The 57,671-nt window shown below is 36.9% G+C and carries 45 protein-coding genes; 21 read left to right on the top strand and 24 right to left on the bottom strand.

Annotated features, from left to right (window positions below; genetic code table 11):
* Window positions 1–2,479: retention module-containing protein (locus tag I3259_RS06890; RefSeq protein ID WP_238028946.1), on the bottom strand; the 2,479-nt coding region annotated here is incomplete at its 3' end.
* A gap of 376 nt (window positions 2,480–2,855) precedes the next feature.
* On the opposite strand from I3259_RS06890, the gene I3259_RS06895 reads away from it, so the two are divergent.
* Genes I3259_RS06895 through I3259_RS06920 form a run of 6 tightly spaced genes read left to right on the top strand, consistent with a single transcriptional unit; the run spans window position 2,856 to window position 10,902 of the window.
* Window positions 2,856–4,250, top strand: coding sequence for an HlyD family type I secretion periplasmic adaptor subunit (locus tag I3259_RS06895; RefSeq protein ID WP_238028947.1), 1,395 nt, complete (start codon window positions 2,856–2,858; stop codon window positions 4,248–4,250).
* Between the two features lie 3 nt (window positions 4,251–4,253).
* On the top strand, window positions 4,254–5,564 hold the full coding sequence (locus tag I3259_RS06900) for a TolC family outer membrane protein (protein WP_238028948.1): 1,311 nt from the start codon (window positions 4,254–4,256) through the stop codon (window positions 5,562–5,564).
* A gap of 11 nt (window positions 5,565–5,575) precedes the next feature.
* Window positions 5,576–6,166 carry an OmpA family protein gene (locus tag I3259_RS06905; RefSeq protein WP_238028949.1) on the top strand — a complete coding sequence of 197 codons (591 nt, stop codon included), beginning with the start codon at window positions 5,576–5,578 and terminating at the stop codon, window positions 6,164–6,166.
* A 39-nt stretch (window positions 6,167–6,205) separates the two neighbouring features.
* Window positions 6,206–6,835, top strand: a complete 630-nt coding sequence (locus I3259_RS06910) for a transglutaminase-like cysteine peptidase (RefSeq protein ID WP_275949781.1) — start codon at window positions 6,206–6,208, stop codon at window positions 6,833–6,835.
* Between the two features lie 13 nt (window positions 6,836–6,848).
* Window positions 6,849–8,777, top strand: a complete 1,929-nt coding sequence (locus I3259_RS06915) for an EAL domain-containing protein (protein WP_238028950.1) — start codon at window positions 6,849–6,851, stop codon at window positions 8,775–8,777.
* A 1-nt stretch (window position 8,778) separates the two neighbouring features.
* Complete coding sequence (locus I3259_RS06920) at window positions 8,779–10,902, top strand: type I secretion system permease/ATPase (RefSeq protein ID WP_238028951.1); 2,124 nt, start codon at window positions 8,779–8,781, stop codon at window positions 10,900–10,902.
* A gap of 97 nt (window positions 10,903–10,999) precedes the next feature.
* On the opposite strand, the gene I3259_RS06925 is transcribed toward I3259_RS06920, so the two are convergent.
* The gene (locus tag I3259_RS06925; protein ID WP_238028952.1) at window positions 11,000–12,715 is read right to left on the bottom strand and encodes a choice-of-anchor I family protein; all 1,716 of its coding nucleotides are present in this window, start codon (window positions 12,713–12,715) and stop codon (window positions 11,000–11,002) included.
* Window positions 12,716–13,064: 349 nt separating this feature from the next.
* Between I3259_RS06925 and I3259_RS06930 the strand changes: the two genes are divergently transcribed.
* Together I3259_RS06930 and I3259_RS06935 are read left to right on the top strand one after the other, a co-directional pair.
* The gene (locus I3259_RS06930; RefSeq protein ID WP_238028953.1) at window positions 13,065–13,760 is read left to right on the top strand and encodes a MaoC family dehydratase; all 696 of its coding nucleotides are present in this window, start codon (window positions 13,065–13,067) and stop codon (window positions 13,758–13,760) included.
* A gap of 730 nt (window positions 13,761–14,490) precedes the next feature.
* Window positions 14,491–15,510 (top strand): lipoate--protein ligase, encoded by a 1,020-nt coding sequence (locus I3259_RS06935; RefSeq protein ID WP_238028954.1) that lies wholly within the window; start codon window positions 14,491–14,493, stop codon window positions 15,508–15,510.
* Window positions 15,511–15,558: 48 nt separating this feature from the next.
* Here the strand turns inward: I3259_RS06935 and I3259_RS06940 are convergent, their stop codons facing one another.
* Entirely contained in the window at window positions 15,559–15,951 is a 393-nt protein-coding gene (locus tag I3259_RS06940) for a hypothetical protein (RefSeq protein WP_238028955.1), read from the bottom strand.
* A 157-nt stretch (window positions 15,952–16,108) separates the two neighbouring features.
* Window positions 16,109–17,050: a cation diffusion facilitator family transporter gene (locus I3259_RS06945; protein WP_238028956.1), complete on the bottom strand. Its 942-nt coding sequence runs from the start codon at window positions 17,048–17,050 to the stop codon at window positions 16,109–16,111.
* A 529-nt stretch (window positions 17,051–17,579) separates the two neighbouring features.
* Here I3259_RS06945 and I3259_RS06950 point away from each other — a divergent pair.
* Window positions 17,580–17,870: a hypothetical protein gene (locus tag I3259_RS06950; protein ID WP_238028957.1), complete on the top strand. Its 291-nt coding sequence runs from the start codon at window positions 17,580–17,582 to the stop codon at window positions 17,868–17,870.
* A gap of 219 nt (window positions 17,871–18,089) precedes the next feature.
* Here I3259_RS06950 and I3259_RS06955 read toward each other — a convergent pair whose 3' ends face one another.
* The 7 genes from I3259_RS06955 to I3259_RS06985 form a co-directional block, all read right to left on the bottom strand.
* The gene (locus I3259_RS06955) at window positions 18,090–18,410 is read right to left on the bottom strand and encodes a hypothetical protein (RefSeq protein ID WP_238028958.1); all 321 of its coding nucleotides are present in this window, start codon (window positions 18,408–18,410) and stop codon (window positions 18,090–18,092) included.
* Between the two features lie 167 nt (window positions 18,411–18,577).
* On the bottom strand, window positions 18,578–19,480 hold the full coding sequence (gene secF / locus I3259_RS06960; RefSeq protein ID WP_238028959.1) for a protein translocase subunit SecF: 903 nt from the start codon (window positions 19,478–19,480) through the stop codon (window positions 18,578–18,580).
* 4 nt (window positions 19,481–19,484) lie between these two features.
* On the bottom strand, window positions 19,485–21,299 hold the full coding sequence (secD, locus tag I3259_RS06965; protein WP_238028960.1) for a protein translocase subunit SecD: 1,815 nt from the start codon (window positions 21,297–21,299) through the stop codon (window positions 19,485–19,487).
* A 243-nt stretch (window positions 21,300–21,542) separates the two neighbouring features.
* Window positions 21,543–22,040 (bottom strand): hypothetical protein, encoded by a 498-nt coding sequence (locus I3259_RS06970; protein ID WP_238028961.1) that lies wholly within the window; start codon window positions 22,038–22,040, stop codon window positions 21,543–21,545.
* Window positions 22,041–22,424: 384 nt separating this feature from the next.
* On the bottom strand, window positions 22,425–23,690 hold the full coding sequence (locus I3259_RS06975) for a NupC/NupG family nucleoside CNT transporter (protein WP_238028962.1): 1,266 nt from the start codon (window positions 23,688–23,690) through the stop codon (window positions 22,425–22,427).
* A 488-nt stretch (window positions 23,691–24,178) separates the two neighbouring features.
* Window positions 24,179–24,613, bottom strand: coding sequence for a thioredoxin TrxC (gene trxC, locus I3259_RS06980; protein ID WP_238028963.1), 435 nt, complete (start codon window positions 24,611–24,613; stop codon window positions 24,179–24,181).
* A 272-nt stretch (window positions 24,614–24,885) separates the two neighbouring features.
* Window positions 24,886–25,083: a hypothetical protein gene (locus I3259_RS06985; protein WP_238028964.1), complete on the bottom strand. Its 198-nt coding sequence runs from the start codon at window positions 25,081–25,083 to the stop codon at window positions 24,886–24,888.
* 897 nt (window positions 25,084–25,980) lie between these two features.
* Between I3259_RS06985 and I3259_RS06990 the strand changes: the two genes are divergently transcribed.
* From I3259_RS06990 to I3259_RS07010, 5 genes are all read left to right on the top strand, one after another.
* A complete protein-coding gene (locus I3259_RS06990; RefSeq protein WP_238028965.1) occupies window positions 25,981–26,874 on the top strand; it encodes an EAL domain-containing protein in 894 nt (297 codons plus the stop codon).
* Between the two features lie 143 nt (window positions 26,875–27,017).
* Entirely contained in the window at window positions 27,018–27,956 is a 939-nt protein-coding gene (locus tag I3259_RS06995) for a Dyp-type peroxidase (RefSeq protein ID WP_238028966.1), read from the top strand.
* Between the two features lie 235 nt (window positions 27,957–28,191).
* Complete coding sequence (locus I3259_RS07000) at window positions 28,192–29,055, top strand: hypothetical protein (RefSeq protein ID WP_238028967.1); 864 nt, start codon at window positions 28,192–28,194, stop codon at window positions 29,053–29,055.
* 913 nt (window positions 29,056–29,968) lie between these two features.
* Window positions 29,969–31,402 carry an EAL domain-containing protein gene (locus I3259_RS07005; RefSeq protein ID WP_238028968.1) on the top strand — a complete coding sequence of 478 codons (1,434 nt, stop codon included), beginning with the start codon at window positions 29,969–29,971 and terminating at the stop codon, window positions 31,400–31,402.
* 1 nt (window position 31,403) lies between these two features.
* The gene (locus I3259_RS07010) at window positions 31,404–33,089 is read left to right on the top strand and encodes a GGDEF domain-containing protein (RefSeq protein ID WP_238028969.1); all 1,686 of its coding nucleotides are present in this window, start codon (window positions 31,404–31,406) and stop codon (window positions 33,087–33,089) included.
* 185 nt (window positions 33,090–33,274) lie between these two features.
* Here the strand turns inward: I3259_RS07010 and I3259_RS07015 are convergent, their stop codons facing one another.
* The 7 genes from I3259_RS07015 to trmY form a co-directional block, all read right to left on the bottom strand.
* Complete coding sequence (locus tag I3259_RS07015; protein WP_238028992.1) at window positions 33,275–34,198, bottom strand: alpha/beta fold hydrolase; 924 nt, start codon at window positions 34,196–34,198, stop codon at window positions 33,275–33,277.
* Window positions 34,199–34,276: 78 nt separating this feature from the next.
* Complete coding sequence (locus tag I3259_RS07020; protein ID WP_238028970.1) at window positions 34,277–35,266, bottom strand: patatin family protein; 990 nt, start codon at window positions 35,264–35,266, stop codon at window positions 34,277–34,279.
* Between the two features lie 217 nt (window positions 35,267–35,483).
* The gene (locus I3259_RS07025; RefSeq protein ID WP_238028971.1) at window positions 35,484–36,800 is read right to left on the bottom strand and encodes an AarF/ABC1/UbiB kinase family protein; all 1,317 of its coding nucleotides are present in this window, start codon (window positions 36,798–36,800) and stop codon (window positions 35,484–35,486) included.
* A gap of 65 nt (window positions 36,801–36,865) precedes the next feature.
* Window positions 36,866–38,422 carry a cryptochrome/photolyase family protein gene (locus tag I3259_RS07030; protein WP_238028972.1) on the bottom strand — a complete coding sequence of 519 codons (1,557 nt, stop codon included), beginning with the start codon at window positions 38,420–38,422 and terminating at the stop codon, window positions 36,866–36,868.
* Complete coding sequence (locus I3259_RS07035) at window positions 38,422–39,753, bottom strand: DASH family cryptochrome (protein WP_238028973.1); 1,332 nt, start codon at window positions 39,751–39,753, stop codon at window positions 38,422–38,424. Before I3259_RS07035 ends, I3259_RS07030 begins: the two co-directional genes overlap by 1 nt.
* Before the next feature lie 167 nt (window positions 39,754–39,920).
* Window positions 39,921–41,381 (bottom strand): oligopeptide:H+ symporter, encoded by a 1,461-nt coding sequence (locus tag I3259_RS07040; protein ID WP_238028974.1) that lies wholly within the window; start codon window positions 41,379–41,381, stop codon window positions 39,921–39,923.
* Window positions 41,382–41,785: 404 nt separating this feature from the next.
* Window positions 41,786–42,382, bottom strand: a complete 597-nt coding sequence (gene trmY, locus I3259_RS07045; protein WP_238028975.1) for a tRNA (pseudouridine(54)-N(1))-methyltransferase TrmY — start codon at window positions 42,380–42,382, stop codon at window positions 41,786–41,788.
* Between the two features lie 176 nt (window positions 42,383–42,558).
* Here trmY and I3259_RS07050 point away from each other — a divergent pair, with 176 nt between their 5' ends.
* The 3 genes from I3259_RS07050 to I3259_RS07060 all read left to right on the top strand — a co-directional run bounded on the left by I3259_RS07050 (window position 42,559) and on the right by I3259_RS07060 (window position 44,955).
* Window positions 42,559–43,002: a DUF3429 domain-containing protein gene (locus I3259_RS07050; protein WP_238028976.1), complete on the top strand. Its 444-nt coding sequence runs from the start codon at window positions 42,559–42,561 to the stop codon at window positions 43,000–43,002.
* A 16-nt stretch (window positions 43,003–43,018) separates the two neighbouring features.
* Window positions 43,019–43,423: a DUF393 domain-containing protein gene (locus I3259_RS07055; RefSeq protein ID WP_238028977.1), complete on the top strand. Its 405-nt coding sequence runs from the start codon at window positions 43,019–43,021 to the stop codon at window positions 43,421–43,423.
* 536 nt (window positions 43,424–43,959) lie between these two features.
* Window positions 43,960–44,955: a hypothetical protein gene (locus I3259_RS07060; RefSeq protein WP_238028978.1), complete on the top strand. Its 996-nt coding sequence runs from the start codon at window positions 43,960–43,962 to the stop codon at window positions 44,953–44,955.
* Window positions 44,956–44,982: 27 nt separating this feature from the next.
* On the opposite strand, the gene I3259_RS07065 is transcribed toward I3259_RS07060, so the two are convergent.
* Entirely contained in the window at window positions 44,983–45,690 is a 708-nt protein-coding gene (locus I3259_RS07065) for an MOSC domain-containing protein (protein WP_238028979.1), read from the bottom strand.
* 135 nt (window positions 45,691–45,825) lie between these two features.
* Window positions 45,826–46,716 carry a LysR family transcriptional regulator gene (locus I3259_RS07070; protein ID WP_238028980.1) on the bottom strand — a complete coding sequence of 297 codons (891 nt, stop codon included), beginning with the start codon at window positions 46,714–46,716 and terminating at the stop codon, window positions 45,826–45,828.
* A 136-nt stretch (window positions 46,717–46,852) separates the two neighbouring features.
* Between I3259_RS07070 and I3259_RS07075 the strand changes: the two genes are divergently transcribed.
* On the top strand, window positions 46,853–48,529 hold the full coding sequence (locus tag I3259_RS07075; RefSeq protein WP_238028993.1) for an amidohydrolase: 1,677 nt from the start codon (window positions 46,853–46,855) through the stop codon (window positions 48,527–48,529).
* Between the two features lie 259 nt (window positions 48,530–48,788).
* Window positions 48,789–50,144 (top strand): DUF4397 domain-containing protein, encoded by a 1,356-nt coding sequence (locus tag I3259_RS07080; RefSeq protein WP_238028981.1) that lies wholly within the window; start codon window positions 48,789–48,791, stop codon window positions 50,142–50,144.
* Window positions 50,145–50,275: 131 nt separating this feature from the next.
* On the opposite strand, the gene I3259_RS07085 is transcribed toward I3259_RS07080, so the two are convergent.
* The 4 genes from I3259_RS07085 to I3259_RS07100 form a co-directional block, all read right to left on the bottom strand.
* On the bottom strand, window positions 50,276–50,653 hold the full coding sequence (locus I3259_RS07085; protein ID WP_238028982.1) for a hypothetical protein: 378 nt from the start codon (window positions 50,651–50,653) through the stop codon (window positions 50,276–50,278).
* Window positions 50,654–50,762: 109 nt separating this feature from the next.
* Complete coding sequence (locus tag I3259_RS07090) at window positions 50,763–50,918, bottom strand: hypothetical protein (protein ID WP_238028983.1); 156 nt, start codon at window positions 50,916–50,918, stop codon at window positions 50,763–50,765.
* Window positions 50,919–51,372: 454 nt separating this feature from the next.
* A complete protein-coding gene (locus I3259_RS07095) occupies window positions 51,373–52,761 on the bottom strand; it encodes an EAL domain-containing protein (RefSeq protein WP_238028984.1) in 1,389 nt (462 codons plus the stop codon).
* A 317-nt stretch (window positions 52,762–53,078) separates the two neighbouring features.
* Complete coding sequence (locus I3259_RS07100) at window positions 53,079–54,608, bottom strand: phospholipase D family protein (protein ID WP_238028985.1); 1,530 nt, start codon at window positions 54,606–54,608, stop codon at window positions 53,079–53,081.
* 676 nt (window positions 54,609–55,284) lie between these two features.
* Here I3259_RS07100 and I3259_RS07105 point away from each other — a divergent pair.
* Complete coding sequence (locus I3259_RS07105; protein WP_238028986.1) at window positions 55,285–55,734, top strand: PTS sugar transporter subunit IIA; 450 nt, start codon at window positions 55,285–55,287, stop codon at window positions 55,732–55,734.
* Window positions 55,735–55,787: 53 nt separating this feature from the next.
* Window positions 55,788–57,194 (top strand): fructose-specific PTS transporter subunit EIIC, encoded by a 1,407-nt coding sequence (locus I3259_RS07110; protein WP_238028987.1) that lies wholly within the window; start codon window positions 55,788–55,790, stop codon window positions 57,192–57,194.
* Window positions 57,195–57,671 lie beyond the last annotated feature (477 nt).

Consider the following 57,671-nt stretch of genomic DNA (forward strand, 5'->3'; position numbering starts at 1 on the left):
CGGCTGACGTATAACTATCATGCCCTGACTCAAGGGTTGGCTCTGTTACCTCAGCGCTTAACTTACCGCCGGCCGCTAACGATCCATCTTGAATAGTGATACTAATCGCACTGCTTGTGCTGTCATTATCAAAGTCTGTCGCTTTAATTCCTAAATCAAGCTGAATATTATCGCCGGCTTTATTGTCTTGCTCTAACGCCTGATGCTGCGTCACCGTGTACTTACCATCCTTTTCAATGGTAATGGTTAATACCTCTGACTCCGGCGATGATGCCTTGCCCGTAAAGACATGAATAACATTCTCATCAACGGTGTATTCCGTTGCCTGATTATTCGATGTTAATCCCGCTAACGTAGCTTTCGCTGCATCACTTAACTCAAAGTTCAAACTCTTAATCGTGTCTGAGCCTAACGTTAAATCAATATGACTTTCATGCGTTTGGGTCTGATGACCCACTTCTTGGTAACTGAGTGCAGCATCAGTACCAAAGACTGGCGATGCGCCATCTTTGATGGTCACGTTAACATCAATCGGCTGTGATAATTCATCACCATCGGTGTCAGTTAACTGCACCGGTAACGTCAATGATAAAGAATGGCTGTCATCCACCGTTAAAGATAAATGCTCATTCACTTTATAAGTGCCTGTAGTGACCTCATCTAACGGCAGATGCTGCGCAATCTGCATCGCTACGGATACATCACCATCAGCTAACTGTGTCGAGGTTAATGTCACGGTGACAACCGTGTGACCTGACACATTCTTACCGGTTAAAACAATCGCTGTGCCACTACCCGTCTCTGATTCACTAAACTCAAACGTGACTTTTTCACCCGCTGAGGTCAGCCCCTTGAAGCTATTGCCCGCAAGGTGGCCATTAAAGAAATTCAGTACCGTGGCTTTATCAACAATGGCTAAGCTTGATGACACTAAATCATCGCTACCCGCCTTAATGGTTAAGTGAGCATCCGCTGTCGCGGCTGACGTATAACTATCATGCCCTGACTCAAGGGTTGGCTCTGTTACCTCAGCACTTAACTTACCGCCAGCCGCTAACGCGCCATCATTTATTATGATATTTAACTCGCCTTGCGCCGTATCACCGTCTTTATCTGTCGCAGTAACATCTAATTTAATATTAGCGATATCGTCACTGTTTTGGTCAATAGGCCCAGTCACTTTTACAGTGTAGGTACCATCATTCGCAATAGTCACCACCATCACAGGTTGCGAAGATGCATCTAAAACAGTTAAAACATTACCATCAACGGTAAATGTTGTTTCTCTACCATTACTTGTAATTGCCGTTAAGCCTGCTTGTTCAGCATTAAAATGAATCGTCGCAATTGCATCAGAACCAACATCAAGTGGAATCTTTCCATCAATAACCTGATCCGCTTGAGTACTCTCATTAATAGTCACTCCAGTATCAGTACCAAATTCGGGATTTGCACCATCAATAACACCAATCTCAACATTAATTGGCTTATCTAATGCATTACCACTGCTATCTGTCGCTTGAATTGCAACATCAATATTGATTTGATCACCATCACGACTGACTAAGCCAGAAGCATTATCACCAGAGTGGTCAATTGGCTGATTAATCGTAGTAGTCACTGTTACAGTTACATCACGCCCATTTTCTGACGTTGCTTCTAATGCAATAGACATAACAGGCTGACCATCTAACGTACCAACGATGGTGTTCGTTGCTGTATCATAGATAAAAGTAACAGCTTTGCCGCCTGAGGTGATCTGACTGTTTAATTCATTTAAAACGTTATTAATAGTAAGAGGGTCGAAAAAAAACGATGAAGTATCAAGAGGAAGCGTTGCAGCCTCTACAAAAATAGACGTTGAAGAAACAACAGGATAGGTATTATCACTGAGATCACCCTCAGTAATAAGTAAAGAGCCTAGTTCACCGCCATCAGGGACTAAAATAGCCAGTGGATCTAGGTTGTCTGTATTTCGACTTGGATCGTAAGCTGTATCAAAGCCAGCTTCTGCTAAAAGTGCATCGTTATCGTAATTAATCGTTATAAAACTAGCAGCAGATGATGAGCCATTAAGGCCAACGCTACCTGCAGATTCATTACCAGCCGCTGGCGCTTCAAATAGTTGAGTCGGATCTTGACCGTTTAAAATCGCTGATTGAATATCACTTAATTTACCAGAAGCGAATGTTGTATTTGCAGCCCCTTCATAATTGAAAGCAATTTTTTCATTAAGCTCAGAAGTTTTAGCTCCTTCAGACGTTATAATTGTACAAGTTGGACACGATTGATTAATGATTTGCTCAACGCCATTGTTGATAATAATAAATTTTGCATCACCATTCGCAACAAGAACTTCATCTGGCTGGAGTGCATGTTCATCGATAAGTGGGTGCACTTTATCCCCGGACTTAAGAACAAAACTATCCCCATTTATAGGCTTAACCGTACTTAAATTCTTACCATTAACGCTAGTCATACTTCCTCAATCTTAATTTTTTACTTAAATACAGTTTTCAAATATCAACAACCAAAAAAATTGAAAACAATTACTTACATAAACTTTTTCCATCAAACACAATACATCATTAAAAAGACGCCTTGAGTCAATAATCCAACATGCCACGGAAAAATACTTTATTGATATAATTCTTTAACTTTGTAATTATTTGTATCACAATTATACTAAAATACTATATGAAACACTATATGAGAATGAATATAGGTATTTGATTCTCAAAAGGACCATAAGACAGCGTTATCATCAAACGCAAAAAAGTAACATTTTCCAACAAATTAATAGCATATTTGTTAGCTACTACTACCCTTTAGTAAGTAGCTAACTTGGACAAGTAATGAACGAAAAAAACACATCTGTTTCAACTGATAATCTAGAATTTGTGGATGATAAATCCGCAGCTTTATTGCTTAATACACCTAAAAGTGCACGTGTAATCCTGTGGGTAATGATCTTATTCTTTATTACTGCTTTTATTTGGGCCTACTTTGCTAAGTTAGACAAAGTAACAACTGGTAGCGGAAAAGTCATACCTTCCTCTCAGCTTCAAATAGTACAGAATCTTGAAGGCGGTATCGTAAAAAAAGTGCTAGTAAAAGAAGGTGAACAAGTAAAGAAAGGACAAACCTTACTATTAATTGATGACACGCAATTTAAATCTGACTTTAAAGAAAAGACGCAAAGCTTAGCAGCTATGCAAGCAGACTATAAACGTTTAGATGCGTTACTTGCGAGTGTTACTGTAAGCAATAAAGCTGATAATACGCATTGGCGAAACAGTGTCACTGTTGAACGTAATCCTCCTGTTTTTGATGATGCCTTTACAAAAGCACATCCAAAATTAGTCCGTCGCCAACTCAATCAATTTACAGACAAGTTAAATAATTTACAGAACCAGCTTTCAGTGGCTTCTGAGCAAGCATCACAAAAAGAAAGAGAATTAGCTGAAACACAATCTCGTGTTAGCAACTTACGTAGCAGCTATGGTATTGCTTTAAAAGAATACAATATTACAAAACCACTTGCTGAAGAAGGCGTAGTTCCACGAATAGAATTACTTAAATTGCAACGTTCACTTAATGATACTAAACGTGATTTAAACTCAGCTAAAATGCAAATCCCTGTCACGCAAGCTGCCATTCAAGAAGCGGGCTTTAAGTACATCGATATTGCTTTACAGTTTCGTTCTGATATTCAAGCCCAATTAAATGAAACAAGCGACAAACTAAATAGTTTAAGTGAAACCCAAATCGGTTTAGAAGATCGTGTAAAACGAACAACAGTGGTTTCACCGGTAACGGGTACAATCCAAAAAATCCATGTCAATACCGTAGGTGGTGTTATTCAGCCGGGCATGCCATTAGTGGAAATTGTGCCAACGGAAGATACTTTACTCATAGAAGCTAAAATTGCACCTCAAGACATTGGCTTTTTACGTCCCGGTCTACCAGCTATCATTAAATTTAGTGCTTATGACTTTACTAGCTACGGTGGTTTACATGGAACACTGGAAACTATCAGTGCCGATACAATCCAAGATAAAGAAGGTAACAGTTTCTATCAAGTCAGGATTCGTACCGATGCGAGTAGCTTAAAAGGACCTAATGGGGAAGCTCTACCCATTATACCCGGCATGACGGCCACCGCTGATATCATTACAGGAAAGCGCTCTGTACTTGATTATCTTCTTAAACCAATACTCAAAGCGCAACATACCGCGTTAAGAGAATAAAAAATGACTATGAAATATAAATTTAAAAAAATTGCTCTTCTCATTGGTCTTCAATGTATGGCTGCGCCTGTTATGGCACAGTCATTGGAACAAGCAGTGGCGGAAACGCTTTCAAGTAATCCTGAAATTAAGAGTGCTTACAATGAGTTCCAAAGTAAGCATGAATTGATCAATGCCTCAAAAGGTGACTATCTGCCAAGTGTCGATCTTGAAGCAGGTGTTGGCTCTAACGACTATAACAATACCAGTCTTAATTCTGAAACGGAGCCTCGTAGCGCGAAAATCAATATCCGCCAGCTAATCTGGGATGGATCTATTACCTACAATGATATTCAGCGTAATAAGTCAGAAACAGAAGCAGAGCGTTATCAATTACTGTCTGATGCACAAGACAAAGCATTAAAGAGCACAGAAGCATATCTAAATGTTCTTCATGCTCAAGATGTACTCGCTTTGTCAGAGTCGAATTTAAAAGTTCACCAAAAAATGTTCTCAGATATTAAAAAACGCGCAGATTCAGGTATTGGCTCAACAGCAGACTTAGCCCAGGTCGAAGGTCGCTTAGCAAGCTCTAATACTAATTTATTAGCTGCAAAAAGTAATTTACAAGACAAGATCACCCAGTTTGTGCGTATCGTTGGCCAGTACCCTAAAGATCTTGTTAAGCCTGAAGTTGATGTTAATTATCTTCCGAAGTCATTAGATGATGCATTAGCAAAAGCGAAGAAAAACAACCCTGTTGTATACGTAGCATCTAATGATATTGATGCTGCTGAATACCAGTACAAGCAGGCAAAGGGAACCTTTTATCCATCATTTAGTATTGAAGCCTCACAAGAATGGGGGGATGACTTAAATGGCTCTGAAGGTAAAACTGACGAACTAAAAGCAATGCTAAAAATGCGTTATAACTTGTATAACGGTGGTAGTGACGTAGCGAAATCTCGTCGTGCCGCGTATCAAATTAACAAATCAAAAGACATTCGTGATCGTGCTCACCACATGCTAGAAGAAGGTACTCGCTTATCTTGGAGCGCATTAGATTTAGCGAAAAACCAAAAACTGTTCTTGCAAGAGCATGTTGATGCTTCTGCACGTACCGTTATTGCATACGAAAAACAGTTTAAAATTGGTCAACGAACATTACTTGATGTACTAAACACCGAAAACGAATTATTTGAAGCACGTAAAGCTTATTTAACTGCGGAATATGACGGTATTTTAGCAAAATACCGTGTTCTTAATGCAACCGGTCTAATCCTTGATGAGATGCGTGTTGAGATCCCTGAAACTTGGGCAAAGTCTGTTAAATAAGAGGATAAAAAATGAAATATATAATTACAGCTTTACTGTCTTTGTCGTTGTTTGGTTGTTCACTCTCAGTACCGCAGCCTCCTATAGCAAAACAAACCAAAGATCTTTTTGACGCAGATAGCGACGGGGTGATTAATCAGCGTGACCGTTGTGCTGATACGCCAATAGATGCCGTTGTAGATAATGATGGTTGCCCTACATTTGTTAAAAATTCTGAAGAAAATAATATTCACGTACTTTTTGCTAATGACTCTTCTGAAATTCCTGAAAGTTACATGGAAAATATTAGCAATATGAGTGACTTCTTAGCGAAATATCCAAAAACACATATTGAACTAAAAGGCTATGCGAGTCCTGTGGGTAGCGCAGCCTATAACGTCGCACTATCAAAACGCCGTGCTGCAGCAATTCGACAAGCGCTGATCACCGAAGGGGTTGCACCGTCTCGTATAAAAACGATTGGTTTTGGTGATAGCGATCCTGTGAAAGCATCAGATGTTGAAGAAAGTAATACACTTAGCCGTCGCGTTGTCGCGCAAGTTGTTGGATCTCAAGGTAACGTTGTGAAAGAATGGACAATCTATACCGTTCGTGAAAATTAATAAATAGAATCCACGTTGAAAAAAATAATCTTCTGGACTCTGTGTTTAGTCGTGGCAGTGAATGTATTCGCTGCCACGAACAAGCAACAGATCGAAAAAATAAAACACTTTTACGGAGAAAGAGCAGGTAAACGAGCGACTGCGTGGCGTGCACTCATCCAAAATTCTCAACACTTAAACGAACAACAAAAACTTCGAGCTGTTAATAACTTTTTCAATCAGTTTGTTTTCATCAATGATGAAAAGTTATGGGGCAAAGAAGATTACTGGGCGACGCCTTATGAATTTGTAGGTGTAGGGGCCGGTGATTGTGAAGATTTTAGTATCGCCAAATACCAAGCATTAAGAGAATTAGGTATACCAGATAAAAAGCTTCGATTAATTTACGTAAAGGCTTTAGAACTGAATCAATTTCATATGGTTGTTGCTTATTACCCGACTCCCTCTTCTGTACCTGTAATTTTAGATAACTTAAAAGGTGAAATTTTACCTGCTACACAACGAAAAGATTTACTACCTATTTACAGTTTTAATGGTAGCAAATTGTGGCTAATGAAGAAGAGAGGGCAAAGCCAAGTCGCAGGAAAAGCGTCACGACTTAGCCTATGGAATGATCTTCGTGATCGTTCAAATAAAATAATCCTACACCGCCCTAAAAATACTTATTAACGAGTGAACACCAATGACCCTTTACCGACAGCTTTTACTATGGATGCTAGTTATATTCTTCGCATTTATCAGTGCGGTCTTTGCAATTCAGTTTAATACAACTAAAGACTATCTAGTTCAACAGCAATCTACAGAATTAAGTAACGCAATAAGCTCTGTCGGTTTTGCCCTGTCTCCTTATATTGAAAATAAAGACATGGTTGCTGCAGAGTCTGTCATAAGTGCAACGTTTGACTCAAGTTTTTACAATGAAGTTAGATTAGATCTATTAGATTCTGACAAGAAAATTGTTCGTCAGTATCCCCAGTCAATTGCCGGTGTACCTAGTTGGTTCCAAAGCCTTATCCATATTGAACCTATTACACAATCAACAACACTTGCAAGTGGCTGGATGCAACTGGCTAATTTAACCGTAACAAGTAGTCCTGCTACAGCTTATCAGCAGTTATGGAAAGCGACCTTACAACTTATGCTGGGTTTTATCATTTGTTCAGTATTTGGTGCAATTGTCTTGTCTCTAGTGCTAAAAAAAGTATTGCAACCTTTAAAGCAGATTCAAAAAAATGCAAAAGAGATGGCAACACAGCATTTTACATCTTCTCTTCCAACGCCACGTACCCGTGAGTTAGCTGATGTTGTTACCGCTTTTAACTCTATGAATCAGCAGCTTCAAAGTCATTTTGAACAGCAAGCACAAGAAGCTGACAACCTTCGTATTCGTGCTTATCAAGACCCTGTATCAGGTTTGGCTAACCGCAGTTATCTTTTATCAAAAATTAATACTTGGCTATCACATAAGCCTAGTGGTGGTATGGCACTACTAAAAGCGGATGATATTGAAGATAGCTATTCCCAATCCGGTTATGAAGTAGGTGACCAATTAGTTCAAAAAGTTTCTTCTCGCTTGAAAGAACTCTCAAATGATGATGTAACCATTGCGCGTCTAAACCAATCAGAATTTGCTTTAATATCACCTAACGCAACCAAAGAAGAACTTATCGAAGCTGGTCGAAAAATGCTTAACATGACATCGGATCTCAATTCAGATCCATTAGGCATTGCACCATTACATGCCGCTGTCGGCATTGTGATTTGCTCAGAAAATGAAACAATTTCAACATTATTGGCAAGTGCTGATAATGCGTTAAACAAAGCACGACAAGAGCCCAAAGAGCCACTCGCGCTGATTGAATCTAGCGAGAAAAAAGATACGCTAACATTAGGAAAACAGCAATGGAAAGCACTGGTTGAAGAAGCCATTGCTAATAAACTGATCCACTTTACATTCCAAAAAGCAATTAATGTTGATAATCAAATACTGCATAAAGAAGCTTTTGCTTATATTAAAAAAGACAATCAGCGTTTCAATGCGGGCCAATTCTTATCTGCAATTGAACAACTCAATGAAGGCGCTAATTTTGACCGCTACATTGTTGAGCAATTATTTAGCTATATAGAGCAAAACCCTACTTCTGTTCCCATTGCTATTAACATTACACAAAGCAGTATTAATGATACCGGCTTCATTCGTTGGTTAAATAGTAAATTAAAAAGTTCACAACAAATTAAAAATCGCGTTTTATTCGAATTACCTGAAATTTGCTTTATCAAACAAATTGATAATGCGTCCTTACTATGCGAAATCATACACCAAAATGGCTTCCGTTTTGGTATCGACAATTACGGACATAACTTTAGTTCGGCAGGTTATTTAAATCGCTTACGCCCAAATTATGTGAAATTAGACTTTGCTTATACATCACAACTCGATGATCAAATAAAAACGGATGTACTTCAATCAATCACGCGTACAGCCAATAACCTTTCAGTTACCACGATTGCAACACGTGTTGAAACTGCAGAGCAGAAAGATAAATTAGCTGCGATGGATATCCTCGGTTTCCAAGGTTTTGTTACTGATCAATTGAATCACGAGAATTAAAATGAAAGATCCTTTACTTCAGTCACTCGTATATATAAGCCGTTTTTATGGTCAGGCAAATTCACCTGATGCGCTCGTTGCAGATTTACCACTCACTGATGGTTTGCTCTCTCCTTTTCTTCTTCCTCGTGCAGCAGAAAAAGCAGGACTACAAGCTAAAGAAACAAAGTTGGAATTAGAAAGTATTTCTTCTCTTCTTTTTCCTGTCATTGCTCTACTTAAAGGTGGAGAGGCATGTGTTGTTTTAAGTATTGATAAAGAAAAAGGCGAAGCCGAAGTTGTACTGCCACAAAATGAAGGTAGTGAACAATGGATAAAATTAAGTGAATTAAATGCTCAATATACAGGGCGATTATTTTTAGTTAAAAAGCGCTTCCGCTATGATGAACGCTCACCTGAAATTCTAAAGACCCGTGATGGTCACTGGTTTTGGAGTACATTATGGGAATCGCGTAGCATTTATCGTGATGTCTTAATTGCTTCAATTCTTATCAATATCTTTGCCATTGCAGCTCCCCTTTTCACTCGACTAGTGTATGACAAAATTGTACCTAACCTAGCGTTTGATTCATTATGGGTGCTAGCCATTGGCATCACAGTTATTTTTGTTTTCGATTTAATTTTAAAGTTATTGAGAAGTTACTTTATCGATCTTGCCGGTAAAAAATCAGATATTTTGATTTCTGCTAAAATATTTAGTCGAGTCATGGGAATTCGTATGGAAGCAAAACCGGCTTCTGTTGGTGCGTTTGCTCGTCACTTACAAGAATTTGAATCTATTCGAGAATTCTTTACGTCGGCAACGGTATCTTCGTTAATCGATTTACCTTTTGCCCTGCTATTCCTACTGATCATTTACATAATGGCAGGACCTTTAGCATTAGTACCTTTGATTGCTGTGCTAATTTTAGTGGCATATAGCTTCTTTATTCAAAGACCACTTCGCAAAAGTATTGAAGAAGGTTCGCGTCTATCTTCACAAAAACACGCCAACCTTATCGAAAGCTTATCCGGTTTAGAAACAGTAAAAATGTTTGGTGCGCAAAGCCAATTTCAATACCGCTGGGAAGAAGCTGTCGCCCACATGTCAAACTGGGGTTTAAAGTCACGTCGTTTGACAGACTCGGTACAAAATACCGCAGGTTTTTTGCAGCAATTTGTTTCAGTTGCGATGATTGTTGTGGGTGTATATTTGATTGCTAACGGTGATCTGACGATGGGGGGATTGATTGCCTCAACTATGTTAAGCGGACGAGCAGTAGGTCCTATGGTACAACTTGCCCTGCTCTCTACCCGATATAACCAAGCAAAATCTGCAATGACCGTGATAGAGCAGTTGATGGCAATGCCATTGGAGCAAGAAGACGGTAAACGTTACATTCATCGCCCTGTTATTCGCGGTAAGATTGAATTTGATAATGTTTCTTTTGCTTATCCCAATGCTACAAATGCTGCACTTAAAAATATTAACCTCACCATTAACCCTGGTGAAAAAGTAGCGATTATTGGTCGTATAGGCTCAGGTAAAACAAGTTTAGAGCGTTTGTTAATGGGGTTATATAGACCAACTGAAGGTTCAGTGTTAATCGATGATACTGATATTAACCAACTCCATCATATTGATATTCGCCGAAATATTGGCTGTGTTCCACAAGATATCACATTATTTTTTGGCTCAATTCGTGACAATATTACATTAGGTCGTCCATTAGCCAGTGATAATGAAATCTTGTTAGCAGCTGAGCGTGCAGGTGTAACAGCCTTTACGCAACATGACGCAGCAGGCTTAGAAAAACAGATAGGTGAAGGTGGTCATGCCATTTCTGGAGGTCAACGACAAGCAATTGCAATTGCGCGCGCGTTCCTATCCAACCCGCCAGTTATGATTATGGACGAGCCAACAAGTAGCATGGATAATCGTTCTGAAATGTATATAAAGCGTCAACTTAAAAATATGAGTCCTGAAGAAACGTTAATATTAATCACTCATAAAACCAGTATGCTTGATATCGTTGACCGACTGATTGTTATGGAGCAAGGTCGTATTGTAGCTGATGGTCCAAAAGATGCCGTATTGAAATCACTCCGTGAAGGTAATGTAAATCAACCAAAAGCAGGAAATTAACAAGCAATTTCTTGTAGCTTACTTAATTAAGTAATGGGTAAACGCCGATATCTTAACTTCAAAAGAAAAAGATACCGGCGTTTTTATTTATAAATAATTACTGAGCTGAGATTTCCCAAACTGCAATACTGCCAGAAATTTCATTACCAATAATCACTAATGGTTTTTGAGTTGGGCTATTTTTCGCTTCAACAAAAGTCATGCCTTCCGGCGCTAAATCACCACTAATGTCATTACCTTCACCAACGCCACGGTTAATAAAATAATCAACATAATGCGCTTTACGCGGCTCAGTAATATCATAAACAACTATTCCGCCCATACGCTCTAAACCAACAAAAGCGTATATTTTATCACCCACTTTACCGACAGTTAGTGCCTCAGGTTCTGCACCTTTAGCATCAGATCGTGCATCACCTGCATTTTCATCCTCATCATTATTAAATGCTTTACCGTGAATTTTAGCGGTTAGTTGCCCAATCTCATCACCTGAATCAAAAATCATCTGGCCTTGACTATCTAAAATAGAAAAAGAACGTCCGCCAAAAGTATATAGCTCTTCATATTTACCATCGCCATCTTTATCACCTAACTGAGGATTAACTTTAAGGCGACCAATATCTGTTTTATCATTTTTCAAGTAATCAAAATTAGGCGCTAATGATAATTTTTTTGCGCGAATATCATTAACAAATGAAATACAGCCATCTTTACTATCAAAATCGACGCCACCTTGTGCTTTACAAGACTTTTCATCTTTAGCACCAAAGAAATACTCACGGCCATCACCTTCATTGGCAATCACAACATAGTTATTTCCATCAACACTGTAACTTGCAATAGTGTCAGGCTGGAACATGCCATAAAGCCCCGGATAAGCCTTCATATTGATCCCACCATCTTTATCAGATGCATCCATCTTATACTTAGACCAATCTTTGAAACCTAAACCTTGTAAGGTGAGTTTATTTGTCACTAAATCAACAATAGCGATACCATTATTTTCCTGCAACGACACATAAGCCGTTTTACTATCTTTCGACACAGTGACATATTCGGGTTCAATATCTTGAGCAACAGTCGTCGTAATCTTCATACCTTTAATGATTCGACCATTAGGATTTGAAAAAACCATACCCTGCTTTTCTAATTCTATTTGTTGATCATTAAAAGAAGTAAAATCAAGTAATTCTGCTTTATCTGCTACCTTGCCATTATTAATAGTAATAATACCAATTGAGCCCACAGGATCAGTTAAGTAATCTCCTGACGGTTCACCTTCATTGGCAATGACAACTTTGGTTTCATCCGGAGTAAATGTCACCATATCCGGTAGGTAACCCACCTCAACATTCTTTATAAACAGGGGGGCATCTTTACTGATATCATAAAAAGCAATAACACCTTTTACACCCGTTTTATTGGCTGCCATAGCAACAGCGGCTAGTGATGATTTTTCCGCAATCGAAATACTATTGGCATTTCCTGCTGTGTATTTATTTAAATCAATCGTATAGCTCGATTTTAAATTGCTATCGTTAACAACACCTTCAGGTGTTAGTTCGAGTTTTTTAAAAGGGATATTAGAAACATCAACAATTTCTACTGTTGATGTCGAACCAGAGCCATTAATTGCGAAAATTCTTTTTTTGTTACTTTGATAGGCAACAATTTCTGCCGCACCTTCTGGCGATTCAGTATTAAGCAAAGCGCGCCCCACTAAATGTATATCAAATGAGTTTTCTGCATGAGCATAGTTAAAAGGTATTGATAACGATGAGATTAAGAGCGTGGTAAGTAATGGCTTTTTCACAGTTGATCCTTAACATAAATAAAAACCGCTACACTTTGGCAAACCAAAATGAAATTTTTACTACAATGAAAGGATATATTTATGACAAAAAGCAGAGTCATAATATTTTCTAACATAATTGCTTTACTACTAAGTCATTAATTTATTGGTTAAATTCCCTAAATAAAATGTAACTTAACACAGGGGTTCATATTAATAGATTGCGCTACTTCATTGATTTAACTAAAATCTACTCATCGGATGAGTTTTATTATGCGACACGAAACACAAAACTGTTTATGCGAATGTAATTTATCGCTAAAATACGCGCCCCCTATACAGTGGGTTATATCAACGAAGGTTATGCTCTATGAAAGAAAAAGTAGTCGATTTTATCAAACGTAAGCGTGAAGTCTTAGCGCATCACCAGTTTGAGTTTAAAGACTGGCTATCACCAACAATCCGAGATTACTGGGTTGAGTTCTTAAACAAAGCAAACAACAGCCATCTTGCCTCATGGGTTAAAGAGCATAACTTAGTTTCTGTAGCTAATGGCAATGCTATGGAAGTAGAAAAGCCAGATCCCATTGAGATGCATCCTGAAGCTGAAAAGCTAATGAACACCTTAACAGAAACACTCGGTGAAGAAATTCATGTTGGGCAGTGGCTAACAGTAGATCAGTCACGTATTAACCATTTTGCTGATGTCACTGAAGATCACCAGTGGATCCATACTGATCCAGAGCGCGCACAAACAGAATCACCTTTTAAAACAACCATTGCTCATGGATTTTTAACGCTGTCATTATTATCGGTATTAACGGATAGTGTCGATCCTAATAATCAAAAGTTTCCTACCGCAAAAATGACCGTGAATTATGGATTAAATCAAGTTCGCTTTCCTTATCCTGTAAAATCAGGCGTAAATGTGCGTGCTCGTACTAAAATTCAATCCGTCACGCCAATTAAACGCGGTTTGGAAATTGTGCAAGAAATTACAGTAGAAATTGAAGGATGTCGTCGTCCTGGGTGTGTTGCGGAATCAGTTGTACGCCTCTATTTCTAACAAATAACCGCATTAAAACGCAAAGCCGAACATAATGTTCGGCTTTTTTGTATAGAAAAATAGAAGAGTAATAAAGGTCATAATATGATCGCCATAAGAAACCTAACTTTTCATTTATAGCTCTTTATCGTAAATTTTTGCATGGTATGGTGAGAAGCTATCTTTACTATCGGTATATTAAAATGAAAAAGTGGTTTAAATTTCTTCCTCTTATTCTACTTGTTGGTTACTTCATCACTTATGATGTTGTTACACAAGTTGAAAGTACAACACCTTCTGCCCAAACTAGCCAGCAGTAAATTGATATCACAATTAGAGGCATGGTTTTAGCCATGCACTCATCTCCACTTTTTTAATTATTTGCTTTTCAGGTCAGTATTCTTTAACTACGCTTTATAAGAATAGGTTAGAAAATTAACATTTATGTTATCAACCTTACCTTTCAACAATAGCTATATATTCTGATAACTTGCAATGTTATCCTGCTTTTAAGCAATAAAATGCATTAAAATTCTCTATAGAGAAACATATACATTATTCCCAAATCATATATTCTTCCAGTTTATAATATATGATTTGGCTTTTTTTTAACTATTACTTTTGTTTAAATTAGCAATATAAGCCAAACCTTGCCTTTCTGGATAATAGAAATAGATTATTCCTCTGCTTTACCTCCATGACGTTAGCCTGTAAATTTACTACATTATCTATATTTGATCAGGTCTGTTAAATGTCCATAACAACACGTGTTTTTATCTCTCAATCAACACAGCCTTGGTTTAACCTTGCAGTTGAAGACGCTATTTTTCGAAATATGCCAGCAGATCAACAGGTTCTTTTTTTATGGCGCAATGCAGATACAGTTGTGATTGGTCGTGCTCAAAATCCTTGGAAAGAATGTAACACAAAAAAAATGGAGCAGGATGGGATCACTCTTGCTCGCCGTCAAAGTGGTGGTGGTGCTGTATTTCATGATTTAGGGAATACTAATTTCACTTTTATGGCTGGAAAACCCAAGTATGACAAAAACATCTCAACAGAGATCGTATTGTCTGCATTAAAACAGCTTGGAATTAATGCAAAGGCAACAGGTCGCAACGATCTTGTTGTACAAACAATAAATGGTGAGCGAAAGTTTTCAGGTTCAGCATATAGAGAGACAATGGATCGTGGATTTCATCATGGTACCCTTTTATTAAATGCTGATTTAACACGTTTAGCTAATTACTTAAATCCAGATAAAAAGAAGCTTGAGGCTAAAGGGATCACATCGGTAAGATCTCGCGTTATCAACTTAAATGAACTCCTTCCAAACATAGACCATGAAAGTGTATGTAAAGCAATTACAGCCTCTTTTTTTGCCCATTACGGTGAACATGTAGATCTTGAATATATTTCACCAGAAAACCTGCCAGACTTACCTGGATTTAAAGAAAAATACCAACAGCAAGCAAGTTGGGACTGGAACTTTGGTAATACACCACAGTTTATGCATTCTCTTGATGAACGTTTTTCTTGGGGAGGTATTGAGCTTCATCTGGATGTTAAAAAAGGCCATATTATTTCAGTAAAAGCGTTTACTGATAGCTTAGACCCTACGCCTATTGAACTACTTGAAAAAACATTACTTGGCATTGAGTATAATACAACCACAATAAATAATGCTGTAGCAGCATTAATAATAGAGCAGGAAAAATATAATAACGTACTACATGATATTAATTCATGGCTTAAAAACGTTATTATCTAATCATTAATAGCGGCTTTGCTATCTCACTCAGTAAATAGATCTAGCCGCTTATTCATTATCTTCCCAGTTAATCACATGACCTTGATCATATATTCCATCACTATAAGCAGGTGTATAGCTGATAAATACATTATTTTGATGAATTGGTAGATTTGAAGATATATCCACCGCAATCAATTCCATTAAGAATATAATATTTTCATGTGAATAATAATTAGGCGCTACTAGTTCAATTAAAACAGGATGACTTTGCTGTTGTTGGTTATCAACTACAGCACCCTGATGGACATAATGCTCATGACTCAACCACTCCCAAGTGATCATAATATGTTCACGACCTATTTTGCACTGAGTCGCTATTTGCTCTGACAAAGATTTTAATACACTGTCTATTTCAATATATGGCTCAAATGGTAATGCTTTAATCGATATTAAAGGCATAACGTCACCAATAAATCTCAGCTAAATTATAATAACTATAGCTTTTACGCCTAACTCTAGTTTGTAAGTGATGTCAGAATCTTGCTAATGATACATATGTTAAAAATATAAAGAGGTAATGTTCCACAACATCACCTCTTCATTTATTTCGAATTTATCATTTAGAAGCTGACTGTGTATCACCGTCACAATCATCACAGCAAGGATTTAATATTCGTTCTTGGCAGTTAAATGGTTCAATATGAATAATGATATCAACCACTTCATCTAACGCTTCAAGTAAGTGCATTTTAAAATTTTCAGCAATCATATGAGCTTTATCTACGCTCATTTCAGGATCGACAAGTAAATGAAAATCTAACAAAATTGTGCTGCCAGTACGACGACTGCGAATGGCATGCACTTCTTTAATATCAGGATCTTCTTCCGCATACGCTTGAATTTTACTTTCAATATCAGCGTCAGCTTTTGCTTCTGTGATTTCAAGTACTGCAGGCCATAATATTTCAGCTGCAGCTTTTAAAATCATAGCTGTAACAATTAGCGCGGCAATTTGATCAAGGTAGTGAAGTTCAGGTACGAAATAGTTAGCAATAACTGCAATAGCGACAGGAAGAGAACTAAGCGCATCAGAACGGTGGTGCCATGCATTGGCATGTAATGCTCGACTGTTAATTTCTTTTGCTTTAACTGCAGTCCAGCGATACAGCACTTCTTTAACAACAATTGAGATAACTGCAGCTGCAAACGCCAACATACCTGGCTGACTATGTGACTGCTCACTAATAGATGTCAGTGATTCCCACCCAATACCAATACCAACAAGAGCGAGCAATATACCAATAAAAATATTAGTTAAGGTTTCAAAACGCCCATGCCCATAAGGGTGTTCCTTATCAGCAGGTGCAGTCCAATAACGAGAGCCTATAAGTATTGCAGTATCCGTTACTAAATCAGAAAAACTATGTACACCATCGGCAATAAGTGCCTGACTTCCTGTCATTTTACCAATAGTGATTTTAATAAATGCGAGGGTAATATTGGCGATCGATCCTATCCATGTAACCTTTTGTATGACTTTTACTGCTGTTTTAGACATAATTAACCAATTAAGTAACTATTATATACCAGCATATAATAGCGAATTTTGATTATAAATGAGACAACTTTTCACTCATATCACATCTGGTTAAACATTCAATAATTTCACTCACCTTTTTTAGAGAATGATAGCTAGTCGACATAAAAATAATTTTGATTCGATATTGATTACCAAACGTTCAATTAATATATAATTCTTTCATCAGTATTAAATAACAAAAATATGCATACAATAAGCGCAATAAAAATAATTTTTATTTAAAAACCACAAAGAATCCCTTACACCAATAATGATTCCATATTGGAATGCTTTTTTGATGTTTATATGAAATATAATTGAAATCATTCCATGGTACATTTTACAAATAACATGATAATAAATGTTGATAAAAGTAATAATTACCTTAAATATAATTTCTGATCACATTATCCATAAAAAATTTCAGGACTATATTTCATAATTTAGTTTTTTGTACATAATGAAAGTGTGAATCAATATTTTATATTGATCAACATAAGGAAATTTTATGAGAAATCTAGCAGATTTTATATATCAAATGGAAAGTGAATCACACAACTTCACTACTTGGGTACATGATTCAAAAGGGCGTTATAAAAAACTGCATATTTCTGACATTGATTGCAAAATCACACACTTTACTGATTTTCTAGAAAATCAATTAAATGTTATTGTTGAAATTTTAGCAGAAGACGGTACCAATAATGCCTATTTACTGCTACCTGAAATCAACATTGCAGCCGATATCAATTTTGATAATGGAGAAGTTATCTCTATTATTGATGCAAAAGCAGCATAAACAAAGGAAACACGAACGATTAAGAAATACTACGGCTAGGCTTTCTTATTATTCACTCTAAAAACAGATCATTTGATCTGTTTTTTTTTACCTAAATACTGGTGTTTCCTTCTTAAAAGAAGATTAATACATCTATTTTCTTTCACCAAGCTATTTTATAAAACAACTTGATATAAGTCACACATTATAAATAATACAGTTTTCGTAGTGCTTGCTGCTTTAAATCGATAACTTATTAGCATTTATAACATCAATAACTTTCATCTCACCACTCGCACACGCTGACATGCCATCACCCCACCCCTTATTAAAATGAGAGTTTGAAGCGTCTAATGTCGAGTCTTTCTTAAAATCAGCACTCAAATTACCTCTTTGAGCCAGCGCAGACTCACATCCTTGGTTATAGCCGTAATAATAAATACTGTCGTGTTGAACATTACTGACATATCTTTCAGGTAAAAAGCGAATACCGTTATTAGCAGTATGTGTACAGCCAACAAGCGTCAAAACAACAAATACAACGGCGATCTTATTTATCATTAAACGCCTCCTATCAATGAATACTTCAGCTAATTAATTTTGGCTCACTATTCAATAAAGTGTTAATTTATTGTTTCCATTTTTGCTTTAATCATCACATTTATTGCAAAAAAAAGCTGCCTTTAAGATTTACCTAAAGGCAGCTTTTACAATATTACATTATCCGATTAAGGCTCTTCAGCTACTGGTTTCGGTTGGTAATGTTCAGGTTTCAAACCTAAGAATTCAGGTAATAATGTACCTACAGAAATTGAAGACCAAGTACCTGTTAAAATACCGATAAACATCGCAATAGAGAAACCTTGCAGTGACGAACCACCTAATAACCATAGTGAACCTACAGTCATTAATGTTGTACCTGATGTCACCATAGTACGCGAGAACGTTGCGATAATCGCTTCGTTGTTTGTCGCTTCAATATCTTGCTTTGGCTTTGCAATCAATAGTTCACGAATACGGTCTGCAATAACGATTGAGTCATTCAGTGAGTAACCTAAAATTGCCAAAATTGCAGCAAGTACCGTTAGGTTAAACTCCATTTGTGTCATCGCAAAAAAACCAACCGCTAAGATAACATCGTGTAATAGCGCAAGTAATGAACCAGCAGCTAGACGCCATTCAAAACGGTAGCTCAAGTAACCTAAGATACATAGCATAGTAACGAGTAATGCTAGGCCACCTTGCTCAGCAAGCTCTGCACCAACTTGAGGACCAACGATACTGGTATTTAGCACTTGTACATTTGCATGTAGTGGTTCAAGCACTTTAGTGATCTCAGGATACTGGACGCCCTTCGCTGGTGCTGCATAGCGTAATACCCAACGACCTGGTTCATCTGCAGCAATAACAACAACATCTTGGTTAAAGCCTGCATCCATTAATGGCGCTATTTCACTGTTAGTGATTTGGCTGTCCATCTGAACTTCACTGACCACACCACCAGTAAAGTCTAAGCCCCAGTTAAGACCTCTAACACAGATAAAGGTAATAGAAATAACCATTAAAGCGATAGAGACAATACCTGTCATATAACGCAATTTGGTTAAGTTTTTAATAATCCAATTTTTCATTGCGTTAAACCCTTACATCTCGACGCGAATCACGACCCCAAACCAAGTTAATAATGGCTCGAGAAGCGAAAATACCAGTAAACATACTTGTTAATAGACCAAGGCCTAACGTCAATGCGAAGCCTTGAATTGGACCATTACCAATAGAATAAAGCACAACAGCGGTGATCATCGTTGTGAAGTTAGCGTCGAAGATAGTACCAAATGCACTGCTGAAACCACGGTCAATTGCTTGAGCCATGCTTCGACCATCGCGGATCATATCGCGAATACGTTCAAAAATAAGTACGTTGGTATCAACGGCCATACCGACGGTTAATACTAAACCAGCAATACCTGGTAGAGTTAATACCGCACCTGGGATCAACGCTAATAGACCAAAAAGCATGATCATATTTGCAAGAAGTGCAATATTAGCAACCCAACCTAGACGACGGTACCACACAGCCATAAAGAGCAGTGTTACACCTAAGCCTAGTGCAAGAGCGGCAAAACCATTTTTAATATTTTCAGCACCCAGTGTTGGACCTATTGTACGTTCTTCAACAATAGTTACAGGCGCTGTAAGTGAACCAGCACGTAGAAGTAGAGCAAGTTGCTGCGCATCTTCTAATGAACCTGCACCCGTAATACGGAAACGACTACCTAATTGTGTTTGGATAGTTGCAACACTGATGATCTTATTAGTTTGTACTGTTTCGCCTTTCGCATTACGGCTGTACTCACTGTAAGACGTTGCCATTGGCTTGCCCACATTCATGCGTGAGAAGTCAGACATCATCTTACCGCCAGCACTATCAAGCGTAATGTTTACTTCAGGCGTACCGTTTTCACCAAAGCTTGCACGTGCATCAACAATATGATCACCACCAAGAACAGGCTTACGGCTAACACGTATAGGATTACCATTCTTGTCAGGTAGGATCATTGTGCTACCTGTACCTTCTTCTTTCACAGCGTAGAAAGCAAGGCTTGCCGTTGCACCGATAACGTTCTTCGCAGCAGCTGGGTCTTGAACACCTGGTAGCTCGATACGGATACGGTTTTCACCTTGACGCTGAACTGACGCTTCAGTAATACCTAGCTCTTCAATACGGCTACGCATTGTTTGTAGGTTTTGCTGAACGGTTAGGTTTCGAAGATCTGTTTTTTCTTTTTCACGAAGAGCAAGAACTAGGTTATCACCTGAACCATTAGTTGCTTGCCATTGTGGATATTGTTCACGAATAAACTGACGAACTTTATCATTTGCAGCTTCACTTGGAAGGCGAACGATAACTTCATCCATGCCTTTAAGTTCAGCACGACCACCACGAATATCCTGCTTACGGAAATCAATGCGTAAGTCATCAGCTAACTGCTGAGCATGGTTTTTGTAAACTTGCTTAACATCAACATCTAACAGGAACTGAACACCACCACGAAGATCAAGACCTAACTTGATTGGCTCAAAACCCATATCTTGTAGCCACATTGGCGCTGCAGGCTCTAATGCTAGCGTTAAACGCTCTTCATTTTTTACCAGTGTATTTAATGCAGCTTTAGTATCTGTTTGTTGCTTAGTACTATCTAAAACAACAATGGTACGATCAGGCTTTTGTTCAATTTTTAGCGGATCAATATCGTGCTCTTTTAACACCTTCTGAATTTCAAAAGGTGTTGGCATTACACCGCCTTTTTTACTGATTTGCACTGCTGCATTTTCGCCATACCACGTTGGAATAGCGCTTAATAACATTATCGAAACTGTCACAATTAACACAACATATTTCCATGCTGCGTAATGATTCAGAATCTGTTTAGTATTCTTTTTTCTCATTATTTTTAGCCATGTACCTTGCAACAGACAGCCTGTTGCAGTCGATAGAACACCTATAATTATACCTTTATAACAAGAGTTTGTTAAAGATACTCATCAATATGATCAATTCAAAAGGATCAATATAATTACAGGAACGATAAATAGAATTTAATAATCAGATGATTATTAATATATTTATTAAATAGTTTGAAAGGGTATTACTACTAGTCGAAGTGAAATTTCCAACTAATAAATAATATTTTAGACAACTTGACGTTGTTCGCCATACTGGGAGTAGATCAGATTTGTTTCTTTCCAACCTGAAATACGTGACGAAGATGATTTAGTTTTAAGTACCCACTCAACCGTTGGTGACAGTGGTTCTACATATCCTACTGTAAGTGATACAGCGGTAAGAATAGGAAACTCAAACGCTAATCGATAATCAGGTGAGACTTCTTCAGGATTAAGATGCAGCGCATTTAATAAGCGACTTGATGTCCCTAAAGCAATATTGTAATCACTAAATTCAATACGATGATGTTTATTGTTATCACTATTTCTATTTGGATTAGGAATTGGGAAATTCCACACTAACTTTGAACTATTAACAGAGACCGGCAAACCAACACTTTTATCGCTTTGTGTTTGTGTTAATGGGTGTTCTTTATCAGAAGAGTGATTAACTGCTTGAGTATGCTTGCAATTAAATTGTGCATTTTCCAAATGAAAAATCACAGAATGTGATTGCAACGGCATGTCATCACATTGAATAACCGTATGTTGTATTGCATGTAACTGAACATTTTCGTCAATATGCGTAGACGCCGAAGCTAATGACGCAGCTCCTAAGCAAATACTTAATATCAAAAAACGAAAAAAACTCAGAAACATAATACCTAAAAACAATGTACAAAAATAAGGTCTTGGCAATGATAAGGGGCGATACTCATGGTGACAAGGGAATTATTCATAAAATCTTTCTATATTTTAATTTTTATCGACTAAATCAAAGCCCCCTTTATTTTAATCTTTATTAAGAATCATTACATAACAATAAGATAAGAATTTTAATTAAAAAAACGTATAAAAAAGCCGCAGAGCAACCCCCACGGCAATAAATTTTTATGCTGTTAATAGCGCTTATAACGAAACAAAAATACCAGCAAGAGCAGCGCTCATTAAGTTAGCTAATGTCGCAGCAAGAACTGCTTTAATACCTAGTTTTGCAACATCACCACGACGCTCTGGCGCCATAACACCAATTGAACCAATCTGAATAGCAATAGAGCCAATATTAGCAAAACCGCATAACGCAAAAGTAATAATCACTTGTGTATGTTCTGATAGAGTCTGCTTAATCGCAGCAAAGTCCATAAAAGCAACAAATTCATTAAGAATCAGCTTCTCACCAATAAAAGTACCGGCTTTCATCATTTCAGTAGCAGGCACACCGATAACAAAAGCAAGTGGCGAGAAAATGTAACCCAAAATCGCTTGCATAGTTAACGGTGTTGTTCCGAACCAATGTGATAAAGAGTCAAGACCAATCGTTGCCGTGATACTTGCTAACCAATGCCCTACCCCTTCAAGACCCGCATTTGCCATTGCAATTACGCTAACAAAAGCAATCAGCATAGTACCAATCGCAACGGATACTTTCATACCATTCATTGCACCAGCAGCTAATGCGTCAATGGCATTACTGTGCTCACTTTTTGCCATTTCAATATCAGTTTGTTCCATTGGCGTTTCTTGTTCAGGTACAAGAATTTTCGCCATTAGCAAACCGCCAGGTGCCGCCATAAAACTTGCAGCAATAAGATACTTAAGATCAACGCCTAAACCAGCGTATCCACCTAATACGGAACCCGCAACTGATGCCATACCACAGGTCATTACCACAAACAGTTCAGAGCGAGTCATTTTTGCAAGGAATGGACGAATAAGAAGAGGTGACTCACCTTGAGAAAGGAAAATGTTACCTGTAGCAACTAAAGATTCTGCGCGACTCGTACCCAATAATTTTTGAATTCCACCACCTAAAACTTTAATTACCCATTGCATAATGCCAAAGTAATAAAGGAGGGAAATTAAAGCACTAATGAAAATAACAAGAGGGAGAACACGAATGGCAAAAACAAAACCGCTTTTTTGAATATTAGCTAAATCACCAAAAACAAAATTAATACCTACATCAGCAAAACTAAGAAGACCAGCGACACCGTCACTCATTGCACCTAACATTTTCTGACCAATGGGTACATATAATACAAGAGCAGCAAAGCTTGCCTGTAAGAATAAAGCACCACCAACGGTTCTCCAATTGATCGCTTTTCTATTATCAGAAAGCGCCACTGCACATAGAACCAGTATTACGATACCAGCTAATGTAATTAACAACTGCATTATTTCGTCCTGCTGTTTTTTAAATGGGTGTCGAATAATGAAGGTATTGCTGTTTGTTGCCATTGAGGAACAATTACTTTTGGGGAAAAAGCAAAAATGGTAGGGATGACATTATAAAATGCCAACAATATGAATGTGTTCGCCCAATTATGCAACATACGAGTCACCTAAATTAACAAGCTACAAATAACGCCGGTCCAACTCCGTGGGTCGTTCACTTATCCCTGGTGACAGCTTGTAAAATAAGGTGGCTGAACTTTACTGTTCTGACCGAGGCGAGAGTATATAGAGATCTTGCTCACAATAACAATATCATTTTCCATTATTTGCCTATTCAAAGGCCAAATGAATACTATATGAGCAAATTAGTGCGCAGATAAAGCCTTGAAGGAATAAATGTGGATTTGTTATTCTATATCTCAATGGATAACAAAAAACCGAACACAATCGTATTCGGCTTTTTATAATACATCATTACTCAGTGGCAACTACTTTGTAAGTGCTTCATTTAACCATTGATCGAAATGCGATTTAGGCATTGCGCCGTTTAGCATGTCAACCATCTTGCCTTCTTTAAACACCATGATGGTTGGAATGCTACGGATACGGTATTGAGCAGCTAACGCTTGTTGTGCTTCAGTATCAATCTTTACACAACGGATTTGACCATCACGCTCATTAGATACGTCAGCAAATACTGGTGCAAACCCAACACAGGGGCTACACCACGGTGCCCAGAAATCAACAACTACTGGCTTATCACTTTTTAATAACGTTGAAAAATTATCTTCAGTGCCTTCAATTGGCATACCATCAAATAATTTATCCTTACATGAACCACACGTCGCTTCATCATTGATACGATCTGAAGGCATGCGATTTAATGATTTACAGTGTGGACAGCGAGTTGTGATTGTAGTCATTGTTATAATCCATTCTTAAACTTACTTGTGATCACTCTACCCTTTGCAAAGTAAAACACAATACGATTCAACTTATTGGAGCAATAGCTATAAGCTATCAATAAAGCACAATGCCTACAACCAGAGGTACAAATGGGATGCAGACATCGCATCCCACAAAGGATTTAATTGCTATTATTAAATACGTTTACGCAGCCTATCTGTTAAATCCCCCTACAATAAAAGTGACAATGTAACAATAGAAAAACTAAGTCACTACTCATATACAGATCTTAATGTAATAGGCCTAGCTCACGGGCTTCGGCAATAGTAAGCCCACTCGCTTGAATATCACGGAAAAGCTCTATACGTCTTCTTGCTGCAGCTTGTTGTTTTTTACTATCAGCAATATTGGAAGCAGACTCATCCTTGTGTTCCCACTTAGATGATACGGAAGAAATCTCTGAATAATCGATAGAGTTAATAGACACAACAACCTCCTAAAGTAACCTGTGTCGTTATGACTTACTTAGTATCAAAGGTAATTCTAGGAGTTAAGTCTAGAAACACTAGTTTGTGATCTATTCGAGATTCAAACGAAAAAAGAGGCGTTATAAAAAGAAAGTAGTGGCTCAATGTTACTAACAAGCGTATTAATAAAAGTTTATCGAAAATAAAAAAGCACTTTTATTGTACACAATATAAACACTCTCACCGTGAAATAATCAACCACCAAGCAAATAAATGACGCTACAAAAGAGAATGGATACAGTTATACCTTTTTGGTATGAAATGCATTGACTAACACAGACTTAAAATAAATAATATCTTATTACATTCTATTAGCGTCATTTTTAGTACAAATGAAATTTAAATTTAACAGTAAGCTGAATCTGTCTGTAAGCATTATATTGCTATCGACATTAATGGCTTTTTTTATAATTAAATCAGTCGAATTAAATCAGATTAATAGCATATCAAATCTTCTAAAAAGTAAAATATATAAAGTTCAATTAGATATAGAACGTACCCATAATGATAAACACTCCATTACTAACTTAAAAAATCTCGTTTTATTAACTCCTGCGATCATATCTATTTCATATATAAATAATGGAATGTATATATATTCAGATAGAAAAGAGCATATAAATAAACCAATTGAGCATAATTTGAAAAATATCATCTCATTAGGTTATAACCCTTATCTACTATCACCTAAGAATAGCCAATCATTCTCATATTTATTTAAATTTGGTACTGGTTACTATAAGATCAATTATTATCGTAATTTATTGATAAAAAACATTCACAATAATCTAACACAATTCAAGATATATAACATACACGAAAAAACAAAAAAGCACTTATTCAGAAGCTATAAAATAATGGATAACTTAGACATTGTAATCTCAAGTGGTATCAATACATCCAAGCTATTTATCCTATTACTTTTTACAACTATATTATCATCTATAATTGTCATAAAATTAAATCGATTCATAAGTCAGTACTTTAATATCCATAATTCAGTTTTACGCTTAATTAATAAAGGTGTTAGTAATGATGAATTTATTCCTTACTATCAAAATGTTTATTCATTAACAGAAAATAAATTTATTGCTGCTGAAGTATTATGCCGTTGGGATCGCAATGGTAACATACTGACTCCTAACCATTTTATCCATCAGCTAGAACAGTTAGACAGTATAAAAACTGTTACGTTAAATTTAATAAAACAAGCTTTCGATGATCTAAATAGCATCTATCCTAATGAAAAATATCTACTCAGTTTCAACTTTACTGTTGCTATGATTTTAGATAAGCCATTTATAGATAAAGTCATCAATTTTATTGAAAACACACCAAATGTGAAAAATAAAATAATCATAGAACTGACAGAGAGCGATAACAGATTTAAACATTTAGCAGATATCAGAACCGTAATGTTAAGACTTAAAGAATACGGTGTACTTTTATCTATTGATGATTTTGGTACAGGGTATTCAAATTTACTCACAATCCAAGAGCTACCTTTTGATATTATGAAAATTGATAGAGCTTTTATTTCTAGTCAATACGCAGTTTCAAATAGTAACATGCTAGAGATGATGGTTAGTCTTGGTAAATCAATGAATTTATTAATAGTAGTTGAAGGTGTTGAAACTAAAAAAGAGCTTATAAGAGTAAAGGATTTGAATGTCGATTGCTGCCAAGGATTTTACTACTCAATCCCATCCAATAGTGAGAAATTTAAGCAATCATTACTACATATAAAATAACACATTTGCACTCTTTGATATTGAATTTTTATGCTTTAAATTAAAAGTAAATTTTCGCTTGTGTAATTTAACATTACATTATTCACACTACCGTTGCTGCTATTAAAGGCGTAGCGTAGTAGAAAAATTTAAAGGTTTCTATTATGAATATTCATTTATCTGAACTTGCACAACCTGGCGCAATTTCTAACCCAAACACTTTCGCTGAATACCTGACTTTTGTATTTAATGAAAATAGTCATAACAATGACGTAAAAGAGATCTTTGCTAAAATACAAATAATTGAAAAATCAATTGCACAAAAAGATTTAACAGCAGATTTATCTTTAACCATCGGTATTTCAAATCATGGATGGTCTACAGTTTTTCCTGATGTTCAAGCGCCATCTTTATTACATGATTTTATTGCTATGGCTGACGGTGAACGTAACTTCCCAAGTACACTGGGAGATATTTTCATCATGATAAAATCTGAACGTATGGATCTTAATTTTCAAGCAGCGAAATACATTGCCGCAGCACTCCAACCTGTTGCGACTTTAATTGAAGATATTCAAGGTTTTAAATACTTAGATAATCGCGACATGATCGACTTTGTTGATGGAACTGAAAATCCAAAAAATGAAGCTCGTTTTAATGCAGTTTTAGTCGCGAATGATAGTGGTATCCACCAAGGCGGAACTTACTTGACCGTGCAACGCTATGTGGACCGTCAAGGCTTATGGGATAAACAAACCACGGAATACCAAGAGCAAGTTATTGGTCGAACTAAGCTTGATGATATTGAACTTGATGATGAGCAGAAACCCGCTTGGGCGCATAATAATAAGAGTAAAGTTATTATTGATGACCAAGAAATTAAAATGCTACGTCAGAACCGTCCATTTGGTAATGCTATGGAACATGGCACTATGTTTATCGGTTTTGCAGCTTCACCAGAAATTTTAGATATCTCCTTGAAACAAATGATTTATGCTGATGAAAATGGTAATTACGACCGATTATTGGATTTTGTGGAAGCAAAAACAGGTACTCACTACTTTGTACCTTCACAAACATTAATGAATACTTTCGCCGATTAATCTATCGCCTCAGCAATGTGCCTACAAATGAAAATTTGTGGGCATTTTTTTGTTAAAAATCATAAAGTAATAAAAATATAATTTATTTTTAATTTAACCCATTGAAAAGTAACAAATACATTTTATTTTACAGAATAATTTCTTGATTCCTCGCACGTTCTGTTGTCCCCTATACACTTAATAATTAATTCTATCTTTTTATTTATATATACAAAGAGTATTTCTGGGGGCAAGAATGCGCAAAACCCTTTTAACCCGAGTATCACTAGCAGCTATTATTGCTACCATTGCGGGTTGTTCATCAACACCACCGCCGCCACCAACACCAACACCAACCGTTGAAAAAAGTTTCAAAACGATAGCTAGCCAATTTATGACTTCTGATACAACACGTAGCCAAGGTACCGTTGTTGATAAAGGTATGTTTTACCCTAAAGAAACCTTTTCTTTAAGTTATCGTTATTGCTCTGCAAGTGCCGAACAAGCGCAACAAGAAATTAGCCAATTTTATCAGTTAGCAAAAAAAACATGTAAAGCTAACTCTGGCACCATGATCAACCAAGATACAGATGCATGGTGTGTAAGCCACCCTAATACTCCAGATGAAACACCTATTTTCTCTGCACGTATAACATCTACGGATCTATGGGCTGATGTTTGTCCAACCGGGCCATTTGTCACAATGCGTGTTATTGAAAATAAAGATGTAGATAAAACAGCTTGGATTGATGGTGCTAAGCTCCTTGGTTACCAACCCTACTCTGTACATAGAAAGATTGTTCCATCGAACCAATCTCAGGCTGCACTCTTTAATGAGAAAGAAACGCCTGCACCAGAACAAGAACCTTGGACTGAAGAAACTGGCTTTATTGCTACACACATAGGTGAAACTGTGTGTATGTATAAGAAAACCAAAGACGAAGCTTATGGCGTAACTTACAAGGGTAAAATCCAGAGTGTGAATGACAACCGCGTTAGCGTATTAGCGACTGAAAAATTAAAAGGTGATATTCGTATTGCCCCTGAAATTGATCCACTACCTTGGTATAAAGAAGCGGTTATTGAAGCAGATGCTCGCTCTTGGTTTATTTGCCAATAAAAACAGAAATAAAAAGCCTATTTCTAAACTAACATCATAACGTTAGACATTTCGGTTAAGCGAATTATAATGCCTGATTTCGATATTCAATCGGAGTCAGGCATTTCTAATTTAACCTTGATCCATTTAGTTATAGTAATGGCTCAATATAATATTCAATTTTTTATAAGCTCATCAGCTATTTGAGAGATATTTCTATCTTGAGCAAAGCTATGTACCGCATCATCTAAGTAATTTCTCTTTCTCAGTACACTTTGTATTAACCCATTTTTGCGATGGTTTATTGATATTTCGAATTGTGGTATCTCTTACAGTAAGTACTATTGCGACTTTTCTTTACTTAGTAACGTTTCTTTCTCACACTAACTTTTTAGAATGCATTCTCGACCTTAAATAGCTAATAATTATTTAAGTTCCTTACACGTCATATCGTCATCTGATTTTTGATTATGTTGAGGTACAAAATTTTGAATACCTAGATTTCTATATTTTTTAGCCTAATATGAAGTGTAATAAAAGAACAAACATTTAATACAGCATTAATATGCGTTAAATACCAACTATTCACCCATATTAAACTAAGCACTTTTAACTTCGGTTGCAAAGACAAAAGAACAGGGACTATGAATGGTAAATACTTATTCCTGCAGTATATTTACTCGATGAAAAGTGATTTTTTTAGAAACAATAGATGAGACCTAGCTAAATATTGCTTTAACATAAGCATCCAAACTCCCAGCTCTATTTGGATATAAAACATCCTATAATTAGGTTCAATTCATTCTTATAAGCTTTTATTTCATTCTAATCTTCCAGAACTACCAACTCAATTGACAATATATTATCTGAAGTTGATAATATATTTTATAGATTAAAATAATTCATCTACATACGAAAAGTTTTTAACGACGCTATGACTCACTCAAAGAATACATTTTACTTTTTATTATTAACAATAACATTAACTATAATAACATCACTAACGTCAATCAATTACATTGAAAACAGAGAAACTAACAAGGTATTAGATATTATTGTTAATAGAATATATTTAGCAAAAGTAAATTTAGAAAAAAATCACTACTTTAACCACAAGAATAATCAGCTCAGTAACAAAGCGTTAAATAAAATAATTTTTAACAACCCCTATATTCAATCCATAGAGTATATTAATGATAATCATTATTTAAAAAATGGAAAATATATTATAAAAAACAAATCATTATCACCAGAAATAAAAATATTACTACACAAAAATAGAAGTACTTTCTTAACAACTCAACTTACTAAATCAAACATTTTTAGTTATATTTTTAGGTTTGGTACGGGATATTACCAGATCAACTATTACTTTTCCTCATTGCAAGCAGCGCTACATAGCAACATAACTGTTAACAGAGTTTCAGACATTTATGATTTTGATAATAATAATGACAAATTGTTATTATCAAAATATATTACTTTAAATGCCACTGGTTTAGTCATAGAAAGCGGCTTTAAGTTTAAGGCTCTTTCTATTTTAATATTGATATGTGTCGTCATTTCATCTTTATTTTCTTATTGTATTATCAAGCTATTTCTTTCATTTTTTAATCAAAAAAATATCATGTATCGTTCTATAAAAAAAGGAATTAAAAACGAACAATTCATTCCTTTTTATCAGCAGATATATTCATTTAAAGACAATGATTTTATTGCTGCGGAAGTTTTATGTAGATGGAAAAAGAACGATGAAATTATACCACCATACAAATTCATTTCAGAATTAGAAGCATATGATGAAATAAATGAAGTGACACTTCATTTAATGAAAACAGCATTCAGTGATTTAAAAAAGTCTCATCAAAAAAAATTATTATTAAGCTTTAACTTTACAGTAAAGATGATGCTTAATCATGATTATATATCAGAAGTCATAAAAATTATCGAAAAAAATCATCACGTTAAAAACAAAATCATTATCGAATTAACTGAAAGTGATAACAGATTTATCCATATTGATAAATTAAAAGAATCAATGCTAATGCTTAAAAGTCATGGAATATTATTATCTATTGATGATTTTGGTACAGGTTATTCAAATTTATATACAATTCAAGAATTACCTTTTGATATTATGAAAATTGATCGTGCATTTATCTCAAATAAATATGCCGTTTCAAATAGTAATATGCTTGATATGATGGTTTCCTTAGGTAAATCGATGAATTTACTTATTGTTGCTGAAGGAATAGAGACAGAAGATGAGTTATTACGAATAAAAAACCTTGATATTGATTGCTGTCAAGGATTCTATTTTTCAAAACCATGTGACTCAAAAAAATTCATCTTAGGCGAAGTAAAATAGTATGTTATTAAACGTAATAAAGTTTGAAAAAATCACTAAAAATAAATATTCTTTAGCCCTAGCCTTTGTTATATCAATCGGATTATGTGTTTTAACATTAAGCACAAATATATTATCAATACACCATCACAAAAAAATAAATGTTAGCTCATTTCATTTAGAAAAAAGTCAACTTTCAAAAAATGAATTAGCTGCACTCAATTATTTTCATTCTATCGATAGAAAAGATTATTCAAAAGAATATATCAACATAGCAGAAAGTATAAGGCCGCTTTTACAACAAGGTTATGGTTATAATATGGCTTTATTTATTCTAAGTAGCTTGTACAACAGTGATCAGTTAATACCAGTAGAAGAGATTTATGTGCTTGAAAAAATAATGTGTTTGCAGCAATTAACACATGATAATATTGGTGCCATAAAAACACTTTTTAGTTACATGGAACTAGCGAAACAAATTAACCAAAAATATTATTATTATTACGGTAAACTTTATTTTGCTATTATTGCTAATAATCTTGGAAACTCAGAAAAATCAAAAAAACTTACTAATTTTATACTTGAAAATGCAAAACCTATTAACTCTAGTTGGCAACAGCTTATTTATGACGCTTATTTATTAAAGGCTGATAATGAAATATCAAATAAAGATTATAGATTAGCTATAAAAACACTGAATAATATTGATAACAAAAAAAATTATATTAGTAATGATATGTGGGATGATTTCAAAGCATTTTCACTTATACAACGTTCTGAAGCTTATTATTACTTAAATGATACTAAACAAGGTCTTGAATTTTTAAATCAAGCAAAAGACATTATTAACAAGAATAATAAAATTTATTTTGTTGATTTATATCCAACTTATCAATCAGTAAAAATACTTTATGCTAAAAATAGTGAAATTACTGATGGAAAAAACATCAGTTCTATTTTAAACATTGTTAGCTCATTAAATTATCGTTATATGTCTCTTATATATAAGAATAAACTAGATTTATTATACAAAAAAAATGATTTCAAAACATATCATATCCTAAATACATCATTTATTAATGAATTAGAAAAGAGAAACAAATTATCCTATGAGCTATTTTATTTAAATGATAAATTATCAACTAACAATACGTTAATGAGTTATAAAATTAAAAAACTCACCAAATATAGCTTCTACTTTAGTCTTGTTTTGATTTTAATGATTCTATTAACCTTTATTCTCATAAAGATGATTAATCATTTGAAAAAAATTGAAAATATTGATGGATTAACACTCTTACTTAATCGAAGAAAATTTGACATTGATTACAAAAACAAATTAGGCACTGATACTATACTATGTATATTTGATGTGGATAATTTTAAAAATATAAATGATGAATTTGGTCATGATTTTGGTGATACTGTATTAAAAGTTATTTCTAAACATATTGCAAAATATATTGGGAAAGAACATCTTTACCGAATTGGTGGTGAAGAATTTGCAGTTATAATAAAAAACACTGAAGAAAATAAATTAAAGTTAAGTCAATTGCCAAATGTAATAGCGGAATTTCAGTGGATGAATAATCTTACCATTACGATTAGTGCTGGATGTGATAACTTAAATCAAGCAACACCTTTTAAGAGTGCTGACAATTTACTATATAGAGCGAAGGCTTCAGGTAAAAATAAAATTCTATTTTAATGCTCCTGTAGGCGATAGTTCATGCTAGACAAACGTAATATGCATAATTAATGAGAATGACTAGATTCGTATACATAGATCTGATTTTTAATCTAGTCGATCTAAATCAAAAATTATTGATAATCAAAAGTAATCAAGAAAATCGCATAGATGATTATGATAGTCCTGATTACTTCATATTAAAGTCATTTGTGTATATAAGTTTCAAAAAAATCTAACGTATCTTGTAATGCCTGATTACGTAAGCAATCTTTTTCCATTAACAACTCATGTCGAGCATGTGGGATCACTTTCATTTTACACTCTGCACACTTTGAGTAAAAAAGATGATGAGAATGGTTATCGACTACTTTATCGTCACCAGCCTGAAGCAATAAAACTGGCGTATGAATATGCTCAACATCCCGTATACAGTTTTTTGCGGCAGCTAATGCTTGCCATACCCATCTAGCACTAGGACCACCAACTCGAAGCTCTGGATGACACTGATACAAATGCTTTGCCCAAACGTATCGTATTTGGCTTTGACATTGATCATTTTCTTCAAAAGGTGCTTCATGATACGGCTTATATCCAAACACATAAGACGGTTGTGTTTGATAATGCTCGATAATTTTAGCGATTGAAGAAGCAACTAATTTTAATGGTATAGGAAGGTTGATACCAAACATTGGCGCATTAAGTACCACAGCATTAAAATGCGTCTGATAATGTTCTAAATATAAGGTTGTTATCGCTCCTCCCATTGAATGAGCCAATAAAAACCGTTGTCTGTATGTTTGTTTTTCAACGACATTTATAATAAATGAATTAAGATCAGACACATAATCATCAAAACAGATCACATGACCAAGTTCACTATCATTTGTTAATCGCCCTGATGCGCCTTGACCGCGATGATCATAGGCGTACACATCATAGCCTTTACGAGAGAACTCATAGCAAAGCTCCTGATATTTCCAGAAACTTTCATTACGCCCGTTAACAATGACAACACAACGCTCATTTTGAGGATGTCGGATACTTATCCATCGAATAGGTATTCCATCCACTCCTTTAAATTCACCTTGCTCCCTCTTTTGCCACATATAATGGACTTCACTCGCCATTAAATGGGTAAAAACCGACTCCTTGGTAACAAAATCCCTCTCACAATTTTGTTTAGCCATGACAACTTCTTATAATTATTATGCAAATTTACACAAATCACTGACATCTTCTCCCATTAAATGGGACACATCACAATGGGGTTCTTGAATATCAATATGTCGCCCCACCGTATTTAAAAAATACTTACCTGATTGATAACCAACGCTGTAATCTTCTTCTAATGATGGCATGTCGCTACCAATCATTTTTGACTTCAGTGCTTTTTGTGGATGAATCTCATATATTGTTACATCATCAGGAGGATTACTAAGAAATTCTTGTGTTTTCCTATAGTTATCTTCATGCTCTAACAACATTTCAATCATACCTGCGGCTTTAGAATGACCTAGCGCACGGCGAATATTACTCATCCAACAATGATCAAATGATGTATCAATAGGGACTGTTCGAATCACAACAATATGACGATAGCCACGCTCATAAGCTTCTTGAACAGGAATGGGGGCTGATAAACCACCATCAACCCAATATTCATTTTGTGAGTAAATTGGTTGTCTATTTAAAACAGGAATTGCACAGGAAGCTTTTAATGCCAACGACCAATTATCAGTATTTAAATTAAAATAAGCTGCTTGATGGCTCACCGTATTACTTGCTGATGCGAGTACAGTTCTATGACGCATATTTTGTCTGCCTTGATGCCAATTAAGTTCAAAGCGTGTTTGGGTTTGCTGCATTAACCAATCAAGATCAAGCCCCTCTCTACCAAACAAAAAGCGATAAACATCAAAGAAATGGTGGTTTGTTGTTGCTTCTGTGATTACCTTAAAAGCATGCTTCTTTTGACCACAAATATAAGAAGCTAAATTAAGCGATCCTGCAGACGTGCCAATCATTAATGAGAACGGATTAAAATTCTGATCTAAAAATGCGTCTAATACTCCCGCAGTGAAAATCCCTCTTTGACCTCCGCCTTCCGTGACAAGTGCTATCTTTGATATATCCTGAGGTTCATAGGACAATGCGTCATAATTTTGTACCGCATAAGATACATGCTTGCCTGTCATCTTACTCTCTCAACACTATACACGTTCAATGTAAATTCATCATACAATTATTGAAACGCATACTATCAAACAGGGGTCTAATGTCTAATAACAAACGATCAATTTTTGATTGTAAAAATATATGCTCTGATATCTAAACAATAACAGCTTGAACTTTAGATTTTATGTGATTTTACAAGTTAATATTATTAGAAAATATTTAACTGGTTATTCAACATTACCTAATATAAGGATGAAATAACGCATGAACATTCACTCTTGCTTTAAGTTTGGCTGCTAACAGATATAAACCGCCTAACTTACGGTGTAAAAAAATAGCATCGGCCGGTGGGGTATGCCAATAACCATTATTCATACTCAAGGCGCTACCGGCATCGCGAATGCGTTTTCCCATATCTGTTACGCCAAAATCATACACACCATCAAACGCTAATGGCTCACAAGCTTCTAAACACAAGTTTACAACAGCTTGTTTTGCGACATCTTCAATTTGCTGATGGAAAAAGCCTATTTGCTTCAGTGCAGTAAGCATAACTTCACGATCCTTTCTAACCGCACCGGACATTAATTGACGATAACCTTCTGAAACACGCTCTGGATATTGGCGGGTGGCTCCAAAATCTAACAAGATAAACTGTTGGCTGGTAAGGTTATAACGATAATTAGCAAAATTAGGATCGGTTTGCACTAATCGAAATTCAAACACTTCTTTGAACAATAAAGTAAAAGCAAGTGCCATCACTTCATCACGTATTGCTTGGGGCTGCTTAGCCAGTTGCTCTATTTCGATTCCTTCGACAAAACTCATCGCCAAGATCGTTTCACATGTTAAATCATCATATATCTCAGGGATCAGAAAACGATCATCATCTGACAGTAATTGGCGAAATTGTTTAAGGTAGTGTGCTTCTTGCTGATAATTAGCTTCGGCATGTAACTGTTTTTTCGCTTCGTCTAATAGCTCTGACACATCAATAGACTTAGGGATTAATCCTGATAGATTCAGCAAGGTTGAAACATTATGTACATCGCTATCAATGCTTTCTCCAATACCTGGATACTGTATCTTCAAAGCAATATCTCGACCGTCTTTGGTTTTTGCTCTATGAACTTGCCCTATTGATGCCGCAGCGACAGGATAAAACGAAAACTGAGCAAATTTGTCTTGCCAATCTTCCCCCCAGTTAGCAATGAGCACATGATTCAATTGGCTAATAGGCATAGGTTTAGCATCAGCTTGCAAACGAGATAGCAGTTCAGTTAATTCTTTCGGGAGTAAATCACCAGCATCCATCGATAACAGTTGACCTACTTTCATCGCCGCACCGCGTAACTGTGCTAATTGATCAGCCACACGTTGAGCATTTTTCGGCGTTAAGAGCAACTCACTGGCTTTGGGACGATGTCCTGACGCTAACTGTTTCACCCCTTCAGCAACCATGCCAGTTGCGACTCTTGACGCCAACGAGCCTAATTTCGATAGTCGTGATAATCGCCCTTTAGGTACTTTTGAATACTGATGTGGATCTTTCATGCTTAAACCTTATCTTACGATGATGTGTAACAACGTTATTAATGGCGATTAAACACGCCTTTTCTTTATAGTGAATTTATATGGCGTAAATAATACTCGGCTTGCTCTACAATAACAGCTCGCTCACTATCATCTAATTTATCCCAATGACTATATAGCATACCTACACGAGGATTGTTTGCTAATAATCCTCTATGTTTATCCATAAAACGCCAATATAAACTATTAAATGGACAGGCATTCAGCCCAGTTTTCTTTTTAACCTCATACTGACATGATGAGCAATAATCGCTCATTTTATTAATGTATGCCCCACTTGAAGCATAAGGCTTTGTTGCTACCACACCACCATCAGCAAACAGCGCCATACCAAGCGTATTTGGCTTTTCTACCCACTCAACCGCATCAATATAAATACCTAAATACCACTGTTCAACTTCACTCGGTTCAATCCCCGTTAATAAACAAAAATTACCCGTGACCATTAAACGCTGAATGTGATGAGCGTAGCTATAATCAAGCGACTGTTTAATCGCATGATACATACACTGCATATTGGTTTTAGCATCCCAAAAAAAATCAGGTAACGAACCGCTAGCTTCTAGCGTATTCTCTTTCCCATAATGGGGCATATTGACCCAATAAATAGCACGAACAAATTCACGCCAGCCTAATATCTGGCGAACAAACCCTTCAACTTGGGCAATATCAATCTTTGAATCAGGCTGAGAGTAAGCATCAATAGCCGCTTGGATCACTTGCATGGGATGCAACATTTTCGCATTCAAAGCAAAAGATAAACGAGAATGGTATAAGCTCCATGCTGACTCACTTTTCGTGGTCATTGCATCTTGAAAGCGTCCAAACAAAGGCAATAAATCACGACAAAAGTAACTCAGTAGCGCTTGTGATTGTTTACGGTTAGTCGGCCAAAGTAACTGCTCACAAGATTGACCGATTGTGTTGATTTCGTGTTTTTCGAGTCGTTTAGAAATAGCACTAACATCATTACTAAACATTAACGGTTGAGGAATGGCTTCAATATCAACAGCCTTTAACTTATTTCGATTTGCACCATCATAATTCCATTTACCACCTTGAGGTTTTCCTTCAACCATCAAGACATCAAATCGTTTTCGCATAGCGCGATAAAAATGCTCCATACGGTGATGTTTGTTTGGTGTTATGTACTGATCAAGCTCAACCAATGTCAGTAAGAAATGCTCGCTATCACACGCTTGAACGATTACATCAGGAATCTTTAAAGCCGCTAACTGTTGCGATAATCGGTATTCATCTGGTTGTTGATATTCAAATGCTTGGCAATGATATTGCTGACAAAGTGAAATAATTAAATTAGGTAAATCATGATAGGTATGAGTATCGTCTAATGTTAAATATAAAACGTCATGTCCTGCTTGTTGCAGCGCAATTGAAAAATTTTCCATTGCAGCAAAAAAAGCACAGATCTTTTGATGATGATGAACAACGTAATCAGTTTCTTGCTTTAGCTCTGCAATAATATACAGCACATTTTCATTGGGGTGTTGATACCAATGATGACTCGCATTAAGTTGATCACCTAAAATCAAACGAAGTGTTGTATAACGTGATTTTATCATTACCTTCTACCACTCATTGGCCAATCATCAATGTTATAGTTATCTAAAGTATTAAGGTTTTCATCCCCTCGCCAATGACGAATAAAATGATGATTGGGATCAAAAATTCGTGTTTGTTTTTCTAAATCAAACCAACGTTTTTCTCGACTATCGGTTCCAACACCTGCAATGTACTGCCAATTGCCCCAGTTTGCCGCGACATCATGATCTATGAGTTGTTGCTCAAAATAGGCGGCACCGTAGCGCCAATCAACGGATAGCTCATTAACCAAACAACTTGCAACTATTTGGCGCCCACGATTAGACATGTAACCGGTTTGGTTTAACTGTTTCATAAACGCATTAACAATAGGATAAGGCGTTAAACCCTCACACCATTGTTTAAAACGAGTAGGATAAAAACTGTTTAATAACCTTTTATTTTGCACACCACTGAAACGATACAGTTCTCGCCCAACAGCATGCGCATGCCATTGAAAAAACTCACGCCATAACAACTCAAAGAAGATCCAATAGGTTGATGAGTTTTTCTCTTTATATTTTTCATAACCTGCCAAAGTAGCCATAATCATTTTGGCTGATAAAGCACCACAGGCTAACCACGGTGAAAATTTGGTTGAATTATTCCAACCCTCTATAGCATTACGTGTTTCTTTATAACTTGACGGCAAACGAGAAGAAAAATACTGCTGTAAATGCATCAGTGCTGCATTTTCACCACCATGCCACTCAACCTGATCATTATTTGGGATGTGAACATTTCGAATATCTATATATTCAGAACAATACACATTGGGTTGTGGCGGTAGGTAATCAGGTACAGATAGAGGCGAATATACAATAACGTTTTGCTCCATCTGTTTACGAAATTTAGAATAACTCTTTGGCATATCTGAAAGAGGAAACGGCAATTGATCTTGTGAGTACAACGTATGCGTATCAACTTCAACAAATCGCAAATGGGGATAGCATTGTTTTAGGTAACGCCATTGCTGTTGTTCATACCAACCGCAATGACGACTACGATAAATAAGGTTAATGCCGTATTGTTCTATTAGCACTGGCATTGAAACCATAGGATCGGCTTGCATTACTAATAAGCGCTGACCTAATGTCGCTAGATTAGATTGCAGTGCTTGTAACGCTTGCAGTAGAAAACGATGGCGAATAGATCCCATCGAGACAAGTTGATAACGATTAAACTGCTGTTTTTGTGGTTCCATAAAATAAACACACAGCAAGCTGTCACAATGCTCGTAAGCTTGATGAAATATCGGGTTATCATGCAAACGTAAATCATTGGTGAGCCAATAAAGAGCTTTTACCGCCATAAGTTATATGCCTTATTTTTTATCCTTTTTCTATTTACGAAACAAATAAGCATATCGATCGGTTTACATTGTTACGGTAATCACGCTGAAATAAAATTTTAGTCAATAAAAAAGCCAGTATTATTAACAATAAACGTAATAATACTGGCTGAAAATGTAATTAGTCGTTAATCATATTCTGGCTGATTACGGTTTTTAAAATTCACCAATAATCCCATCACAAGTACCACAACCGTCACAATTAAAATTGATTGGAATACATGGTGATATTGTGCAGCAGAAGTAATTAAATCTATTGCATCGCCTTTCGGAGTATTAGTTGCTGTTAGCTCAGCAATGTTTGCTGCTAAGTAGTTTGCTACCGAACCACCCATTAACATATAAATACCTGCAACCGTACCCGTTGCACCTTGTGGGTTCATACGCGTAATTGCTGCTAATGCCACAGGGTCAATAAAGAGCTCTGCAATACCAATTAAGAACAAACCAATAAATAACCATAGGAATGTTGTATGTCCAGTTGCCATTGCAAGCTTCGAAGATAACGTGATTAAACTAAAACCAGCCGTTAATAGAAACAAACCCATATTTAGTTTTGTTAACGTTCGTACAGAGATCTGACGTGACGATAACACTTTCCATAACCATGTAACTGCAGCACCACCTACGATAACCGCAACAGGGTTAACAGATTGGAAGAACGCCGTTGGAATATGGAAACCAAAAATATCAGTATCGATATTACGTTCGATGAATAAGCTAATTGAACTACCGCCTTGCTGATCAAAAGCCCAGAACACCATACCAAAAATCATAAAATACATGATTGAGTGAAGCTTCTTACGATCTTCGACATCACTCTTACGGTATAAACGCAACATTTGTAGTGCCGAAAATGCAAGGATCACGGCAAGAATGTAACCTGCTAGTAAGTCTTTAAGTACAAACACAAGACCTACCGCAGCAGCCACTACGCCAAGAATGATTAAGAACCAGTGACTAATACCTGCTGTTTTTTGTGTTAACGCAGCTTTATTGGCTTTTTGTACATGGGCAAAGTTTTTACGACCCGTGCTAAAGATAATTAAACCAATAAACATACCAATACCCGCAAGAGCAAACCCCACATGCCATCCCCAACGGCTTGCAGCATACCCACAGAAAATTGGCGCTAAAGCAGAACCAAGGTTACCACCTATATAAGATATCGAGAATCCTGATTCACGTGCACTTTCATGACCTTTATATAACTCACCCAATAAACAACTTGAGTTAGTTTTAAAAAAACCATAACCACAAATAATTAATGCTAACGCTGAATATAAAGTTGTATGGTCATTACTCGGAATACTCAATACAACGTGACCAGCAACCATCAATAAGCCGCCAATAACAACAGCCCAATAATTACCCAAATATCGGTCTGCTAGATAACCCCCTAAAATGGGTGTCACATAAACTAGCGATGTATACGCACCATATAAGGCATAAGCATGTTCATCTGACATTAAGAGTTTTTGGGTTAAAAATAGAATTAATAGCGAACGCATGCCGTAATAGCTAAAAAATTCCCACATTTGTATCGCGATGAGGTGAAAAAGCCCTTTAGGCTGAGAGGATAACTGCATATTGATTCCTGTAAAAAGGCCCGTTTAGCTAACGGTTGTCATTCTTATTGGTGTGTTAATACCGAGGTATTGAAGAATGAAAATACACTGAACTCCCCTAAGCTCAAGTATATTCTTAACCCATATTTAGTATCTTAATTTTCACCGTTTCACGTATTAATTTATTGCTTCTGTGAATATTTTTATTCTATTCACATGCAATAAACAAACATCATTCCATTTTTGTATTTGACGATACATCATTTTTGCAAATATCTTTTTTTTCATACTGTTATCTTTATTTTGTAAATTTACTTCATTATATAAAACCAATTTTTTGTGATTCAAATCACAACATAGACGTAACAAAAAAGCCGCAACTGTTATTAGTTACGGCTTTCAATAAAGATGCATTCAATATATCACTAAAGCATTAAATCTAGCTCATTCTGAATTAACACGATACATTGAGAGGCAAATAACATCTTAGGACCTAAGCTAATTTTTTGTGCACCTAAGCGTTTTAAGCTGTTATAGCTTTTTTTAGGCATTGGCATGTGATCGGTTAATAAGAAGCAAGGATTCGATGCAAGTTCGATATCACGAACAAAATCGCCTTTCTTATCTAACATGTATAATTGATAATCTTCAGCAAGTTCAACCACCAGCTTTTCAAAACTGATCGTACGAACTGTAATACCAGGTTCTACATTACGACATTGCTCTTTACCCATACCTAATGATTTATCAAGCGCATGAGTGATCTTATCTAACCATGCTTGCTCATGAAAACCCGTTAAGTTAGTAATATCATTTGAATTAAAGCTAATGGTACGAGAAAAGTCTTGCGTACTTTCAAGCACTAAATGCACCATAATATCTTCGCGGTGAGACTGCGCCACAAAAATAGCATTCATTAAAACGTGAGCCAAAATTTCAGTGTGAGCATCTTGACCAACAGACGCTAACAGCATTTTACTGTCGGTGGGTGCAGAACGGGCTCTTAATACGAAAGCGCGCATAGTTAATATCCTAGAAGTTGAAAGTGACACCAGCATCGCTACACAAGGGTATATACCAATCATATACCTACAGCGAGCGCGATATTATCCCCGCTTTTCATCAATATGTAACCCCCATTGATCAGATTCCTATTTTTAAGCGTATTAAATTAGTCATTCAATAACGACTAGGTAATATGAACACCATCATTCGATCCCCCACCCACACTCTTGGCTATCTAGGTCTTATTCCTTTTGCTATAAGTGCACTTGCTATCAGCTTTGAAATAAGTATCTTTAATACCTCAGCCTTACTTATTTTCGTCAGTTACAGTGCCATTATTCTCAGTTTTCTTTCTGGCGTTATGTGGGGAAACAGTCTTAACCATAACGACAGTTCAACCTATCGATATGCTCTACTCTTAAGTAATCTTTTTGCGCTACTCGCTTGGTTTTCGCTATTACATTCAACGAGTAACTACACTTGGGCTATTGTTGCATTAATGCTGGGGTTTATCTGTATTCGTATCGCCGAGTTAAAATTTAACTCCGCTCATCAAGATGAGTATTATCAACAATTACGTAATCGTCTCACCACCTGTGTTTGCGGATTACATGCGGTTGTATTTGCAATTACGTAAACAAGGAATAAGAAACATGGAAAAGATGATCATCTTTTATGATGGAAGTTGTCCACTTTGTATCGCTGAGATGAAGCAACTTCGACAACTAAATGAACATCACAAAAAACTACAATTTGAAGATATTCTTGTGCCTGATTTCAACCAGCGCTTTCCTGACATATCAAAAGAAAAAGCTAGCAGCATTTTACACGGTTTACTCACTACTCAAACAGGCGATGAACAACAACTTTTACTTGGTCTTGATGTCACTTATAAAGCATGGAACCTTGTTGGTAAAAAGAAATGGTTAAAAATACTTAGGCTTCCAGTGATACGTATCGTTGCGGATAAAGCATACTTGTTTTTTGCCAGAAACCGTTATCGTATTTCCTATTTATTAACCGGAAAATCACGATGTAGTAGCTGCTCAATTGATTAATTGTCCTTATCGCTATAAGACCAATTTCTAACACTACTGCAACGACTTATCTCAGTTTTTACTGATAGCCATCTTATAAACACCAATGAAATAATCCCCATATTACATAAAGTGGGATTATTAAAAGAAATAGCAAATAAAGCGCCACTATGTCGGCGCTAAATAGCCATTAATTCATCATTTGAATTCTTTTTAGCGATACCTCTAATTTTTGCATTTATTAACAAGCATCAAAAAATAACACTCTTTCCTAATCCTTGTAATGCCACACACTCTCGTTATGTTATGAATCAACAGGGCGGTACTGTTGAGCTGTACCCCCCCCATTTGGTCACGCCCTTGTTGTAATACGAGTCTTTGCCATTACATTACACCAACATCTTGATAACCAGATCGCACAAATAACTCAATAATTGGACACAGAACACTAAGCACTTAATCATGAACCTATACAGTATTTTATGATCAGTTGTTTTTTTCTAAGCATTGATATTATTTACATAACAAAAAAATACGGGCTTATTTTAGAGGTAAAAATGATCAAACAATTTCTTTCGTCAATCGTAATTGCAACAACTTTGGCAGGCTGTGCCAGTTCACCTAGTTACACGAGTGTTTATGACCAAATCATGATTGGTAACAAGCAAACACCTGAAGACTACAGTTACATCGATGACAAGTCGTTGAGTGATGAAATGCAATTTATGTACTACATCGGCAATCCTGACGTTAAACCGATCAAAGCGAATGATTTGGACAAGTTTGGCAAAGATTACAATCCACATGCAGTAAGTGATGCATCATTAATCGGCGCATCCGTTATTACCCTGCTTGGTGGCGCTAACATTTTTCAGCTTGGCATGTTTGGGTTAGGTAATCTAGGTGGCCGAGTTGATATGGATAATCAGTACAAAGAGAATAAAATTTTTGTTCTTGTTCCAACGGATAACCTTACAAATGATCAAATTAAAACAAAGGTTGCTACTAGTGTAGCGAAAACCACTTCAGCAGTTAAAAAAGCAATTGAAGATGATGGTCTTAAATTCGTTGAAGATAAATATTTATCGGGTGATAAAAGTTTAGATGTGGCTTATTTCTTGTCACATAACAAAGATAACTATGTTCCTGATTGTGCAGATCCGGGTACGTTAAACTCTTTCGGTCGCGTAGGGGGTGGATTCTGTTCTAGTTCAATTGAAATGTTGCGTTCTCAATATCGCACTACCTTTAATAATTCTTATTTACCTAATTCTAATTTCATTGCATATAGTGTCACCCTTGTCCCTGGATTCCCGATTGATAAATTAAAGACTAATAATGATTACAGCTACTTATACATGGCACCTTTCAGTAAATATTTAGACTATCGTATCAAATCCTATAACCGTACAGATGAGCAATGGAAAGCCATTTATGAAAAAGGTCGATTATCCATGTTCCCGTACATCAAAAACCTTAAAACAGGCGATATTAATTACTTTAATAAGAAGTTAACTACATTGCAAAAAGACAATAAAACGCCAATCATTTAGTTTGATCATTGCTCAATAGGGTAAATTCTATTGAGCCACATTAGGATTAATCAGCAAATATTTTCCTATTAAACGCCCTGTCCAGTTTTCTACAACATTATTTTGTAGTCGGCGTTCAAACACACCTTTAGTTTCTTTAGCTAACACATCTAAATCAACAAGCTGCTGCATTGCCGTTTTATTTTCAGTATCGACATAAAGGTAATGCTGTACTTTTGCTACCGTCCATTCTGGATGTAAGCGTTCAGTCACTTCGATCTTATCGCCAGCATTCATTGTTCCCGTTTGCACTACACGGTAAAACCAACCCGTTTTAAAATTATCTTGAACATAACGAGACAGCGTGGGTTCGCTAAAACGGCTATTTAGCTTAAAACATGGTTGACGAGGTTGAGTAACTTGTAACACTACCGAGCCTACCTTCACAATGTCGCCAATACACATGTTGTGTTCATTCATTCCGGTCGCTACAAAGTTTTCACCAAAACCACCCTTTACAAAATAGGCTGTTGACTCAGGAAACTGTTCTGCTAAATCAGCATAATGATCAAAATCATATTGCAGCACAGCACGATCTTCACCACCATGAAAGCTTTCAGCTTGCTCGTCACCAGCAAGCCCCAAGGCAGATAAATCACAAGTATCAACAGTGTGCTTATCAATCGCTGTATTGCTGTTATACAGCGATTTCACTTTACCTAATCGAAGCTCATCAAGGTTTGATACTGGGTACATCGCATGTTCCTATTATTGATAAATAAAACCGTAAGCAATGTATAACAAAGTGTGGCGGGAAAGTAGGTAAGAAAAATCGCTATCTATCATCTAACAATCACTTTATCCAAATTATATTTACTAAATATCCTCCTATCAGGCTAACATCTCGTATCCTTTCTTTACCAAGCATTCGATCACATTCGTAAATACAGGGTGTATATCTTTTCCTATTGGAAAGAACACATTTAGCCCTATCATTTTGCTACCCGGCAATTCTTGCAGCGATAGCTCAACCAATTGACCTGATGATAAATACGCACTCATGTACTCTTTTGGCATCACCGCCCAACCATCTTGCTTGATCAGCTCACACAATACATCGTTATTACTCACCACATGTAAACGAGGCGATACCTTGGCAAAGTCGACATTCAGTGTCAGAAAGTTCTCTGAAATATATTGAGTTTCAGATTGTAAGTGAGCCAGTGAAATCTGCTCCATCTTTGCAAGCGGTGATTCACGTCGGGCGTAACAGTTAAGATGAATATTACCTAAGGTTTTCCACGCAATTTCGGTTTCAGCAAACACCTTCCCTCTATTTAGCATCAACGCAAAATCTGCGGTTCCCGCTTTCAACATTGCCAACGCTTCTTGACGTGTACGATGAAGCCAATTCACAACAAGATGCGGATAGGTTTGCTTGAGACTTTGCTCCGTTTCCACCATAAAGCTAAGTGGCACAAAAACATCATGAGTGATCGTCAGCGTATGAACGTCACTGCTAAATAACGCCTGACTATAATCAAACAGCTCTCGGCTTTGTTTCTCTACCACCTTGGCACGAAAATACAGTTGCTCTGCTTTATCTGTTGCGACTGCTTTCTTGCCAACAATCTCAAACAGGGGATAACCCAAAGTATCTTCATACGCCATTACATGCTCTCGCACCGTAGTACGGGACTTGCCTAATGCAGATGCTGCCCCGCTATACGAGCCATTTTCATATACCGCAATAAACGTGGCTAACTGCTCAAAGGTATGCACACCAATTCTCTTTCGCCAGATAAATGTACGTAAAACCCTATCAAAAGTGACTGTAATGTAAATTTTAACTTGCGCAAAATGTGAACCATCAAAGCAGAAAACTATTTCAATTTGCTGTGTTCAGGAGAACAACATGATGAAAACACCGCTTTCTCTTCTTACTTTGGCACTGACTTCCAGCATGGCATTTGCAGCACCCGATCTGATCTTAACCAATGGTGATATTGTGACTGTCACAGGGGAGAAAGTGCGTGCGCAAGCTGTAGCAATTAAAGACGGTAACATTGTCGCTGTCGGTACCAACCAAAGCGTACTTAAAGACGTTAACAACAGCACCAAGATTCGAGATCTAAAAGGTAAAACCGTCACTCCCGGCTTTATCGATGCTCACGGTCATTTTGCTCAATACTTACCACTGATTGAAAACGAATTTCTCTACCCTGCTCCAATGGGCAATATCAGCTCGATTAAAGATATCGATGACAAAATGCGTCATTACTTTAGCCAAGACGGGCTAGATAAAAACATTCTTCATGTTGCTTTTGGCTATGATGATGCAGAGCTTGCAGAAAAACGTCATCCAATTAAACAAGAATTAGATGCGTTCAGTGAAGATTTCAGCTTCTGTGCGGTACATGTATCAGGGCACTTAGCGACCTGTAATAGTAAAGGGCTGGCGTTCATTGGTTATGATGCGAATACCCCAAATCCTGATGGTGGTGTTATTCGTCGTGATGTCAATGGTGAAATGACAGGCGTACTTGAAGAGTCTGCTATTTACGCCATTCTTGGCGCTTTACCAACAGAAACCAAAAGCGATGCCATTCGTAAGTTTCTCAAAGTGCAAGACATGTTCGCCAGCTATGGCATTACCACCGCCCAAGAAGGATTAGCGACCTTACCAGCCTTAAAAGCAATGAAAACCATGGCTGATGATAACTTAATGAAAATTGATTTACTCGCATACGCCAAATGGGTGGATTTGGATGAAGCGGTAGAGATCATGCCAATGAAAAGCACCCACAATGGTTTCAAGCTAGCAGGTGTCAAGCTGGTTGGTGATGGCTCACCACAAGGTAAAACCGCTTATTTATCGTCACCTTATTACGAGCCACCACATAACCATAGTTTCGACTATCATGGCTATCCCGTACTATCACAATTAGAGGTCAATCAATGGGTCGAAAAAGCTTATGCTATGGGCGCACAAGTATTAAGCCACAGCAATGGTGATGCGGCAGCAGATATCCTGATGAATGCTGTAGAGCGTGCAAACAAGATCTACGGTAACGATGATCGCCGTACCGTGATGATCCATGCGCAAACCACACGCTTAGATCAAATCAAGCGCATGAAAGAAAACGCTGTGATCCCCTCTTTCTTCCCAGCTCACACGTATTTCTGGGGAGATTGGCACAAAGAATCGGTATTAGGCCCTTGGCGAGCAGCGAATATCTCACCTATGGGTTGGGCGAACTCGAATGAGTTAATGTTTACCATTCACATGGATGCACCTGTGCTGTTCCCTGACATGATGACCAATATGTGGACAGCGGTAAACCGTGTGACACGTAGTGGCGAAGTGTTAGGCGAACACCATAAAATCACCCCGTACCAAGCACTACAAGCCATCACCATTAATAGCGCTTATCAGAACTTTGAAGAAACAAACAAAGGCACCATTGAAGTCGGTAAGCGTGCTGATTTAGTGATTTTAGATGCCAATCCACTAACTGTTGATCCAATGAAAATTAAAGACATCACCGTACTAGAAACTATCAAAGACGGTAAAACAGTATATCAAAAGAGTTAACCTTCGCTTCTCATCAATCAGCACAAAGCCAGCGTGAAGTTGGCTTTGTGAAATCACTGACGCTTTCCTCTCAAATTGTATTGCCATTACATCAAACCTTCTTTCAATAATTCTGAAAAAAACAGCAATAACCGTTTGTTATAAAGTGATATTACTCACAACAGAATAAAGGATAGACAAAACACTTTTTTACTTGTGAACCGATGTATTCATATGCGCGTAGCAATTTTCCAATAATCAAACAGGAAAGAGGCTTCATATGAAAAAATCAACACTCACATTACTAACAACGGCGGCATTAATTTTAAACGGCTGTGACAGCGATTCTCATGATGGTAATGAGGAGAAACAAATTGAAATGTCTACTTCACAATTAAGGGTAACGCATGCAAGTGCTGATGCTCCGCTTGTTTCTATTTTAATGGATGGTGATGTGTTAAGTGGCTTATCTAACGTTGATTATCAACAAGGTAGCCCGTTACTCAACGTTGATTCAGGTAGTCATGATCTGATTGTACGTGGACTACTCGCAAACGATGCAACTGCCGATGTGATCACAGCAAATGCGGTTAACCTTGCACCAGACATGCAATATGACGTTTTTGCAGTAAACAATGTGGGTGCTATAGAGCCAGTGATCCTCTCTCGTTCTAATGAAGCCCCTGATGACCAATCTATTCGTGTCGATGTGTTACATGGTCACCCAGACGTTGGCGGTGTCGATATTCACATAACAACCGACCCTAGTATCAGTGCTGATACCGTCGCGGTTTCCGATCTTACCTTTAAAGAAGACGAAGCGAATCTACCCGTTACACTTCCCGCTGGTGAGTACCGAATAAGGATCACGTTAGCAGGTAAGAGTACTGATACCGATGTGGTATATGACAGTGGCAATATCGCATTAGATGGTGGTAGCGACTTGATGGTAACAGCAGTACCTAATGTAAGCGGTGGTGCAGTTTCTCCTGTAAATCTACTGGTTGCAGATGGATCGACCGTTAACGTACTGCGAAATACTGGCGAAAAATCAACCGTGCGCGTTGGTCATGCCGTCGCTGATTTAGGTGATGTCGATGTAAGAGCCAGTGGCAATGTTGTCTCTGGGCTTGATTCTATCAGCTATGAAACCATTAAAAGTCTTGATTTAGCACCGGACAGTTATGATTTAACGGTCACGCCAACTGGAGCAACAACACCAGATGCCATTAAAGCTCCTGGTACTACTTTTACAGCAGGATCTGAAACAACCATTTTTGCCGTCGGACAATTTGCCGATGAATCGGTAGAGCCTATTGTTATTAAAGATGATTTAAGAAGTATTGCGGCATATGCAAAGCTAAGAGTCGTTCATGCTAACCCAATCGCTGGCACAGTAGATATTCACGCCGCCCCTACTGGCACCGGCTTCTCAGCCAATACAGCAGTATTAAAGAATGTGAATTTCAAAGACTCTGCTGTACTTAACGTGGGTGATGGTAATTACGATTTCGCTGTTGCAGCAACAGGTACAACCAATGTACTGCTAACAGGGACCGATGTAGCTCTTGCGGGAGGTAACGTGGCAACCGCATTTGCAACTGAAGACTCAATTGCGATCAACGTAGATAAATAAAACCTATAAAAAACATAATAAAAAGTCCGCAACCTTTTACTACTAGGCACTAGTAATAAATTAATTGCGGACTTTTTCATTGGTATTACGCTATTAAAAGCATTGCCTTATAATTGCAACGCTAAATTAAACTAGTCATCAATACCGCAATCAGTGCAACTTAGCAGTACGATTTCGTGTTCAAATACACCCACATCGCTACCATCAGCAAAAAGCTCAGCAATTTCTTCTGCTACTTCTTGTTCATCTTCAGCTTTAACTTGGTTCGCTAATTCTTCTTCAGAATAACCGTAGAAATTAAGCAATAGATAATCGCGAGCTTCATCTTTTGTACACGTTACGTTCACCGACACTTCTGGCTCAACATTATCTTGCGCTATAATCGCAGACGCTTGGGCAATAACATCTTCTTTCATCGCAGCTGTTAACCAACCAAGATCAATGCTTACTGTATTTTTTTTACAGTTAAAACAAGGCAGTTTCTGAAAGTAATATTGAAAGTCAGTCATAGATAATTTCTTCTTTAAATGTTGTTTTACAAGATTATGAGCGTTTTGTAGCAAAATACTAGCGTAACAGGCAGTGAATATTAATTATCGTGGGTGGTTTGATGAAGCATTAAGCACGAAATAACCGTTTAATAAAGCGTTCAATACCAATAGATAGTGTTTTCTCTTCTAGATACGCTCTTTTAGAACCTTTTAATAAAGCTAAATGCTCAGAATTGGTTAATAACTCATCTTCACTCTTAGCGTTCTCATAACAGATAGACACATAATATTGACCACGCTCTTTACCGGTAAACTAAAGAGAAGTTCATTAAGACATCAATCGGTTTGAGTAAGCAAAAAGACTTACGACCTATTGCTTGACCCTCTCGATAATGGGAGATGTTGCGCAAGCTATATGTTTAAAGTTTTTATGTTCAAAACATAACATCTTGAACGTTTTATCTTTTGATAAATACAACGTCAATAAAATCTAAAAGTGACATTAAAACAATTAAATTAGATATTAACTAATTATTGTCAAACACTTATACCCTTGAAAATATAATGCTATATCTAATTTAATTTCATGCTAAATACTTTACGAGTCTATAATTTCTGATGTATTGTTAACGTCGTCAATCTTTACTTCTAAAGGGGTATATAGTTACAACTGACGATGACCATCAAATTTGGCGTGTAAATCTGTTATAAAATATTCCAGAACTCACCCTACACTATTAATTCCAAGTTGAATGAAAAAAATCACTTAAACAAAGCGGTTTAGAAAATAAGTATCCTTGGTAATATGTCACTCTTGAATATTGTTCTAAAGATGCTCGCTGGGACTCATTTTCCACCCCTTCAGGTATCAAATCCAAATTAAAGCGTTCAGCCATCGCACAAACGCACTCAACCACATGCCTTGAACGCTGATCAGTACAGATATTATCTATGAAATGTTTGTCAATTTTCACGTAATCAAATTGGTAATCAAGCAAATAAGACAAGCTACTATTGCCAGTCCCGTAATCATCAATGGCAAATTTAATTCCAAATTTACGGTACTTTCCCATCACTTCATTGACCTTTGGATCAGAAAACAATGAGGTTTCAGTAAATTCCAATACCAAATTACACTTTTGAGACAATTTAGCGCACAACTTAAAGACTTCGTGATCAAACAAACACTCTTCTGTTAAGTTAAAACTCAGTCTTAATGGCGCTACATTCATTCCTCTAACATAATGGCTTACTTGCTCAAGTAAAGATCGAGTCAGCAGCATAATGATATTGTAATTTTCAAACGTCGGAATAAAGTACGCAGGAGAAACAACCTTACCCTTTTCATCCACCCATCGGGCCAATACTTCACCACCAATATGCTCTCCATTTCGATTAACTATTGGCTGAATGTAAGGTATTATCCATTGCTTATTAAGAACATAAAGCAACAATCGACACTCAATAATTTTTTGCAGTTGAAATGAAACGCCTAACAAGATGAACAACATCAATACCATTTTAATACGATGATGTTTGATCATACTTGAGAACAATAGCGGGTAATCTATTTCTACTAACAGTTCCAAGTCACTCAAATCAAAATTAAAAATATCACTTGTCAATTCATTTAAAGGCTCGTTACCTTCATACAAATCTATATCCGACAGTCGAAAATTAATCTTCGGGATACCCATTTCCTTTGCATGTGAAAACTCAAAAGGCTTTAGATATAATTTGATCTTCGTGTTTTCATTAACGGGAAAAACATACTGAATCGAAGGAATGTCATTAATGCTGTTTTTAGCCCTTAGTGCAAAGCCACTATCAATGTTATTTCCGGTCATAGAAACCAGCCCCATAAACGTCGAATATACATACTTCCCTTTATAAATAACGGCGACGCTAGATATGTGGCACTTGCAGCTTACGAGTTTGATAAGTTCTTTCTCATCATTAACAGTTGGGATTGTTAACTGTTGAAACTTATGCTTTAAATCTTTTTCAATTACGAAGAGCTTATCGAACTTAGATCGTTGCAAACTAGACTCGCTCTCGATGGTTATATCTTTGTGATAAACTACTAACCCAACAAAAAAAATCATAAAAACTAGAAAGCTCGCCAAAATGCTTACCATCCAAGAAGAATATCTAATGTGCCTATTATTCATCCAGTACTTTATCCTGCCTAATAATAAAAAGCGACGGATTATATAGACCATATACCAAACTGTAAATCATAAACTGCAAATGTAACCAGCAATAGATCCTTTATATAATTAACGCAAAACAGAGACTAATAAATAAGTTATTAATACAGAAGTGAGTAACAAAGAAACTTAGAAGCTAACCGTGAAACAATATAGAAAAGAGCAACTATTGCATTAAAAACAAAAAGCCAGCCTCAGAGGCTGACTTTGCAATCTCTTATTAAAATTAACGCTTACAAATACTTCTCTATAGGCAATAACTGTAAGAACTCTGATTTCATACGATCCCATTGCTCAGTTTTCGGTTCACTATCCCATGTTTCGTTACCCGAATGCCAATACACATCGCCATCATCAAGGCTTAAATGCCAACTGTTATTATCTTGCATTGCGCCCTCTAAGGTCGTGGCAAGCTCTGCTGCAACCTTAGAGTTTTCAATCACCAATAACGATTCAGTATTGAGATAAGTAGAACGTAAATTGAAGTTAAAAGAGCCAATCGTCGCGATTTTATCGTCAAACACCGCTGATTTAGCATGTAAACCGTATACCGCGTTCGGTGCACATTTATCGCTATCTTGAGTAACAATCTCGCATAACTTAGCATTTGGTTTTAGTTCAAATAAATCGATGCCACTTTCAAGCATTTCTTGTCGTCGGCCTGCATAACCTGAATGGTTGGTTACAAGATCATTAGAAGCCATTGAATTCGTCAGTGCTTTGATCTCTACCCCTCTCTGGTTGAGCTGCTGTAAACCAGCTAACTGGTTATCATCAAAGACTAAATATGCCGATTCAATAATGATGTCATTTTTTGTATTTTTCGCCAGCTTAGATAAATACTGCGCGGTGGCTTTTGGCTGTTCGGTATTATCAATATCGTCAGGAATTGGCTGATCGGCTATATAGGTTGCTTTCACCCATGTCATATTACCCACCAGCGGCGCTAAGTACTGCGCGGCTGACGCTTGGCTTTGTGGCAATGCCGGATAATGTTTATAGTAAGGAACTGGACTGTTAAATAAATCCGGTTGATCAAGAGTAGGATCATCACTTAACAGATCAACATCATATGCCCATTCACTGTTCCAGTAATCATTAAAGCTCTGTTGAACCTCAGAAACCACTTTCCCTCTTGCTAATACATCTCTATCACGCAAATTTAACTCATGAGAAAGATCGAAATATTCATCACCAATATTGCGTCCACCTACTACGGTAAATACGCCATCTACGGTGAAAGACTTATTGTGCATTCGACGATTTAAACGCGAAAAGTCCCCTAAGAAGCTTATCCACTTACCCGCATTACGGGTTGGGATCGGGTTGAAGATACGTATTTCGATATTCGGATGTGTATTTAACCCAGCCAACAAAGCTTCACGCTCGTTTAAATTAATATCATCAAGTAGAACACGAACATGGACACCACGATCAGCCGCAGCCACTAAACGACTCGCCAAGTAGCTACCAGAAATATCGGAATTCCAAATATAGTATTGAATATCAATGGTATGTTCGGCAGTTTCAACCAAAGCTAAACGTTGAGCAAGCGCGTCCCAGCCTGTGTTTTGCACCAATACCGCACTCGGCGTTTGTAGGTTTAACTGCTGACGATGGCCATCATCTAACGTGGATAATAAACTCGTCATCTTGGGGGTTGTAGGTGCTGTAGGGTGCTTAGCATCTTCAGGTAAGGAAGAGCACCCTGTTAGCATGACGAAACAAAATAACGGGACAAACATCCCTTTATTGGCTGGCATATAAAACGTCCTTGTACTTCACATCAGCAATCGGTTTAACTTAAACCACATTATTCATTAATTGCAGATCGTGATTTGATCTTCTTTCTACACAAACAGCGTAGTATTGAGTTTCCGTTACGTATTGTGCAGCAAGCCAAATAAATTATATTACTGACTTACCCTTGCTAACTGATTTCTTTAATAAAAACTATAAACGCTATCGGTTAATACACCAACGCATTAGATCTTAATTTTGACTAAATTGATACAAAATTGACGTTAAATTCATGGCTTGGTGGTTCACAACAACCTTTCGTGAATTGTTGAAACGAATTTTGATAATTATCACAAAACTTCACATCGACCAATTTATCACTTCACGCTAACCACCACTTAAAATTCTCACCATTTTTTAACACTATTACTTAAAAGCATGACAGCTATGCCTATAAGGAAACAAACTTCAATAAAAACAAAATGTTAAATGTTTTATTTATGTTTAATTTTAATGCATTAGGTAAACAAAAAGTAACTACCGCTGTTTTTTGCATGGCTTTTGTTAACGTCTAATGTGACTCTCGTTGCATGTTTTTTATGCTTTTTCATTAGAAAACCAAAGCGTGATAGAACAAACAATTTCGAATAAGCAGATACGTATACTTTTCTCCAACGAAAATGGAGTTTGAGAAATTTTATGCTATCTACTTTAGTTAATACCAATCTAATCAAAATAAATCTTAATGCAGCCAACAAAGACGAGCTATTCCAAGAGCTGGTTGATGTGCTACACGCTAATGGTCGTATTTCAGATAAAACACAGTTTCTAGCTGATATTCAACAACGTGAATCCGACAGTATCACTTGCATGGATGGCATTGCTTACCCTCATGCCAAATCAAAAGCCGTATTAGCACCAGCTATCGCCGTTGGGATCAAAAAAGACACGATTGAATATGGCGATGAAGACGGTGTAGAGCCTTCGTTATTTTTCATGATCGCTTCACCTGATAACGGTGCCGATCACCATATTTATGTACTTCAAGAACTATTCGGCAAGTTCGGTGATGAATTTCTTGAAGCCATGCATCATGTCACGACGGAGCAACAAGCCTTAGATGTGCTGCTGTCTGATCAATTTTCATAACAAACCATTTTATTACCCATTCTAATTTTAATAATAAAAAGAGCTATGTACCCATGACAACGACAACAATGACCAACGGTCAAGGCCGTGATTGGAAACAAACACTATCAACCATGAAACAACACTTATTATTTGGTACTTCCCACATGCTACCTTTCGTTGTAGCCGGTGGTGTATTACTGGCCTTAGCTGTAATGGCAACAGGTCAAGGTGCAGTACCAGATACTGGTATTTTGAAAGATATCTCAACCATTGCTATCAAAGGCTTAGTGCTATTCCCAATCATTCTTGGCGGCTTTATTGGCTATTCTATTGCTGACAAACCTGCACTTGCGCCAGCCTTTATTGCATCAGGCATCATGGCTGACATGGGCGGTGGTTTCCTTGGCTGTATCATTGCCGGTTTCATCTCGGGTTTTGTGGTACTTCAGCTAAAAAGAATTCCTATTCCTAATCACTTATCAGCACTTGGTGTGTACTTCCTATACCCTCTTGCAGGTACCTTGATCAGTGCAGGTATTGTAATGTGGGGCTTAGGTGCTTTAATTGCCGGCTTCATGGCTGGTATGAATGAATTCCTAGCATCAATGGCAGGTTCTTCTAAAGCGGTATTAGGTGCAATTCTAGGTGGTATGACAGCGTTTGATATGGGTGGCCCTATCAACAAAGTAGCAACCTTATTTGCTCAAACTCAAGTTGATACTCAGCCTTGGCTAATGGGTGGCGTGGGTATTGCTATCTGTACTCCACCACTGGGTATGGCACTGGCTACGTTCCTATTTAAGAAAAAGTTCTCAACTGAAGAGCGTGAAGCAGGTAAAGCGGCTGCGATCATGGGTTCTATCGGTATCTCTGAAGGCGCAATTCCATTTGCAGCTAACGACCCAATGCGTGTACTTCCATCTATCGTGATCGGCGGTATGGTGGGATGTGTATTTGGTTTCACAACGGATGTCCTACTTCATGCACCTTGGGGCGGTTTAATTACAGCACCTGTTTCTAGCAACATTCCAATGTATGTGGCTGGTATTCTAGCGGGCTCATTCACTACCGCTATCATCGTTGGTTTCTGGAAGCCTGAAGTAAAAGAGGAAGAAGAAACAGCAGAAATCACAACAAAAGCAGAGCAAGCAACACAAGTTGAAGCTGCACCAGTAACTGGCGAAGGCGAATACGATGTTATCGCTATCACTTGTTGCCCTTCAGGCGTAGCGCATACCTTCATGGCCGAAAAAGCGATTTACAAAGCAGCGAAAGAGCTTGGCTTGAAAGCGAAAGTGGAAACTCAAGGTCAAAACGGTATCCAAAACCGCTTAACCGCAACGGATATTGCCAATGCGAAATACGTTATCTTGGCACACGACATTGCAGTAAAAGAAGCTGAGCGTTTTAATGGCGTAAACGTGATTGAATGTTCAACCAAAGAAGCAATGAAGAAAGCAAAAACCTTTATGAGCTAATGCCGTAAAGTTAGACAGAAAAACGTAAAGGCTATGAGCATATTGTTCGTAGCCTTTTGTTTTTGATAAGAGCAGTAAATCAGACTGATTACGCTTACTCACTCATCTCCACTAGCCAGTTTTTGATCTTGATGATTTTAAACAAGGTACTTCCAGCACGAAAGTGCCCCATTATGCGTAAGACCTTTTACTCATTCATATCGTGTTAACTTGGTTTTGGACTAGTTATATGTACTGTATATATAAACATTTTATTGATCTGTGGTGATTTGAACGCATGAGTTCCGTTTTGTATTTAATAAGACTGATTAAATACATTTCTTACTTTTCACATTCTCTAATAAAGTATTAGGTGTAAAAATGCTATTAACCTCATAATATATAAAGATTATATCGAGTATGATAAAGGCATTTATGAGTATATTTTTGCGCAAAAATAAGAATGCTTACTAATAAGCTGTTAGCTATACCACAAGG

It is taken from the genome of Photobacterium sp. Ph5 (genome assembly GCF_022129445.1).
Classification (GTDB): domain Bacteria; phylum Pseudomonadota; class Gammaproteobacteria; order Enterobacterales; family Vibrionaceae; genus Photobacterium.

Excerpts from the sequence above, each read along its gene's own strand:
- I3259_RS06895 (WP_238028947.1), top strand. The coding sequence starts at position 2,856 with ATGAACGAAAAAAACACATCTGTTTCAACTGATAATCTAGAATTTGTG.
- I3259_RS06900 (WP_238028948.1), top strand. The coding sequence starts at position 4,254 with ATGACTATGAAATATAAATTTAAAAAAATTGCTCTTCTCATTGGTCTT.
- I3259_RS06905 (WP_238028949.1), top strand. The coding sequence starts at position 5,576 with ATGAAATATATAATTACAGCTTTACTGTCTTTGTCGTTGTTTGGTTGT.
- I3259_RS06915 (WP_238028950.1), top strand. The coding sequence starts at position 6,849 with ATGACCCTTTACCGACAGCTTTTACTATGGATGCTAGTTATATTCTTC.
- I3259_RS06920 (WP_238028951.1), top strand. The coding sequence starts at position 8,779 with ATGAAAGATCCTTTACTTCAGTCACTCGTATATATAAGCCGTTTTTAT.
- I3259_RS06930 (WP_238028953.1), top strand. The coding sequence starts at position 13,065 with ATGAAAGAAAAAGTAGTCGATTTTATCAAACGTAAGCGTGAAGTCTTA.
- I3259_RS06935 (WP_238028954.1), top strand. The coding sequence starts at position 14,491 with ATGTCCATAACAACACGTGTTTTTATCTCTCAATCAACACAGCCTTGG.
- I3259_RS06940 (WP_238028955.1), bottom strand. The coding sequence starts at position 15,951 with ATGCCTTTAATATCGATTAAAGCATTACCATTTGAGCCATATATTGAA.
- I3259_RS06945 (WP_238028956.1), bottom strand. The coding sequence starts at position 17,050 with ATGTCTAAAACAGCAGTAAAAGTCATACAAAAGGTTACATGGATAGGA.
- I3259_RS06950 (WP_238028957.1), top strand. The coding sequence starts at position 17,580 with ATGAGAAATCTAGCAGATTTTATATATCAAATGGAAAGTGAATCACAC.
- I3259_RS06955 (WP_238028958.1), bottom strand. The coding sequence starts at position 18,410 with ATGATAAATAAGATCGCCGTTGTATTTGTTGTTTTGACGCTTGTTGGC.
- secF (WP_238028959.1), bottom strand. The coding sequence starts at position 19,480 with ATGAAAAATTGGATTATTAAAAACTTAACCAAATTGCGTTATATGACA.
- secD (WP_238028960.1), bottom strand. The coding sequence starts at position 21,299 with ATGAGAAAAAAGAATACTAAACAGATTCTGAATCATTACGCAGCATGG.
- I3259_RS06970 (WP_238028961.1), bottom strand. The coding sequence starts at position 22,040 with ATGCCGTTGCAATCACATTCTGTGATTTTTCATTTGGAAAATGCACAA.
- I3259_RS06975 (WP_238028962.1), bottom strand. The coding sequence starts at position 23,690 with ATGCAGTTGTTAATTACATTAGCTGGTATCGTAATACTGGTTCTATGT.
- trxC (WP_238028963.1), bottom strand. The coding sequence starts at position 24,613 with ATGACTACAATCACAACTCGCTGTCCACACTGTAAATCATTAAATCGC.
- I3259_RS06990 (WP_238028965.1), top strand. The coding sequence starts at position 25,981 with ATGGATAACTTAGACATTGTAATCTCAAGTGGTATCAATACATCCAAG.
- I3259_RS06995 (WP_238028966.1), top strand. The coding sequence starts at position 27,018 with ATGAATATTCATTTATCTGAACTTGCACAACCTGGCGCAATTTCTAAC.
- I3259_RS07000 (WP_238028967.1), top strand. The coding sequence starts at position 28,192 with ATGCGCAAAACCCTTTTAACCCGAGTATCACTAGCAGCTATTATTGCT.
- I3259_RS07005 (WP_238028968.1), top strand. The coding sequence starts at position 29,969 with ATGACTCACTCAAAGAATACATTTTACTTTTTATTATTAACAATAACA.
- I3259_RS07010 (WP_238028969.1), top strand. The coding sequence starts at position 31,404 with ATGTTATTAAACGTAATAAAGTTTGAAAAAATCACTAAAAATAAATAT.
- I3259_RS07015 (WP_238028992.1), bottom strand. The coding sequence starts at position 34,198 with ATGGCGAGTGAAGTCCATTATATGTGGCAAAAGAGGGAGCAAGGTGAA.
- I3259_RS07020 (WP_238028970.1), bottom strand. The coding sequence starts at position 35,266 with ATGACAGGCAAGCATGTATCTTATGCGGTACAAAATTATGACGCATTG.
- I3259_RS07025 (WP_238028971.1), bottom strand. The coding sequence starts at position 36,800 with ATGAAAGATCCACATCAGTATTCAAAAGTACCTAAAGGGCGATTATCA.
- I3259_RS07030 (WP_238028972.1), bottom strand. The coding sequence starts at position 38,422 with ATGATAAAATCACGTTATACAACACTTCGTTTGATTTTAGGTGATCAA.
- I3259_RS07035 (WP_238028973.1), bottom strand. The coding sequence starts at position 39,753 with ATGGCGGTAAAAGCTCTTTATTGGCTCACCAATGATTTACGTTTGCAT.
- I3259_RS07040 (WP_238028974.1), bottom strand. The coding sequence starts at position 41,381 with ATGCAGTTATCCTCTCAGCCTAAAGGGCTTTTTCACCTCATCGCGATA.
- trmY (WP_238028975.1), bottom strand. The coding sequence starts at position 42,382 with ATGCGCGCTTTCGTATTAAGAGCCCGTTCTGCACCCACCGACAGTAAA.
- I3259_RS07050 (WP_238028976.1), top strand. The coding sequence starts at position 42,559 with ATGAACACCATCATTCGATCCCCCACCCACACTCTTGGCTATCTAGGT.
- I3259_RS07055 (WP_238028977.1), top strand. The coding sequence starts at position 43,019 with ATGGAAAAGATGATCATCTTTTATGATGGAAGTTGTCCACTTTGTATC.
- I3259_RS07060 (WP_238028978.1), top strand. The coding sequence starts at position 43,960 with ATGATCAAACAATTTCTTTCGTCAATCGTAATTGCAACAACTTTGGCA.
- I3259_RS07065 (WP_238028979.1), bottom strand. The coding sequence starts at position 45,690 with ATGTACCCAGTATCAAACCTTGATGAGCTTCGATTAGGTAAAGTGAAA.
- I3259_RS07075 (WP_238028993.1), top strand. The coding sequence starts at position 46,853 with ATGAAAACACCGCTTTCTCTTCTTACTTTGGCACTGACTTCCAGCATG.
- I3259_RS07080 (WP_238028981.1), top strand. The coding sequence starts at position 48,789 with ATGAAAAAATCAACACTCACATTACTAACAACGGCGGCATTAATTTTA.
- I3259_RS07085 (WP_238028982.1), bottom strand. The coding sequence starts at position 50,653 with ATGACTGACTTTCAATATTACTTTCAGAAACTGCCTTGTTTTAACTGT.
- I3259_RS07100 (WP_238028985.1), bottom strand. The coding sequence starts at position 54,608 with ATGCCAGCCAATAAAGGGATGTTTGTCCCGTTATTTTGTTTCGTCATG.
- I3259_RS07105 (WP_238028986.1), top strand. The coding sequence starts at position 55,285 with ATGCTATCTACTTTAGTTAATACCAATCTAATCAAAATAAATCTTAAT.
- I3259_RS07110 (WP_238028987.1), top strand. The coding sequence starts at position 55,788 with ATGACAACGACAACAATGACCAACGGTCAAGGCCGTGATTGGAAACAA.